50 protein-coding genes and 1 riboswitch (1 of these 51 running past the window's edge) are annotated in these 54585 nt (G+C 62.9%); of the genes, 7 read left to right on the plus strand and 43 right to left on the minus strand.

Annotated elements, in window-relative coordinates; translation table 11 throughout:
• The 19 genes from HDE78_RS05515 to HDE78_RS05605 all read right to left on the minus strand — a co-directional run.
• Positions 1-607 carry the 5' portion of an FtsX-like permease family protein gene (locus HDE78_RS05515; protein WP_179477499.1) on the minus strand. 605 nt of this gene lie to the left of the window's left edge, so 607 of the gene's 1212 nt are visible here — the first part of the coding sequence; it begins with the start codon at positions 605-607; its stop codon lies off the left edge, out of view.
• An 11-nt stretch (positions 608-618) separates the two neighbouring features.
• On the minus strand, positions 619-1911 hold the full coding sequence (locus HDE78_RS05520; protein WP_179477500.1) for an ABC transporter permease: 1293 nt from the start codon (positions 1909-1911) through the stop codon (positions 619-621).
• Between the two features lie 133 nt (positions 1912-2044).
• The gene (locus HDE78_RS05525) at positions 2045-3277 is read right to left on the minus strand and encodes an FtsX-like permease family protein (protein ID WP_179477501.1); all 1233 of its coding nucleotides are present in this window, start codon (positions 3275-3277) and stop codon (positions 2045-2047) included.
• A gap of 1 nt (position 3278) precedes the next feature.
• Positions 3279-4577 (minus strand): ABC transporter permease, encoded by a 1299-nt coding sequence (locus HDE78_RS05530; protein WP_179477502.1) that lies wholly within the window; start codon positions 4575-4577, stop codon positions 3279-3281.
• A gap of 152 nt (positions 4578-4729) precedes the next feature.
• Positions 4730-5986, minus strand: a complete 1257-nt coding sequence (locus HDE78_RS05535; protein WP_179477503.1) for an ABC transporter permease — start codon at positions 5984-5986, stop codon at positions 4730-4732.
• A gap of 10 nt (positions 5987-5996) precedes the next feature.
• Entirely contained in the window at positions 5997-7313 is a 1317-nt protein-coding gene (locus tag HDE78_RS05540; protein ID WP_179477504.1) for an ABC transporter permease, read from the minus strand.
• 154 nt (positions 7314-7467) lie between these two features.
• A complete protein-coding gene (locus tag HDE78_RS05545) occupies positions 7468-8712 on the minus strand; it encodes an ABC transporter permease (protein ID WP_179477505.1) in 1245 nt (414 codons plus the stop codon).
• A 12-nt stretch (positions 8713-8724) separates the two neighbouring features.
• Positions 8725-10041, minus strand: coding sequence for an ABC transporter permease (locus tag HDE78_RS05550; protein ID WP_179477506.1), 1317 nt, complete (start codon positions 10039-10041; stop codon positions 8725-8727).
• 63 nt (positions 10042-10104) lie between these two features.
• Entirely contained in the window at positions 10105-11337 is a 1233-nt protein-coding gene (locus HDE78_RS05555; RefSeq protein ID WP_179477507.1) for an FtsX-like permease family protein, read from the minus strand.
• Between the two features lie 12 nt (positions 11338-11349).
• Positions 11350-12660, minus strand: a complete 1311-nt coding sequence (locus HDE78_RS05560) for an ABC transporter permease (RefSeq protein ID WP_179477508.1) — start codon at positions 12658-12660, stop codon at positions 11350-11352.
• A gap of 14 nt (positions 12661-12674) precedes the next feature.
• Positions 12675-13925 (minus strand): FtsX-like permease family protein, encoded by a 1251-nt coding sequence (locus HDE78_RS05565; protein ID WP_179477589.1) that lies wholly within the window; start codon positions 13923-13925, stop codon positions 12675-12677.
• Positions 13926-13929: 4 nt separating this feature from the next.
• Positions 13930-15240, minus strand: coding sequence for an ABC transporter permease (locus HDE78_RS05570; protein WP_179477509.1), 1311 nt, complete (start codon positions 15238-15240; stop codon positions 13930-13932).
• Positions 15241-15303: 63 nt separating this feature from the next.
• The gene (locus HDE78_RS05575; RefSeq protein WP_179477510.1) at positions 15304-16653 is read right to left on the minus strand and encodes a TolC family outer membrane protein; all 1350 of its coding nucleotides are present in this window, start codon (positions 16651-16653) and stop codon (positions 15304-15306) included.
• 54 nt (positions 16654-16707) lie between these two features.
• Complete coding sequence (locus HDE78_RS05580) at positions 16708-17433, minus strand: ABC transporter ATP-binding protein (RefSeq protein WP_179477511.1); 726 nt, start codon at positions 17431-17433, stop codon at positions 16708-16710.
• A 193-nt stretch (positions 17434-17626) separates the two neighbouring features.
• The gene (locus HDE78_RS05585; protein WP_179477512.1) at positions 17627-18898 is read right to left on the minus strand and encodes an efflux RND transporter periplasmic adaptor subunit; all 1272 of its coding nucleotides are present in this window, start codon (positions 18896-18898) and stop codon (positions 17627-17629) included.
• 289 nt (positions 18899-19187) lie between these two features.
• The gene (locus tag HDE78_RS05590) at positions 19188-19763 is read right to left on the minus strand and encodes a hypothetical protein (protein ID WP_179477513.1); all 576 of its coding nucleotides are present in this window, start codon (positions 19761-19763) and stop codon (positions 19188-19190) included.
• A 137-nt stretch (positions 19764-19900) separates the two neighbouring features.
• Positions 19901-20131 (minus strand): hemin uptake protein HemP, encoded by a 231-nt coding sequence (locus HDE78_RS05595; RefSeq protein WP_179477514.1) that lies wholly within the window; start codon positions 20129-20131, stop codon positions 19901-19903.
• Between the two features lie 105 nt (positions 20132-20236).
• Positions 20237-21205 carry an aldo/keto reductase gene (locus HDE78_RS05600; RefSeq protein WP_179477515.1) on the minus strand — a complete coding sequence of 323 codons (969 nt, stop codon included), beginning with the start codon at positions 21203-21205 and terminating at the stop codon, positions 20237-20239.
• Between the two features lie 93 nt (positions 21206-21298).
• Positions 21299-22195, minus strand: coding sequence for a LysR family transcriptional regulator (locus HDE78_RS05605; RefSeq protein WP_179477516.1), 897 nt, complete (start codon positions 22193-22195; stop codon positions 21299-21301).
• A 90-nt stretch (positions 22196-22285) separates the two neighbouring features.
• Between HDE78_RS05605 and HDE78_RS05610 the strand changes: the two genes are divergently transcribed.
• On the plus strand, positions 22286-23233 hold the full coding sequence (locus HDE78_RS05610; protein WP_179477517.1) for an NAD-dependent epimerase/dehydratase family protein: 948 nt from the start codon (positions 22286-22288) through the stop codon (positions 23231-23233).
• A gap of 14 nt (positions 23234-23247) precedes the next feature.
• Here the strand turns inward: HDE78_RS05610 and HDE78_RS05615 are convergent, their stop codons facing one another.
• The 10 genes from HDE78_RS05615 to HDE78_RS05660 form a co-directional block, all read right to left on the minus strand.
• The gene (locus tag HDE78_RS05615) at positions 23248-24117 is read right to left on the minus strand and encodes an alpha/beta hydrolase (RefSeq protein WP_179477518.1); all 870 of its coding nucleotides are present in this window, start codon (positions 24115-24117) and stop codon (positions 23248-23250) included.
• Between the two features lie 57 nt (positions 24118-24174).
• Entirely contained in the window at positions 24175-24699 is a 525-nt protein-coding gene (locus HDE78_RS05620; RefSeq protein WP_179477519.1) for a phosphatidylglycerophosphatase A, read from the minus strand.
• The gene (thiL, locus tag HDE78_RS05625) at positions 24696-25664 is read right to left on the minus strand and encodes a thiamine-phosphate kinase (protein ID WP_179477520.1); all 969 of its coding nucleotides are present in this window, start codon (positions 25662-25664) and stop codon (positions 24696-24698) included. Before thiL ends, HDE78_RS05620 begins: the two co-directional genes overlap by 4 nt.
• Positions 25665-25689: 25 nt before the next feature.
• Positions 25690-26238, minus strand: coding sequence for a GNAT family N-acetyltransferase (locus HDE78_RS05630; RefSeq protein ID WP_179477521.1), 549 nt, complete (start codon positions 26236-26238; stop codon positions 25690-25692).
• A complete protein-coding gene (gene nusB, locus HDE78_RS05635; RefSeq protein ID WP_179477522.1) occupies positions 26238-26684 on the minus strand; it encodes a transcription antitermination factor NusB in 447 nt (148 codons plus the stop codon). The genes HDE78_RS05630 and nusB overlap by 1 nt, the downstream gene beginning before the upstream one ends.
• Positions 26684-27145: a 6,7-dimethyl-8-ribityllumazine synthase gene (gene ribE / locus HDE78_RS05640; protein WP_179477523.1), complete on the minus strand. Its 462-nt coding sequence runs from the start codon at positions 27143-27145 to the stop codon at positions 26684-26686. Before ribE ends, nusB begins: the two co-directional genes overlap by 1 nt.
• 99 nt (positions 27146-27244) lie before the next feature.
• Positions 27245-28168 carry a muramoyltetrapeptide carboxypeptidase gene (gene ldcA, locus HDE78_RS05645; RefSeq protein WP_179477524.1) on the minus strand — a complete coding sequence of 308 codons (924 nt, stop codon included), beginning with the start codon at positions 28166-28168 and terminating at the stop codon, positions 27245-27247.
• Positions 28169-28268: 100 nt separating this feature from the next.
• Positions 28269-29360 carry a bifunctional 3,4-dihydroxy-2-butanone-4-phosphate synthase/GTP cyclohydrolase II gene (gene ribBA / locus HDE78_RS05650; protein ID WP_179477525.1) on the minus strand — a complete coding sequence of 364 codons (1092 nt, stop codon included), beginning with the start codon at positions 29358-29360 and terminating at the stop codon, positions 28269-28271.
• 93 nt (positions 29361-29453) lie between these two features.
• Positions 29454-30095, minus strand: a complete 642-nt coding sequence (locus HDE78_RS05655; RefSeq protein WP_179477526.1) for a riboflavin synthase — start codon at positions 30093-30095, stop codon at positions 29454-29456.
• Between the two features lie 148 nt (positions 30096-30243).
• Positions 30244-30449: riboswitch (FMN riboswitch) on the minus strand.
• Between the two features lie 101 nt (positions 30450-30550).
• Positions 30551-31465, minus strand: a complete 915-nt coding sequence (locus HDE78_RS05660) for a LysR family transcriptional regulator (protein ID WP_179477527.1) — start codon at positions 31463-31465, stop codon at positions 30551-30553.
• A 92-nt stretch (positions 31466-31557) separates the two neighbouring features.
• Between HDE78_RS05660 and HDE78_RS05665 the strand changes: the two genes are divergently transcribed.
• Positions 31558-32568: an NAD(P)-dependent alcohol dehydrogenase gene (locus HDE78_RS05665; RefSeq protein WP_179477528.1), complete on the plus strand. Its 1011-nt coding sequence runs from the start codon at positions 31558-31560 to the stop codon at positions 32566-32568.
• A 177-nt stretch (positions 32569-32745) separates the two neighbouring features.
• Here the strand turns inward: HDE78_RS05665 and ribD are convergent, their stop codons facing one another.
• From ribD to glyA, 4 genes are read right to left on the minus strand one after another with little or no spacing between them, the layout of a single operon-like run.
• Entirely contained in the window at positions 32746-33828 is a 1083-nt protein-coding gene (gene ribD / locus HDE78_RS05670; RefSeq protein ID WP_179477590.1) for a bifunctional diaminohydroxyphosphoribosylaminopyrimidine deaminase/5-amino-6-(5-phosphoribosylamino)uracil reductase RibD, read from the minus strand.
• Positions 33829-33857: 29 nt separating this feature from the next.
• Complete coding sequence (locus HDE78_RS05675; protein ID WP_179477529.1) at positions 33858-34184, minus strand: antibiotic biosynthesis monooxygenase; 327 nt, start codon at positions 34182-34184, stop codon at positions 33858-33860.
• Between the two features lie 29 nt (positions 34185-34213).
• Entirely contained in the window at positions 34214-34735 is a 522-nt protein-coding gene (nrdR, locus tag HDE78_RS05680) for a transcriptional regulator NrdR (RefSeq protein ID WP_179477530.1), read from the minus strand.
• Between the two features lie 15 nt (positions 34736-34750).
• Entirely contained in the window at positions 34751-36004 is a 1254-nt protein-coding gene (glyA, locus tag HDE78_RS05685) for a serine hydroxymethyltransferase (RefSeq protein ID WP_179477531.1), read from the minus strand.
• Between the two features lie 355 nt (positions 36005-36359).
• On the opposite strand from glyA, the gene ettA reads away from it, so the two are divergent.
• Positions 36360-38021, plus strand: coding sequence for an energy-dependent translational throttle protein EttA (gene ettA, locus HDE78_RS05690; protein WP_179477532.1), 1662 nt, complete (start codon positions 36360-36362; stop codon positions 38019-38021).
• 183 nt (positions 38022-38204) lie between these two features.
• Positions 38205-39038, plus strand: a complete 834-nt coding sequence (pyrF, locus tag HDE78_RS05695; protein WP_179477533.1) for an orotidine-5'-phosphate decarboxylase — start codon at positions 38205-38207, stop codon at positions 39036-39038.
• On the opposite strand, the gene HDE78_RS05700 is transcribed toward pyrF, so the two are convergent.
• From HDE78_RS05700 to def, 4 genes are all read right to left on the minus strand, one after another.
• Positions 39016-40230, minus strand: coding sequence for an acyltransferase (locus tag HDE78_RS05700; RefSeq protein WP_179477534.1), 1215 nt, complete (start codon positions 40228-40230; stop codon positions 39016-39018). The two genes, pyrF and HDE78_RS05700, sit on opposite strands and share 23 nt — an antisense overlap.
• The gene (locus HDE78_RS05705; protein ID WP_179477535.1) at positions 40223-40972 is read right to left on the minus strand and encodes a queuosine precursor transporter; all 750 of its coding nucleotides are present in this window, start codon (positions 40970-40972) and stop codon (positions 40223-40225) included. Before HDE78_RS05705 ends, HDE78_RS05700 begins: the two co-directional genes overlap by 8 nt.
• Before the next feature lie 83 nt (positions 40973-41055).
• On the minus strand, positions 41056-41340 hold the full coding sequence (locus tag HDE78_RS05710) for a DUF427 domain-containing protein (RefSeq protein WP_179477536.1): 285 nt from the start codon (positions 41338-41340) through the stop codon (positions 41056-41058).
• Positions 41333-41869: a peptide deformylase gene (gene def / locus HDE78_RS05715; RefSeq protein ID WP_179477537.1), complete on the minus strand. Its 537-nt coding sequence runs from the start codon at positions 41867-41869 to the stop codon at positions 41333-41335. Before def ends, HDE78_RS05710 begins: the two co-directional genes overlap by 8 nt.
• Before the next feature lie 324 nt (positions 41870-42193).
• Between def and HDE78_RS05720 the strand changes: the two genes are divergently transcribed.
• Positions 42194-44296 carry a carbon starvation CstA family protein gene (locus HDE78_RS05720; RefSeq protein WP_179477538.1) on the plus strand — a complete coding sequence of 701 codons (2103 nt, stop codon included), beginning with the start codon at positions 42194-42196 and terminating at the stop codon, positions 44294-44296.
• A gap of 10 nt (positions 44297-44306) precedes the next feature.
• Complete coding sequence (locus HDE78_RS05725; protein ID WP_255457644.1) at positions 44307-44516, plus strand: YbdD/YjiX family protein; 210 nt, start codon at positions 44307-44309, stop codon at positions 44514-44516.
• Positions 44517-44580: 64 nt separating this feature from the next.
• On the opposite strand, the gene HDE78_RS05730 is transcribed toward HDE78_RS05725, so the two are convergent.
• The 6 genes from HDE78_RS05730 to iadA form a co-directional block, all read right to left on the minus strand.
• Positions 44581-45753 carry a VWA domain-containing protein gene (locus HDE78_RS05730; RefSeq protein ID WP_179477540.1) on the minus strand — a complete coding sequence of 391 codons (1173 nt, stop codon included), beginning with the start codon at positions 45751-45753 and terminating at the stop codon, positions 44581-44583.
• Between the two features lie 12 nt (positions 45754-45765).
• Positions 45766-46611, minus strand: a complete 846-nt coding sequence (locus tag HDE78_RS05735) for a MoxR family ATPase (protein ID WP_179477541.1) — start codon at positions 46609-46611, stop codon at positions 45766-45768.
• 225 nt (positions 46612-46836) lie between these two features.
• Positions 46837-48666 carry a Mur ligase family protein gene (locus tag HDE78_RS05740; protein WP_179477542.1) on the minus strand — a complete coding sequence of 610 codons (1830 nt, stop codon included), beginning with the start codon at positions 48664-48666 and terminating at the stop codon, positions 46837-46839.
• Positions 48667-48669: 3 nt separating this feature from the next.
• Positions 48670-51465: a cyanophycin synthetase gene (gene cphA / locus HDE78_RS05745; protein ID WP_179477543.1), complete on the minus strand. Its 2796-nt coding sequence runs from the start codon at positions 51463-51465 to the stop codon at positions 48670-48672.
• 55 nt (positions 51466-51520) lie between these two features.
• Positions 51521-52369 carry a cyanophycinase gene (locus tag HDE78_RS05750; RefSeq protein WP_179477544.1) on the minus strand — a complete coding sequence of 283 codons (849 nt, stop codon included), beginning with the start codon at positions 52367-52369 and terminating at the stop codon, positions 51521-51523.
• A gap of 140 nt (positions 52370-52509) precedes the next feature.
• On the minus strand, positions 52510-53676 hold the full coding sequence (iadA, locus tag HDE78_RS05755) for a beta-aspartyl-peptidase (RefSeq protein ID WP_218862046.1): 1167 nt from the start codon (positions 53674-53676) through the stop codon (positions 52510-52512).
• Positions 53677-53849: 173 nt separating this feature from the next.
• On the opposite strand from iadA, the gene HDE78_RS05760 reads away from it, so the two are divergent.
• Positions 53850-54392 carry a DUF2127 domain-containing protein gene (locus HDE78_RS05760; protein ID WP_179477546.1) on the plus strand — a complete coding sequence of 181 codons (543 nt, stop codon included), beginning with the start codon at positions 53850-53852 and terminating at the stop codon, positions 54390-54392.
• Positions 54393-54585 lie beyond the last annotated feature (193 nt).

A 54585-nucleotide genomic window follows, 5' to 3' on the forward strand; every position in this document is an offset into this window, starting at 1 on the left:
CGCCGCCGCCGGGTCGCGCCAGATGCGCCACCACACCTGTTACGCGGTAGTGATATTTGTCCATCCAGAATTCCTTGCCGAGCGGATCCACGCCAGACCACAGGTGCTCGGCTAGCGCATGGGTCACCCAGACAGACGCATCGGCCGGCAGGAAAGTATCCACCGGGCCATAGTCCTGCTTCGTGGGCAATGCGCCGGCAGCAAGTTTCAGACCCATCGCCTCGAAGCTGCCCGGCCCTGCAACATAGAAATCCACGACGCCGCCGGAATGCCGACCTGCCACATCCAGCGTAATGCCGCTCGTACCGGCGTGGTCACCGAACGGCACGGCATTGATCACGCTGACCGACTGCACGCCGGGTAGCTTGCCTATACCGGACAGCACGCGCGCGTTGAGGTCGTTCGCATTGCAGTCATCGCAATCGAGTTTGATCTGCGCGAGCGCGCTTTCGTCCACGCCGCTGTGGATGGCCATCGCACTGACGCGCGTGGCGATCAGGAAAAAGGCATTGCACAGCACCGCACAGGCAAGCGCGATTTCCAACGCGATCAGCAGGGTGGCGAGACGATGGCGACGCAATGCGGAAAGTACCGGGCGTATCTGCATGACGGAATTCCTCAAAGGACCTTCAGCTGCAATGCGGGCACCACGCGACTGGCACGTGCAGCCGGCAGCAGGCCGGCCAGCAGGCTGGTGGCGATCGCCAACGCAAAGGTAGTCAGGAACATCGGCAGATCGAGATGGATGAGCTCGGCGTAGTCGGTGGGCTGCCGGCGCACAAGCCACAAGCCGACGAGCGTCAGCAGCCAGCCGCCCACACCACCCAGCAAACCGACCAGCCCCGCCTCCACCAGGCACTGCGCAAACAAATCGCCGCGCGTGGCACCCAGTGCGCGGCGCATGCCGAGCTCGCCACCTCGGCGCAGGAATTTTGCCAGCAGCAGACCAATGGTGTTGAACAGGCAAATGGCGAGAAAGGCAAAAGCCAGCCAAGCCTGCAGACGCACGTCGTCCGGAACCACGCCGATATAGTCCAGCCACTGCATAAGGCTGCGCACGCGCGTGACGGTGCTGGCGAAACGACCGATGTTTTTTTGCTGCGCCGCGTAGTCGGCGATGAACTGCCGATACGCATCCACCTTCGCCGCGTCGTCCAGTTGCACCCACAAGGTGACCCAGTTGCAGGGCGCGTTTTGCAAATGCCCCGGCGTGTCCGGGAGGTGCCAGCAGTTGAACTGCTGGAAGTGACCGTCGTTGATGTCCAAGCCGGCCAGGAACGGCGTCATCACGTCCTGCGGCTTGGTGTAGGAGGAGTTCCAGGCTTCGTAGAACAACGGCACCGGCCGCCACGGACGCAGCACGCCGACGATGCGTACATCGCTGCCGCCAAGCCGCAACGTGCGACCCACGCTGTCGACACCACCGAACAACTTGCTGTTGAGGTCATCGGAAATCACGGCCACGCGCGAGCGCATGGCATCGTCGGCCACACTCCAGCCGTTGCCGTAGCGAAACGGCACATTGAACATCGGGAAGAAATCCGCGGTGGTCGAGAGCATGTCCAGCCGCAATGCGGGTATCGCAGCATCCGGCGCGGTCACCCTGATCATGCTGTCCACGATCAACGCCTGCCGATCGGCGCGATGTGCGCTCCACAGATCCATGGCCGAGTGATAGTCCATCGCCAGCGATGGCTCGAGATTGTGCGGTCGTCCGGGATCAGGGCTGAGCTGTGGGAAAAAAATCTGCCCACTGCGCCCAGGCAGCGGATCGCCCGATAGCACATACATCACCGTCAACGTCGTCATACTCGCGCCAATGCCGACGGCAATCGCCAGCACCATCAGTGTGGTGAGCACCTTGTTGCGTCGAAGGCTGCGTACCGCTAGATCGAGGTAGTAGGCAAACATCATCGGACTCCCATGAATAGTGAGCTGCGAGGTGCCAGTGGCGAGAGTGCGATGCCGCGAGATAACCGCACGTCGGGTAGCGGATTGTCACCATCGCGCCCTGTCTCGACGCGTCCCTCGCAACCGCCCTTCATCACACGCTCCTCGTAGCCACAACCGGTGGCACGGCGGCCGCACGCAGCGCCGGGCCGAGAACCGCCAACTGGCCTATTGCCCACAGCGCAACCGCACCCACCGGAAAATAGGCGGCCGGCAGTCGCGGCAATTCGTAGTGCTTCATCAAAAACAGATTGATACCGAAGGCGAGCACCATGCCGATCGCGATGCCGATCGTCGCCAGCAGAAAATTCTCGGTCTGGAAGTAATGCAGAATGTCGGCGCGGGTGGCACCAAGTGCGCGGCGCACACCGATCTGTCGACGACGCTGCGCGACCCAGAAACTGGCCAGACCCACGATACCGAGCGCCGTGACGACAAGCAGCGCGATACAGACCGCAACCAGGAGGCCGGCCATCGCGTGGTCGTTCTGGAAATAGCTTTCGCGTATTTCATCCCATGTGCGCTTCTGCAGCACGACGCGTTTTGGATCGAGCTTTTTCAGTGCGGCAAGTGCAGCCTTCAGCACGCGCTGCCGCTCTGATGGCGCGGTACGGATCACATAGCTCGAATTACCCTCGCCGGTGAGCCGAACTGGCAGCGCCATGCTGTATTCCGAACCGAGCGAAAAATTATTCGGCCTGACCAGATGTGCCACAACCCCGACTACCGTTATCGGCACCGGCCCGAGATAAATCTGCTTTCCGAGTGCACTTTGGCCGGGCCATAAGCGATCGGCCATGGTTTGCGTCAAAACAACGACCTTGGGCATGCGTGCATCGTTCGGGTCACCGTCAGCGGCGGCTTTCATCACAGAGTCAAAGTCGCGATAGTCGCCGTCGCCGAGATTGCGCCCTGCCACAAGCTGGGTGCCCAGCGCTTGCAGCAGGCTCTGACCCTGATACATGGTGGCATTGATGGTCGCCATCTTCTGCTTCGGGTCCAGCATGATGCCGTTATTGGACGAGCTGTTGCCCAGAGGCAGCTGGCTGGCCACACCCACCTGCGTCACTCCGGCGATACGTCGAAGCGCGGCGAGGTCCGCCTCGACACGTGCCTTGGCATCCGGATGAAGGCCTACATCGGCGACCTTTATTTCCACCAGCTCATGCTCGACAACGCCACTGACGATGTTCATGCGATCCAATCGCTGACTGATCAAAAACACGGCGTTGCAGACAATCGCGCAGGTCAGCGCCATTTCGATGATCAGCAGCCATGCGGTGATCTTGTGCCGACGCAATGATGAGACAATCGGACGAATTTCCATGTCAGTTGCTCTTCAATTGCAACGCGGGAGTGATCTGGCAGGCGCGCCAGGCTGGTAAAAGCCCAGCGACGATACTCGCGCCAAGAGCGAGCAAAAATGTGGTGAGCAGCATCGACATATCCAGATGCGCCAAAGTGGCATAGCTGGATGGCCGCTGCCGCACCTCCCAAAGGCCGAAAAAAGCCAGCACTAAACCACCGATGCCACCACTGAGGCCGATTACCGCGGACTCCACCAACAGCTGCGCGAACAGCGAGCGCTTCGATGCACCCAGCGCACGGCGCACACCAAGCTCGCCGGCGCGGCGCATGAACTTGGCAAGCATCAAGCCCACCGTATTGACCAGACATACCAGCAAAAAGCCAAACGCTAGCCAGGTCTGCAGCTGCACGTCACTTGGCACTACGCTCTGATAGTCCAGCCAGCCCATCAGATCGCGCAAACGCACGTTCGACGGCCGCACGAAGCGGCCCAGGGTCATTTGTTCCTGCGAGTAATGCTTGAGGTACTGCTTGTACGTTGCCGCTTTGTCGGAGGAGTCCAACTGCACCCACAGTTGCAGCCAGGTGCAGGGTGCCGTTTCCAGATGATCCTCGGTATGGCCGCCCCAGCAATCCATGCTGCCGTTCCGGCCTAACTTCAGATCGCGGGCGGTTGTCAGCGGAACGAACACGTCTTCCGACTCGGCATAGCTACCGGTGGCCAGATCGTAGAAATGCGGATTGGGCCGCCAGCGATCGAGCACCCCAACAATCCTCAAGCCGCTGTCGCCCAACTGCAGCATCTGGCCGGTGCTGTCCTTGCCACCAAACAGCTTGTCGTTGAGGCTACGCGTGATCACAGCCACGCGCGCCTTGTTGTCGTCATCGATAGCCGACCAGCCGTGGCCGAACAAAAGCGGCACGTCGAACATCCCGAAAAAATCGGCTGTCGTATATCGCGCATCCAGGTAAAAGGGGTCGAGATTCGACTGACTAGGCTGCACGGCGACAGTGCCTGCCGTCATCAGCACCTGATGATCTGCACGCTTTGATCGCAGCAGATTCATGCCGTCGATCCAAGTCACCTGATCCGGCGGCTCGCCCTCAGCGCGATAGTTCTCCATGTTCTGCGGATCGAGCTGCGGCACGAATAGCGTCTGGCTCTTGCCCGGCAGCGGATCGCCCGATAACACATGCAACACCGTCAGCGTCGTCATGCTCGCGCCGATGCCCAAAGCAATCGCCAGCACCATCAGCGCCGTGAGGGCCTTGTTGCGTTTGAAGCTGCGCAATGCAAGCTCGAGGTGATAGGTGAACATGATCAGGGACCGGCTGTTAGTGAGACGCGACGGAAAAAAGCAAGGGGCGGGGACGAATAACTGGAACAATTGAGGGACGAGGGATGAATAGCGAAAGTGCCAGTCCGCGACATAACCTCCAACCTACGCGCCACCCCCGCCCCTGCTCTTCATTACACCGCCCGCGTCGCTTCGATCGGCGACACGTTGGACGCGCGTCGTGCCGGCACAAACACCGCGGCTTGCCCGAGCGCGACCAATGCGACCAGACCCACCAGCACGTACGCCACGGGAATGCGATCCATCTCGAAGTGCTTCATCAGCCAGACGTTGAGCCCGACCGCGAGCGCCACGCCGATCAACGCACCGGCGCCGGCAATCATCAGATTTTCGATCTGGAAGTAATGCAGGATGTCGATCTTGCGTGCGCCCAGCGCGCGGCGCACGCCGATCTGTCGATGCCGCTGACCGACCCAGAAACTGGTCAGACCGACAATGCCGGCAGCGGTGACGCCGAGCAGCACCAGACAGACCACGCCCATCAGAATCGCCATGCCGACGTCGGCACGATAGGCGTCGGCGCGAATGTCGGCGAACGACTTGACGCTGTCGTCGTCGAGCACGCGCATTGGATTGATCTTGTAAAGCAGCGAAGGCATTGCCTTCATGGCGGCTTCCATCCTCCCCGGTTTGGCGCGCACCACGTATCGCGAATAGTTGGCGTCGATGCGGAGTGGCTCCAGCGTGGCGTTATAGGCAAACGTGTTGGTCCAGCTACCGGTGCCAGGCACTTGCAGGCGCTCGATCACGCCGATGATGGTGGTCGGCATTGTGCTGCCATCGAGATACATGGCCTTACCCACCGCGCTGCCGCCCGGAAACAGCTTGTCTGCGATGGGCTTGGTCACAATCACCACGGTGGGCTCGGTTTGATCGTGCATGCTGCGGTGCTGCACGTCGGCCGCGGTGAAAGCGCGGCCCGCCACCAACCGAACGCCGAGCGTGGAAAGCATCTGCTCATCGCCGAAGTAGAACGTGGTGCGGGTATTGCCCCCCTTGCGCATCTCGCTGCCCGGCTTGAGCGAGATCGCGCCGTTCCATGAGGAGTTGAGCAGCGGCAGCGAATTGATCGGCGCCACCGAGGCCACGTCGGAGAGATTGCGAAGCGCTGCCAGATCCTCCCGCTGCATGTTGTCCAGCTTGGCGATGCCGGCCGCATCGTCCCCGTCCGGTGCACCGACCCACTGCTGGGTGACGAGAAACAAATTGCTTTCATCAATGCCGGTAACGCGGTGCACGCGCTCGATACGTTGGCCGATGATGAAGATGGCATTGCAGACGATGGCCAGGGTCAGCGCGATCTGCAGTGCGATCAGCACCACGCCGGCCTTGTGTTTGCGCAATGCGGCGAGGATGGGATGCGTGGTCATGATGTTGTCCTCAGTTCGATTTCAGCTGCCAGGCGGGCTGCACACGCGAGGCACGGAAAGTGGGATAAAGCCCCGCGAGCAGAGTCGCCAGAATCGCAATCACCAACGTGAGCGCCAGCAACACAAAGTCGACCCGCGCGAGCGTGGCGATCTCCTTTGGCAGTACCCAGCCCACGCTCAGCACACCCAGGCCCGTCAGCAGCAAACCGAGCACGCCGCCGGCCATGCCGACCATGCCCGCTTCGGTGAGAAACTGTGCGTAAATCGAGTTGCGCTGCGCACCCAAGGCTCGACGCACGCCGATCTCGCTGCTGCGCCTGAGGAACTTCGCCAGCAGCAGGCCCGCCGTATTGACCAGACAAACAACCAGCAGCCCTAGAGCGACCAGCAGGGATACCTTAGTATCGCTCGGCACCACGTGCTCGGCGTCGAGCCAGTCCGGCAGGTCACGCAACCGGTTGTTGGGGGCCCAGGCAAAGCGTCCGCTTTGCTGCTGCTGATGCGCATAGCCGTCCAGGTACTGACGATAAGCCGCGGCAGACGCGGCATCGTCCAGTTCCGCCATAAAGGCAATCCAGACGCAGCTGGAACGCTGCAACCCGACGAAGCCGGACTCCTTCGGAATCTCGTTGCAGTTGGTATTGCCGTCATTGGCCATGCCCAACGAGATGGCCCGATCGAACGGCAGGAACACATCGTCCAGCCCGGTGGAGAACCCTCCGCTGTTAACCACGTCGTAGAAACGCGGCTGCGGATTCCAGTCGTTCAGCACGCCGACAACACGATAGTCCTTGCCCTCGATGTCGATTGTTTTTCCTACGCTGTTGGCACCCCTAAATAGCTTCTGATTGAGCTTGCTGCTGATAACCACTACCGCAGCGCGCTGGGCATCATCGTCGGCCGACCAGCCATTGCCGTAGAGAAAGGGCACATCCAGCATCGGGAAAAACTCGCTGGATACTGCGTGGCCACTGGTGTTAACCGGATGCTTGCCCGCGTCGGCAGGCACGATCGACGGCGATATCTGATACATCGCCGACTGCAGCTTGGCGCGATGATCGCGCATCAGTTTCATGGCGTCGGTGTAGTCCATCGCATCGGGTGGTTCACCGTCGGCCCCGCGCCCGGTCGGCCCCCACATATCGATCTGCGGCACGAACAGCTGCGACGATTTCCACGGAATCGGATCGCCCGACACCGCGCGGAACACGGAATACGTCGTCATCGACGCTGCCACGCCAAAGCCGATGGTCAGCACCATCAGAAGCGTAAGCCCCGGGCTGCGCTTCAGGTTGCGCACCGCCAATTCAATGTAGTAGGTAAGCATGGTCAGGTTCCGGTGGGGTGCGAGTACGGGCGCGAACAGAGCGAGGGACGAGAAACGAGTAGCGAGGGTGCAGGTTCGGGAGATAGCCGCGGGTCGCGCGACGTGGCGTAGCCACCGTCGCCTTTCATGGCTCGCCCCTCATCCCCGCTCTTCATCATGCCGCCCTCGTCGCTTCGATCGGCGACACGCGCGAGGCACGACGTGCGGGTACGAACACCGCGGCCTGGCCGAGTGCCAGCAGCGCAACCATGCCGATCAATACATACATCACCGGCATTCGCGGCATTTCGTACTGGCTCATCAGCCAGAGGTTGAGCCCGACGGCCAACACCACGCCGACGACCACGCCGCCGCCGGCGATCATCAGGTTCTCGATCTGAAAGTAGTGCAGTATGTCGCTCTTGCGTGCACCGAGCGCGCGACGCACGCCGATCTGACGATGCCGCTGGCCGACCCAGAAACTGGTCAGGCCAACAATGCCTGCGGCCGTCACGCAGAGCATGATCAGGCAGACCACGGCCATCAGGATCGCCATGCCGCGGTCGGCGCGATAGGCGGCGTAACGTATCTGCGCAAAGCTGAGGATGCCCCGCTCCGAGTCGATCACCCGCTGCGGGTTGGCAGCAAAAAGCGCATCGCGCGTCGCCGCCATCGCGGCTGCCTGCTGGCCCGGCCGGGTCTTCACCACGTACCGCGAGTTGTCGCCCACCTGACGAACGGGCTCGATGATCGTGTAGTAGTCCGAGTCCTTGGCGAAGCTTTCCGCCATGGATGACTCCAGCAGCTTGACCACACCGACGATCGTGGTGGGCTTGCTGTCGCTGTAGATCGTCTTGCCGACGGCGCTCTGGTTCGGAAAGAGTTTTTCGGCCGTGGCCTGGCTCACGATCACCGATGGCGGCAACGTGTCGTCGTGGAAGTCCATGCGAAGCACATCTGCCGCAGTGAACGCTCGCCCGGCGATGAGCTGCACGCCGAGCGTGCTCATCAGCTTGTCGTCACCCTCGTAAATCGTTGCCGAAAGCGTCGAGTTTTTCTGGTCGGGCGTCAGCGTGATGCCATTGACATGCGAACTGCCGAACAGCGGTACCGAATTGACCGGCGCTACAGACTCCACACCCGGCAAGCGGCGCAAGGTATCGAGGTCGGCGCGCACCAGTGAATCGATGGTGTCGACCGCACCCGGCGCGCCGCTCTCGGGCGTACCGACCCACTGCTGGGAGACGACAAACAGATTTGCCTCGTCGATGCCGGTGGGGCGATTCACCCGATCGATGCGTTGGCCGATGATGAAGATCGCATTGCAAACAATCGCCAGGGTCAGCGCAATCTGCAGGGCGATAAGAATGACGCCAGCCTTGTGGCGGCGGAGTGCGGCGAGGATCGGATGCGTGCTCATATATCGTATTCCTCAATTGCTTTTCAGCTGCCAAGCAGGCTGCACGCGCGATGCACGGAAAGTTGGGTACAGGCCGGCGAGTACCGCCGAAACCACCGCAATGACCAGGGTCAGCAGCAGTAGAGAAAAGTTGACGTGGGCCAGCGCAGCGATGTCCTTGGGCAGCACCAGGCCGACGCTAAATACGCCCACCCCGGTGAATACCAAACCCACGACGCCGCCGGCCAGGCCGACGATGCCGGCCTCGGTAAGAAACTGCGCGTAGATTGCCGCCTGCGGCGCACCCAGCGCGCGGCGCACGCCGATCTCGCTGCTGCGGCGAAGAAACTTGGCCAGCAACAAACCCACGGTATTGACCAGGCAGACGATCAGCAGGCCTAGCGCCACCATCAGCGACACCTTGGTATCGCTAGGCACCACGTGCTGGCTGTCGAGGAAAGCCGGCACGTCACGCAGCCGATTGTTCGGCGACCAGTTGAAGCGACCGGCGTTTTTCTGCGCCAGCGCATAGCCATTCAAGTAATCGCGGTACTTCTGTACGGCAGCCGCGCTATCCAGCTCGGCCATGTACTCGATCCATGTGCAGGTCGACCGCTGCATGCCGACGAAACCCGGCTCGGCCGGATTGCTGTTGCACGAGGTATTGCCCGCGTTGCTTAGATTCACGGCAATCGCACGGGTAAAGGGGATGAACACGTCGTCCGAATTGGTATCGAACCCCCCGGTATCCACTACATCGTAGAAACGCGGCTGCGGATCCCACTTGGCCAGCACGCCGACAACCTGATAATCCTTGCCGTGGATATCCAATGTCTTGCCCACGCTGTTCTTGCCGTCGAACATTTCCTGGTTGAGTTTGCCGCTAATCACCACGACGGCCGCCTGATTCGTGTCGGCGTCCACCGCCCAGCCGCTGCCGTACTGAAAGGGCACATCCAGCATCGGGAAAAACTCGCTGTACACCGCGTGCCCGGAAACGCTGATCGGGTGGCGACGCGAACCGGGCACCTGCACCGGCGGCGCGATGCGATAGCTGGCGGACTGCAGATTGGCCCGGTGATCGCGCATCAGCGCCACCGCATCGACATAGTCCAACGCGTTCGGCGGTTCGCCGTCCGCACTACGGCCATCGGGACCCCACATATCGATCTGGGGCACAAACAACTGCGACGACTTCCAAGGAATGGGGTCACCCGATACCGCCCGAAACACCGAATACGTCGTCATCGACGCCGACACGCCAAAGCCGATCGCCAGCACCATCAACAAAGTGAGCCCGGGGCTGCGCTTCAGACTGCGCAGCGCCAGCTCGAGGTAATAACTAAACATGGGTAACTCCAGAATGCGATGCCTTCAGACCTGCAAGGTCGATAGTGCGAAATGCGGAAATGTTCATACCGAACGGGTTGCCTCCACTGGAGACACGCGAGAGGCGCGAAGCGCCGGCGCCAGCGTGGCGAACTGCCCGAGCAGAAGGAGCACGACCACACCGATCAGCACATAGCTCAGCGACAGACGCGCCATTTCAAACCGGGCGATCATCCAGAAATTGATGCCGAAGGCGATTACTAGGCCGACGGCCAACCCGCCGACACTGATCAGAAAATTTTCAGTGAGGAAATAGTCGAGGATGTCTCGACGCGTGGCGCCAAGCGCACGCCGCACGCCGATCTGTCGGCGACGTTGGCCGACCCAGAAGCTGGTCAGTCCCACGATGCCTGCGGCGGTGATGGCCAGCAAGACCACGCAGATGATGCCCATCAGTACCGCCATGCCGCGGTCAGTATCGTAGGCACGTTTACGCACCTCTGCAAAGCTCAGTTCGCCATCCTTAGGATCGAGGATGCGCATCCGATTCTGCGCATACAGCGCCTTGGGCACTTCGCGCATAGCGTCGGCCAGCTGGCCGGGCTTAGCGCGCACGATGTAGTACAAGCCATCGGCGTTATCCTGCCGCAGCGGTCGCAAAACCGACTGGTAGGCGTATGCCGTCTTCCACGTATCAACACTCTGGTTTTGCAGGCGATCGACAATGCCAATGATGGTGCTTGGCGTCTTACTCATCTCGTAGAACGACTTGCCCAATGCCGAGCCATCCGGATACAGCCGGTCAGCCAGCGCCTTGGTGACGATGACAACCGGAGAAGCCATGTTTTGACGTGAGCCGATTCGGCCTACTTCGTCGACGCGGAAATTTCGCCCCGCGATCAGTTTTATGCCCAGCGCATCGAGCAGATGTTCGTCACCCAGATAGACATCCGCATCGGTAGTTTTTTCAGTCTGCTCGGGCGTCAACATGATGTAGTCGTCCCAGCCACTGCCACGCAACGGATACGAGTCGCTCGGTGACGCGTCACGCACGCTCGGCAACCGTCGTAATGCCGCCATGTCGGCCTGTATCTTTGCGTCTGTCTCCTGATCGGTCGACTGGCTCGCCCACTGATTGGAGATCACGAACACATTGGCTTCATCGATGCCGGAAGGCTCGGAAAGGTGTTCCAGTCGCTGCTGGATGATGAACAGCGCATTGCAGACGATCGCCAGAGTCAGCGCGATCTGCAAGGCGATCAAGATGACACCAGCCTTGTGCTGGCGCATGGCGGAGAGGATGGGTTTGATCTGCATATGGGCGGCCACTCAGTTCGATTTCAGCTGCCAGGCCGGCTGCACGTGAGCCGCGCGCCAGATCGGATAAAGCGCCGCCAACACCGTAGCGACTATCGCCGTGAGCAATGTCATCGCCATGAGAGAAACATCGAGATGCGCCAGTCGCGCGATCTGCGGCTGGAACAAGTGTCCGATGCCGAGCATTCCCAAAGCAGTCAGCGCCAACCCCAACACTCCGCCGGCCAGTCCCACGGTTCCCGCTTCGATCAAAAATTGTTTGTACATTTCGCTGCGCGCCGCGCCAAGCGCGCGACGCACGCCAATTTCCCCGGCGCGACGCATGAACTTGGCCAGCAGCAAGCCGATGGTGTTGACCATGCAGATGACAAAGAATCCGAGTGCGACCAACAGTGATATGCGCGTTTCAGGCGGCACCACTTTCCGGTACGCGAGCCACTGAACCACGTCGCGCAGGCGCACATTAGGTGCCCAACCGAAGCGTCCGGCACGTTGCTGGTCGGCGGCATACCGTTCGAGAAATTGCTTGTAGCGCGACGCATCCGCGGCGCTGTCCAGTTCCACCCAGGGCATTACCCAGACGCAGCTACTACGCAGCCACGCGTCCCGCGTCTTAAAATCGACATTTCCCCGGCAGCTGTTTCTGCCGTAGGTATCGATCTGCATGTCCAGCGCACGGGTAAACGGCACATAGAAATCCGAAGGCTCGTCGAAATTGTCGTTATCGAAAGCCGCAAAGAAGCGCGGCTGCGGATTCCAGTGCCTTGCCACACCAACAATCCGGTAATCGTGTCCGTTCAACGTGATCTCGCGGCCGACGCTGTCCGTGTCGCCAAACATTTTCTGGTTGAACGCCTCGCTGAGCACGACAACCGCGGCGCGTCCGTCGTCATCGGCCGCACTCCAGCCACTGCCGTAGCGAAACGGCACTTCGAACATCGGAAAAAAGTCGCCATACACGGCGTAACCGTTCGCGCCGACAGGCAAGCTGCGGCTACCGCCTGGCATGACCGACACATGCACCGCATACAACAGGGTCTGCCGGCTTGCCTCGTGCGCGCGCATCAGCGCTATGGCATCGGTATAGCTCAGCGCGTCGGGCGGCTCGCCCTTCAGATTCTGCTGTGGCCCCCAGCCGTCTAACTGCGGCGTGAACAACTGCGCGGACTTTTGCGGAATGGGATTGCCGGACACGGCGCGAAATACCGAGAAAGTAATCATTGACGCCGCGACGCCGAAACCGATCGCCATCACCATCAGCGCGGTGAGCGCCGGATTGCGCCGCAGGCTGCGCAGGCCGAGTTCAAAGTAATAGGCGAACATTTAGCAGGCCTCCGTCATGCCGCACGCGTCGCTTCGACGGGGGACACGCGCGACGCGCGCAGTGCGGGTGCGAGCGTCGCGGCCTGACCAAGAAGCAGCAGCAGTGCGACGCCAATCAGTAGGAACGGCAGGGGGAGACGCCGCGTTTCGAAATGCGCGACCAGCCACAGGCTCAGGCCCAGCGCAAGCACGATGCCCGTCAGCACGCCAGCGAGACTGATCAAAAAGTTTTCCGTCAGGAAATAGCCGAGGATGTCGTGGCGCGTAGCGCCCAGCGCACGGCGTACGCCGATCTGCCTGCGCCGTTGGCTGACCCAGAAGCTGGTGAGTCCCACGATTCCTGCGGCCGTGATGATCAACAGCACGGCACAGATCGCACTCATGATGATCGCCATGCCACGGTCGTTTTTGTAAGCCTGCTCGCGCACCTGGGCGAAGCTGCGCACGCCACCGCCCTCACCTTCCCCGTTGGGGATGATGCGCAGACGATTGGCCTTGAAGAGTGTGTCTCGCGCGACGTTGGCTACGGCGCCCAGCTGGCCTGGCCGGGTGCGAATCAGGTAGGCATTCGATTTATCGGTGAGCAGTTTGGGCTCGAGCACGACATAGTCTGAAATGGCATCGGACCAGCTGCTCGCCGAGCCCCCTTGGAGATGATCCATGATGCCGATAATCGTGCTGGGCGCTGTGGCGCCGCCGATGTAGAGCGGCTTGCCCAGGGCCGACTGATTCGGATAAACCTTCTCGGCGAGCGCCTTGGTGATGATCAGCTGCGCCGGTGCCGCCAGGTTGTGCGAGTCCATCGCGCGAATTTCATCCGCCCGAAAATTGCGTCCGGCAATCAGTTTTGCGCCCAATACCGTCAGCACGTGGTCGTCGGCAAAGAATCGCCAAGTCACGGCGACGGGCTGCTTGGCGTCGGGCTTGATCGTTACGCCGGAGTTCCAGCCGCCGCCGCGCAGGGGATAGCCATAGCTCACCCCGACGTCCTGTACACCGGGCAGCTCGCGCAACGTCTGCAGATCCGCATGAACGAGCGGCTCTACCGCTGCTCCGCTGGCGCTGGTCCATTCGCTGCCGACGGTCAGCAAATCGCTTTCGACGATCCCCGTGGTTCGCGAGAGATGCGTCAGTCGCTGCTGGATAATGAAGAGCGCGTTGCAGACAATCGCCAGCGTCAGAGCGATCTGCAAACCGATCAGCAAGGTACCGGCCTTGTGTCGTTTGAGTGCAGCGAGAACTGGCTTGATCTGCAGCACGAGCATCACCTCAGTTGGACTTCAGCTGCCAGGCGGGAGCGACCTGCGCGGCCCGCCAAGTGGGATAGAACGCCGCCAGCAGCGCCGCCAGCACGGCGACTAGCAAGGTCAACGCCACCAGCGAAACGTCGAGCGTGGCCAGACGCGCAATTTGCGCATCGAAGATCAGACCGACGCTCCATACCCCGACTCCCGTGAGCAGCAAGCCCAGCACGCCGCCGGCCAGACCAATCGTCGCCCCCTCCATCAGAAACTGCGCGTACACCGTTCGACGCGACGCGCCCAGCGCTCGGCGCACGCCGATTTCCGCGGCGCGGCGCATGAATTTGGCCAGCAACAGCCCAACCGTGTTGACCAGGCAAATGGCCAGAAAGCCGAGCGACAGATAGAACGAGAGCTTGCTTTCCGGCGGTACGACGTGCTCGTAGTCCAGCCATTGCGCCACATCGCGCAGACGTACGTTGGGAGCCCAGGCATACCGACCTACGCGCTGCTGTTCGGCGGCATAATCATGCAAATACTGGCGGTAGGCATCGGCATCCGCCTTGTTCGGCAGTTCGGCCCAGTAAACGACCCAGCTGCAGCCGGAGCGCAGAAACGCATCCCAGCCGGTACCGTAATTCTCATCGACGCAGTCTGTGCTGCCCGTGGTAATGAGCTGCAAATCGACGGCGCGGCTCATGGGAATAAACAGCTCGATCGCATCGGCAAAGCCGCCGTTGCTGGCCAGATCGAAGAACAGCGGTTTTGGATCCCAGCTGTCCATGACGCCAACGATGCGGTAGTTGTGCCCGCTCAAATTGATCTCACGACCGACGCTGTTCGCGCCGTGGAACAGCCGATCGTTGAGCGCCCGACCGATGACCACCACCGATGCCCGATTGTCGTCCTCCGCCGCGCCCCAGCCGCCGCCATACAAAAACGGAATATCGAACATCGCAAAAGCGTTGTTGGAGACCGCATAGGTCGCCGGCCTGATCGGCAACTGGCTTGCATCGTCCGATATCACCGAAAGTTTTACCGGGTACAGCGCCGCCTGCCGCAATGCCTTGTGCGCCTTCAACAGCGCCATCGCGTCGATATAGTCCAGCTCGTCCGGCGGCTCGCCGTGTTGATTGTTCTGAGGTCCGAAATTGTCGATCTGCACCGCGTACAGCCGCGACGATTTCTGCGGGATCGGATTGTTCGAAACCGCGCGAAATACCGAATACATGGTCATCGACGCCGCTACGCCGAAAGCGATCGTGATGATCATCAAACCCGTGAGCACCGGATTACGTCGAAGGCTGCGCAGGCCGAGTTCAAAGTAGTACGCGAACATCGCGCTGCCCTCCGATCGCTTGAGCGGACGCTCTTGGCTTTATGGGCTGGTATCGCGCGACATTCACTGCAGCAGCCGGTTGATGTCTTCGAGATCGTGCATGTCGATGGTGCCGGCAGCCTGCTTCAACGACAGCTTGTTGAGGATGAACTGGTGACGTTCGACGGTGTATTGGCCCTGCGCCTGCGCCAGAATCTGAATCGCATTGACCACGTTGGGCAGACTCATGGTGCCGATCGAATAGCCGGCGCGCATGGACCCCAGCGACTTTTCCGCCACCTGCACGGCGGTGCGGGTGGTTTCGACCTGATCGATGCCGTCTACCACGAGGTTGAAATAGTTGTTGGCATCGCGCGCGGCCTGTCGGCGCTGAGTCTCCAGATTGCCCTCGTCCGCATCGCGCTGGTGGATCGCCTGACGCACCTGTGACTGCGTGAGTCCGCCACTGAATATCGGTACGGTGAGCGTGAGCCCGACCGTCGTGGTGGCTGGCCCGTATCGGGAGTCGCCAGCCATGGGCGTGGCGCTGGCCCAGCTGCCGAATTTGTCGCGGTAGACGTTGGCACTCAACGTCGGCAGGTGCCCGGCGCGTGCCGCCGAAATCTTGTGTTCGTCGGCACTGACCGTATAGCGCGCGGAAAGAATGGCCGGATTGGTTTGCATGGCGGCATCGACCCAGGCCTTGGCGTCGTTGGGCGTGGGTGCCTGCAGGGGAATATCCTCGCGCAGCTTTTTCAGTGTCCCGGTTGGCTGGCCGGTAATCTGCTCGAGCCCATGCAATGCGTCCTTCAAGGTATCCTGCGCGGCGATCCGTTCCGACTTGATGGAAAGGTAAAAGGCTTGCGCCTGGGTCGAGTTCGCCGAATTTTCCAGGCCCACCTTCAGGCGTTCATTGGCCTGATCGAACTCTTGTTTGAAACCGTCCTCGTAGGCTTTGTAGACGTCCACCTGGTCCTGCGCGATCAGCACGTTGAAGTAGGCGCTGGCAACACGCACATAAAGGTCCTGCAGCGCGGCGCGATAGACCTCTTCCTGCGCGTCGCTGGTGGAATGGGCCGCGCGCAGCGTGGCGATATCCGGCAGATTGATGATGGCCTGGCTGAGCGAGCCATTGAGATCGCGATAACGACTATGACCGACCGCACTGGTGGGTAACGAGACACCGTTGACGATGTTGGATCCTCCGGTGCCGCCATGACTTTGATCGAAACTCAGCCCCGCGGACAGCTGTGGCAGCAGCGCCGAGCGCGCCTGCGGCACGCCCTCGGCCACGACCAGGCGCGTGGCGTCGGCCGTGCTGAGTACCGGATCGTTGGCGATGGCCTGCCGATAGGCATCCATCAGATCCTCGCCGTGGCCGGACAAGGGCGCGATGGTCAGCAAGAGCAGCACGGGCAACAACTTCAGACGCATGGATGACTCTCTCGAAAGATGGACGGATGGACGGCTGGAACCGAACCGGCAGAATCAGTCCGAACGTGCGCCGCCTTGTGCTGCGGTCACGGCATTGTGGAAACGCGGGTCTTCCGACAGATCCACCACCTGGCCGTCGATGACATGCACGTTGCGCTGGGCGCGAGCGGCAAGCTCGGGGTCGTGGGTGACCATGACGATGGTGGCACCGCCGCGGTGGATGTCCTCGAGCAGTTCGAGCACGCTGCGGGCCATCTGTGTATCGAGGTTGCCGGTCGGTTCATCGGCGAGCAGCAGGCGTGGTGAGCCGGCCAATGCGCGAGCGATCGCCACACGCTGCTGCTGACCGCCGGAGAGTTCGGCCGGATAGTGCTTGGCGCGCGAGGCAAGACCGACGCGCTCGAGCGATTCCATGATGCGCTGCTTGCGTTCGGCAGCCTTCATGCCGCGATAGCGCAGCGGCACTTCGATGTTGTCGAACACGTTGAGATCGGGAATCAAGTTGAACGCCTGAAAAATGAAGCCGATCTTCTCGTTGCGGATCTTCGAGCGGGCGTTGTCGTTGAGATTGCTCACCTCGATGCCGTCGAGGTGATACTCGCCACCGGTAAAGGTTTCCAGCAGGCCGGCGATGGTCAGAAACGTGGTTTTGCCCGAGCCGGACGGACCGGTAACGGCGACGAACTCGCCCTCTTTCACGTCGATATTGAAATCGCGCAGCGCGTAGGTCTCGACCACTTCGGTGCGGTAGACCTTGGACAGGTGGCTCATCTTCAGCATGGTTTTGCGTCCTTATGGTGGTGTTCGGTTTTTTGGTGCAACGGGAACGGGGATCAGGGAATGTGGAACATGCGAGGTGCAGTTACTTTTGCTTCTGACGTTGCTTGAAATAAAAGCCAGCTAAGGCGATTGGATCGGGACTTCTCTTGAACGGCATGTTCCCCATTTCCCAGTCACCGTTCCCCGCTCTTCATCAGCTACTGATCGCAACCTTCGCCGCGTTCTTGAAGTTGTCGGTGCCCGAGATCACGATGCGGTCGCCCTCTTTCAGGCCGCCCAGAATCTCGACCTTGTCGATGCTGCTGGTGCCGACGCGGATCGGGGTTTTGGTGGCGATGCCGTCGCGTACGACATAGGCGTAGCTGCCGCCGGATTCGTCGACGAACGAGCCGCGCTGCACGGTCAGCACGTTGTCGCGCTTGTCGAGCAGCACGCGCACCGAGAGGCGCTGGTTCTGGCGCAGCTGCTTGGGTGTAGGACCATCGAAGCGCAGGCGCGCGGCGACTTCGCCATTCACCACTTCCGGCGAAATGGCGCTGACCAAACCCTTCCAGACGTTGCCGTTGCCGCTGATCTCGCCGCCCATGCCGATGCCCAGGTCGCGTGCGAAGCTTTCCGGCACCTGCATCTCCACCTGCAAGGCGGAGAGATCGATCACGCTGAGCAATTGCGCGTCCTTCGCCACGGTGGCGCGCTCGGCGATAAACAGCTGGCCGACCTGACCATCTACCGGCGACTTGACGTTGAGGTTGTCGACCTGGCGCTGCAGGTCCTGCACCACCAACATCTGGTTATCGTGGGTGAGCTTCTTCGATTCGATGTTGAACTTCAGACTGTCGTTGTTCATGCCCAGATCGGACTTGGCATGCGCCAGCACGATGCGCGCTTTTTCCAGTGCGTCCTTGGACTGATCGACCTCGACGCCGGTGGCCGCACCGGCAGCGAACGCTTTCTGCTCGCGCGCCAGATTGGTTTCGGCGCTCTTTTCGTCGATCTGGGCGTTGTCGAACGCCTTCTGCAGATCGCTGCGCTTGGTGCGTGCGTCCACCTGCGACTGCAGGTAATCGACCTGCATGGCATCGGCCTTGGACTGCTCCTGCGCCAGCTTGTTGCGCAGCTCGGGGCTGTCGATGGTGGCCAGCACCTGGTCTTTCTTCACCGTGTCGCCGGCGTGCACCTGCAGAGTGACGGCGCCGCCGTAGGTGGCGTACAGCGTGGGACTGACCGCCGCGACGACCTTGCCTTCGGCAGCGATGTCGTTGACGAACGGGCCGCGCTCGACCGTCGCGAAAGACAACCGCGACGCGCTGACCGATGACGACGCGGAAAACAGGCGGCCAATGCCGGGCACCAGCCATACCAGCAGGCCCAGCACGACCACACCGCCACCGATCAGCATCAGCCGACGCTTGCGGTTGGGTTTGACCTCGACGATACGATCTTGCGCGGAAGTGTCGCGAATCATGTGATGCATCCCTGACCGCGCACCGGGCGGTCCCACGCAGGGTTTTGCAATCCACATGCCAAAAGGCAAAGTGAGGCCAGACAAGGATTCGCGGCCGTTTCAGTCGATACAAACAGTGTCCGCGGACACTGGCCACGCCGCGCCGGACACTTATGCTGAGCAGGAAACGGGGAACATCAAGTGTCAGGCAAGCCGGCTTTACTCGCGCGACCCAGCTTTCACCCTGGGTATCACGGGGGAGTGCACGCGACACGCAACCCTCGTGTTCCCCGTTCCCGCTCTTACCTCACTACAAAACCGGCAAGCCCTGCACCAACAGCGGCTGCGAGCCGGCAATGGCCTGTGCCACCACGCGACCCAGGGGCGAAATGCGCGGCGGCGAGGCTTCGCCAAGGCAAAGCATGTTGGCAAGCGGCTGGCAGCGAAAGCGCATGAGATGCGCAGCGGCGCCGCGGAACATACGCGACCTGCCAAGTTCGGGCCGGCTTGCGATCATCTGGCTTTCGTCCGGCAGATTGTCCCAGGCCAGATAGTCGGTATCGGGCAGTAAATGCAGCTGGGCCAGAATCTCGCCGCACGCGTCGAGACATTCGATCCACTCGCGTGGGCCGTCGGCGCTGACGATGCCCAGCACGCGCAGATAGTGCGTGCGCAGCAGCGGCGTCAGCAGCGGACTTTCGCTGAGCAGGCCGTCAGGCCATCGCGCCGACGCATCGACCTCGGCGCGCGACGGCACGTAGACCACGCTGCCAAGCAGCGGCAGCCACCGCGCGAGCGCCGACGCGGTGACGTGCAACGACCGCTCGCCAGGTTCGACAAACCACGCGCGCGGGCTGCAAAAGAAGGTATCGAGCCAGCCGTACATATCACCTCCAGCGGTGATGGCATACCGTGACAGGCATGCGCTGATGGCCGGCTGGAGTCCGCGGGCGGCGGGCGATCTGGCAAGGGCCTTGGGATGCTGAGGCGTGCGGCGACGCCGCTCGCGACAGTCGAAGCGAATTACTTGGTGAGGATCAGTTTGTCGTTGCGCGTCAGACGCAGGTGATATTCCCCGCCCTGATGCTGGATCACCAGCTCGCGACCGCCGTCCAGCAGCATCTGGCTGGAGATGCGGGGAATCGCCGCGTTATCCGCCACGGCTGGCCGGGTGTTCACCAGCTGCAGCGATCGCGGGCTGGCCGTAACGACGTGGGCGACGGGATGAGACTGGGACAGGGTGGAAATCGACATGGCACGCTCCGCAGAAGGTCAGTGACGACTTTGATGATAATGATTCTCATTTGAGTGTCAACTGCCGTCTATCGATGCGATTCACCCCGGCTATCGCACGCTGATTCAGGCGACTGCCGTTTCTATTCGCTCCCGTATCGCCTTGTCGATCTTCGGCAGCACATCGAGCGCGCCGAGATTCTGCTCCAGCTGTTCGGTCTTGCTGGCCCCCAGCATCACCGTGGAGACACGCGGGTTGAGCAGGCACCAAGCGATCGCCAGCGGCGCCAGACCTACGCCGAGCTCATCGGCGATCGGCTTCAACGCACGCACCTTGTCAACGCGCTCGCCGCCCTTGCCCAGTACGCTATGGCGCAGCCACTCGTAGCCCGGTTGATTGATGCGCGAATCGGCCGGCACGCCGTCGTTGTACTTGCCCGACAGCAGGCCGGACGACAGCGGCGACCAAATCGTGGTGCCCATGCCGTAAGCCTCGTACAGCGGCGCGTACTCCGTTTCGACGCGTTCGCGATGCAGCAAGTTGTACTCGGGCTGCTCGACCACCGGGGCATAGAAATGATGGTCACGGGCCACGCGATGCGCCTCGTGAATCGCGTCGGCCGGCCACTCGCTGGTGCCCCAGTAAAGCACCTTGCCCTGGCGAATCAGCGTATCCATCGCCGCCACGGTTTCTGCGATCGGCGTATCCGGATCGGGGCGATGACAAAAATACAGATCCAGATAATCCACGCGCAGCCGCTGCAGCGCCTGATGACAGGCGTCCATCACATGCTTGCGCGAAAGTCCGCGCTGGGTTGGCAGCGGATCGGCCACTGCGCCGAAAAAAACCTTGCTCGACACGCAGTAGCTGTCGCGCGCAAAGCGCAGATCGGCCAGCACGTCGCCCATCAACGCTTCGGCGACGCCGTTGTTGTACGTCTCTGCATTGTCGAAAAAATTGACGCCGCGATCGTGCGCCAGCGCCAGCAGTTCGCGCGCCTGCGACCGCCCGACCTGCTTACCGAACGTGACCCATGCGCCGAATGACAGCGCGGAAAGTTGCAGGCCGGTGAAACCGAGGCGGCGGTATTGCATGGAGTAGTCCAGTTCGGATGGCAAAGACGACGAGCATGACAACAATGCCATTGCCATGTCTAACCCATGCGGCGGTTTACCGCTGCCTTTGCGCTACGCCGCGCCATCGATATAGCCCACCAGCGCCGCCGCGAGATGGTCGAACACGACACGCGTACGGCGGCTGGCCTTCAGATCTTCGTGCATCACCAGCCAGGTATCCAGGCTGGGCGCGAACGCCTGCGGCAGCACGCGCACCAGGTTCTTGTCGCGTTCGGCCAGCGCACACTGGCAGCCGCCGATGCCGTATCCGGCGCGAATCGCGGCCAGCTGGGCCAGATCGCTATCGGTGCGCAACGAAAAATCCTCGCGACCCAACGGCAGCTTGTCGCGAACGGCGCGCAGCGCCGGCGTTTCGTGGTCATAGCCGATCATCGCGTGTCGATGTAAATCGGCCCAGATCAACGGCTTGCCGTTGGCTTTCAAATAGCGGCGATGCGCGTAGAGCCCCAGCGGAATCGCACCGACGTGACGCGCCACCAGCGCTCTCTGCACCGGACGGACCATGCGCACCGCGATATCCGCATCCTTGCGCAGCAGATCCTCGCTGCGGTTGGACAGCGACAGCTCGATCACAATGCCCGGATGCCGTTGCCGCAAGTCGGTCAGTATCGGCGGCAACACCTCGGCGCCGATCACTTCACTGCAGGTCACGCGCACCACGCCGCGCACTTCGCTATTGCTGCCGGAGGCGGCCCGACGCAAAGCCGCCGACGTCGCGTACATCGCCTGCGCATGTGTCGCCAGCTCATCGCCGAGGTCGGTAGGGACAAGGCCTTGCGGCGAACGCGTAAACAACACGACATCCAGATCGGACTCCAGCTGCCGGATGTGTCGCCCCAGGCTCGGCTGGGTCATGCCCAGGCTGCGCGCCGCCGCCGACAGGCTGCCTTCGCGGATCACCGCGAGAAACGAACGATACAGCTCCCAACTCGGTTCTTTTGCAGCCATGCATTTATGTATAGCAGATGTTCGCTTTTAGGCAATTTTCATTTAGACCCACAGCGCTCATTCTGATCCCACATTCCACGGGAGACGATCATGAAAGCAGAACGCATCGCTTTGGTACTGGGCGCTACCGGTGGCTCCGGCAGCGAAATCGCCAATGCACTTTTGCAGCGAGGATGGACGGTTCGTGGACTGGTTCGCGATGCCACGCGAAGCCATCTCGCGGCCGGCATCGAATGGCATGAGGGCGATGCCATGAACGCCCCTGATGTGGCGCAAGCCGCGCGCGGCACTGGCGTGATCGTGCATGCCGTCAACCCGCCCGGCTACCGACAATGGGACACGCTGGTGCTGCCGATGCTCGACAACGCCATCGTCGCCGCCAAGGAAAACAACGCGCGTATCGTGCTGCCGGGTACGGTCTACAACTTCGGACCGGATGCGCTGCCGCTATTGCGCGAAAGCTCGCCGCAACAGCCGCTCACGCGCAAAGGCGCGATCCGCGTACAGATGGAAAAGCGCCTCGAAGCGGCGGTAACCAGCGGTGTGCGCGTGCTGATACTTCGCTGCGGCGATTTCTTCGGTCCGCGCGCCGGCAACAACTGGTTTAGCGCGATTCTGAAACCGGGTAAAAAGCTGCGCTCGGTTAACTACCCCGGACCGCGCGACTTGCCGCATGCCTGGGCTTACCTGCCGGACGTCGGCAAGACCGTCGCCTTGCTGCTTGAGCGCGAGAGCGAATTGGCCGCCTTCGAGCGATTTCATTTCGGCGGCCACTGGGTCGATGGCCATGCCTTGATGTCCGCGATCCGAAAGGCGGCAGCCGATCCAAGGCTACCTCTGCGATCCTTCCCGTGGTGGCTCGTCACGCTGGCATCGCCCTTCGTCACGATGTTTCGCGAAGTGCGCGAAATGCGTTATCTATGGCGTCAGCCGCTGCAACTCGACAATCGCAAGTTGATCGCGTTTCTCGGTGCAGAACCGCATACCGATCTTGATCGCGCTGTTAGCGACACCTTGCAAGGCATGGGCTGCCTTTGAGTCGATAAATCAATTCAGTGCAAAGAAGATCCGCGCAACCATTTATCGAAGAAACCCAGAACTCGGATTTGATAGGTGTTTCCGCTGTAGCGGTAAAAGTCGACATGTCTTGCGCCATGAACGATCCAGAGCTCCTTCGGTGCAGAGGCTGCATCAAACATGGCCAGCGACTCGCCAATTTTCGTGTCTCGATCGGCATCTCCGACAATCAATAGTTTGGGCGCATGGATTTTCCCTATCTTGTCGATAGGCCTCATTTCATCGAGTGAAAAACCAAGGTGGGGCTTGACCGTACTCATCAATAGCGGACCGAACCACGACCCAAAAATACCCATATGGATTTGCAGTCGATCTTCGATGGCTTGAGAAAGAGTTGGATAGACCTGCTCCAAAATGATCGCATCGACTTTCAGAGGCGGATCGGCAAGCAGAGTTGCCGCACCTTCCATCGAGGTTCCGAGCACTCCAATCTTCTCGCCCGGCGCCAGCTTTTTAAGCTGATCCACCGCGGCCGCCGCGTCTCTGGATTCAAGATGGCCAAAAGTGATGGCATCTCCGGTGCTCTCGCCCGAGGCTTGAAAGTCGATCAACAGCACCGAGTACCCGGACGCATGTAGGAACCTAGCACGGTTCAGCATCGCAAGACGATTGGCTCGCACCCCATGCAGCAAAAGTATCGCACCCCTGCCGTTCCCACGAAGAAACCAGCCGTGAATCAGCGCATCGGACGAACTTTTGAAAACGACCGTGCTCGCCGGAAACTCTGATGGCGGCGCGCCAACGATTTCGCGCGCCGGATGAATCAGTACGCTTCCTGCGACCCAGAGACCCGCGAATGCCAAGCACGCAAGCAGGAAAAGTCCGAGCGCCAATTTCCTGAACATTCGACGCCTTGCCATTACCGACCCCAATAAGTTGGGCGTTGAACGAGATCTAGCCGACTACCGAAGAATAAGTAGCCCCGCGGCCAAAATTATCGCCGCGAAAATCCCCGCCACCACATCGTCCACCATCACACCCATGCCGCCCTTGAGGTGACGATCCAGCCAGCGGATCGGCCAGGGTTTCCACACGTCGAACAGGCGAAACAGCACGAAGCCGGCGAGCAGCCACCACCACGTCGAGAAACGCGTCGGCAGCAACTCCGGCAGCAGCAGCGGGATCAGCGCGATCCACTGGCCGATGAATTCGTCCCAGACCAGGCTGCGGTGATCGTCCACGCCGAGGGCGCGACCGGCGATACCGCAAGCCCAGACGCCGATGGCAAAACCGACCAGCAAAATCAGGACATAAAGCGGTAGCGACAGCTGGCGCAGCAGCAGCCACGGCAGCAGCGCGGCGAGTGAGCCGAAGGTGCCCTGCGCCACCGGCGTAAGCCCCGAACCGAAGCCGCAGGCCAGCCAGCCTGCGGGCGTGACAAGCAGTGCGCGGCGCTGTTCGGCGCTGAGAGTTCTCTTGGCGCTCATGCGAAATGATCCCAGCCGGCCTGCCCTGTTTCCAGCCAATGGCCGTCGACGCCACGCACGTTGACGCCTTGGCCTTCGACGATGCGGCCGATGCGCGTGACGCCGCAGCCTAGCCGGGAAAGGTCTGACTGCACATCGGCGAGTCGATTCATCGGCACGGTAAAGCACAGCTCGTAGTCGTCACCGCCAGTGAGCGCGAACTGCTGCGCGCTGGCGTCGTCGTAAATCGCCATCAGCGACGGCGAGAGCGGCAGCAGCGACGCATCGATTTCCGCACCGACACCACTGGCTGTGCAGATATGCCCGAGGTCGGCGATCAGGCCATCGGAAATATCGATACACGCGTGCGCCAGATCGCGCAGCGCCGAGCCGGCCGCCAGCTGTGGCGTCGGTCGATTGAGTCGGGCGACAAGCAGATCGCGCGCGTCGCTGCGCTGCTCCTCAACCGCAAAAGGATGAGCCAGCGCATGCAGGCCCGCCGCCGCATCGCCCAACGTGCCGGTCACCAGCACCGCGTCACCCACCTTGGCGCAGGAACGCATCAGCGCTTTTCCCGGCGCAACAAAACCGTGTACCGCGACGCTGATACTCAGCGGACCGCGCGTGGTGTCGCCGCCGACCAGCGCCAGCCGGTGCGGCTTGGCCAGCTGCGCAAAGCCTTCGGCAAGCCCTTTGACGAAGGCTTGATCCGGCTCGGGCAGCGTCAGCGCCAGAAGAGCCCACGCCGGCGTGGCGCCCATGGCCGCGAGATCGGAGAGGTTGACCGCCAGCGCCTTCCAGCCGATGTCGACCGCCGATGTGCCGCGGGGAAAATGCACGCCTTCCACCAGCGTGTCGATCGCCACGGCCAGCTCCTGCCCGGCCGGCACGGCGAGCACGGCAGCGTCGTCGCCGATGCCTAACCTGACGTCGTCGCGCGACTGTTCGGTAAGCGAGCGGATGCGTTCGATCAGGCTGAATTCCATATCCTCGATCCCGGCTGGCGCGCGTTTACACGTCGCGCGTAAAGACGTGCACGGTAGAGCCGTGAACCTGACCTTCCATCCAGAAGCGGAAACCGGCTTTGCCGGCCAGCCGGGTCGATGCGACGTTGTCCGGATCGATGATGCAGCACGAGCGGTGCGTGCCGAAATGGCTGTCGCCCCAGGCCTGCACGGCGGCAAGCGCCTCGCTGGCGTAGCCTTTACCATGCGCGTGCGACGCCAGTACCCAGCCGAGCTCGGGCATACCGTCGAGCGAAGGCGTCATGCCGCGCCGAAAGTCGGCGTAGCCGATGTCGCCGATCAGCCGGCCGCTCGCCTTTTCTTCGACGGCCCAATAGCCGTAACCGAGCATCGACCAGAGCCCGCCGTAGCGCAACAAGCGCATCCAGGCATCCGGCGGCGATGTCGGCTGGCCGCTGAGAAAACGATAGACCAGCGGATCGGCCCAGGTGGCGGACAACGCGGCGTGATCGTCGGCGCGATGCGCACGCAAGCGCAGGCGCTCGGTTTCCAGCACGGGCACAGCCACGGCGAGGTCGCTGGCCGCGCCCGACATCAGCCGCGTTTCTCGACCGCGCGTAGCTCGGCGGCCAGCTTGTCGAGTACGCCGTTGACGTAGCTGTGGCCGTGATCGGCGCCGAAACGCTTGGTCACTTCGATCGCCTCGTTGATCACCACGCGATACGGCACGTCGGGGCGAAATTTCAGTTCGTAGGTAGCCAGGCGCAGCGCGGCGCGTTCGATCGGGTCGATCTGCGCGACCTCGCGGTCGATATGCGGGCGGAGCGCTTCATCAAGCGCATCGACGTTTTTTTCGACGCCGTGCAGCAGATCCTCGAAGTATTCGAGGTCGGCGATTTCCATGTCTTGCTCGTGGCGGAACTGGTCGATCACTGCATTCATGTGGCTGCCGCTGAGCTGCCACGCGTACAGCGCCTGCAGCGCACGGCGGCGGGCGCGCGAGCGCGCGGCCATGTCCAGACCCTGCGGCCCCTGCGCCATCACAGCTTGCCGTACAGGTTGACCATCTCGAGCGCCGCCATGGCCGCGTCGACACCCTTGTTGCCGGCCTTGGTGCCGGAACGCTCGATCGCCTGTTCGATGCTGTCGGTAGTCAGCACGCCGAAGGCTACCGGCACGCCGGAGCTGTACGCGGACTGGGCCAGACCTTTGGCGCACTCGCCGGCGACATAGTCGAAATGCGGCGTGCTGCCGCGAATCACCGCACCCAGTGCGATCACCGCGGCGTACTTGCCGGAGTTGGCCAGCTTGTGTGCGGCCAGCGCGATTTCCCAGGCGCCCGGCACGCGAATTAGCTCGATCGCGTCGTCCTTCACGCCGTGGCGCACCAGCGCGTCGCGCGCGCCGGCCACCAGGGGTTCCACGACAAAGCCGTTGAAACGGCCGGCGACAATGGCGAACTTGCCCTTCGGGGTGGCGAAATCGCCTTCGATGATCTTCATTGCTAATTCCTCTGTGGACCGCAGCCCAGGCTGACCGCGCATTTTACGGGTTTGCCGGCACTCCTGCTTGATCGCCGGTGCCGGACTGGTATTGGGGCTCTAGCGCGCCAGATGCGGATAGCCGCTGAAATCCAGCTGCGCCCGGCCGCCAGCCGTCCGCAGCCGGGCCGGCGCGCCGAACGGCAGGGTGAATTTCTTCGGCTCATGGCCGAACGGCAGCCCGTCGATCACCGGAATATCGACCACGCCGCGCAGCTGCGCGAAGCCCTGGTCGAGGTTGTACCCGTTGTCGTAACCACTGGGCTTGCACTGAGTAAAGTCACCCAGCAATAGCGCGCGCTGGCGACCGAGCACGCCGGAAAGGTGCAGCTGATACAGCAGCCGCTCGATCCGGAACGGCGGCTCGGTGACGTCCTCCACAAAGAGAATCCCGCCGTCGATCTCCGGAAAATACGGCGTGCCGATCAGGCTGCACAGCATGGCCAGGTTGCCGCCCCAGAGCGGGCCCTCCACGTCGAGTTCGACGGAATCGTTCGTGCTCCATGTCGCGGTGGATTGCGGGGCGCGCACGGTGTTCCAGAAATGCTCAAGAGTGAAGTCGCTGGCGACCTCGGCGCCGAAATCCGGCCCGAGCATGGGACCGCCGAACGTCGTCAGTCCGCACTGTGCATGCAGCGCCATCTGGATCGCGGTGAAGTCGCTATGGCCGATCAGCACGGTGCTAGTGCCGGCGAGCCGCTCTCGCAGGGCGCCGTAGTCCAGATGCGGCAGCAGGCGCGTGGCGCCGTAGCCACCCCGCACGGCCAGCGCGATATCCGGCAGCGACTCCATCGTGGCGAGCGCGTTGATATCGGCTGCGCGCTGTGCGTCAGTGCCGGCATAGCGAAGCTCGACGCGATCGAGCACATCCAGCCCGCTCACCGCGCAACCCGCTTCACGCAGGCGCTCCACGCCGCGCGCCATGGCCGCGCGGTCGTGCGGATAACCGGAGGGTGCGATCAGGCGGACAGAAGTTTCAGTCATGGTCGCGATCAGTTGTGAGAAAGGCGAAATTGTGCGGTCTGGCAAGCCGCGAAGCGTGTTGAAAACGTGGCGGCAGCGGGCGCCGGCCATGACAAGGCGCCTAGACGTACTCCGCCACCTCCAGCCCGAAGCCTGCCAGACCCACCAGCTTACGCGGCGTGCCGAGCACGCGCAGGCGATGCACGCCAAGATCGACCAGCATCTGTGCGCCCAGGCCGTGCTGGCGCCACTCCTGCTGCTGCGCTTCGTCCGGCGCCTGCGCCGCCGGCTGACGATTGAGGCGGGCCAGCAGGGCTTCGGGGGTATCTTCGCCGGACAGCACCAGCAGTACGCCGCGATCTTCATCGGCGATGCGGCGCAGGGCCGATGTCACGGTGAGCCCCAGGTCGTCGCGCTGCAGATGCAGCACGTCGGACAAGGTATTACGCACGTGCACGCGCGACAGCACCGGCGTGCCGTCATCCACCGTGCCGCGCACCAGCGCATAGTGCAGGCCCTTGCGAATGGCATCGCGATAGGCGATCAGCCGGAACGGGCCGAATTCGGTCTGCACGTCTTCTTCGTAGACGCGCTCAATGGTCTTTTCGGTTTCCATGCGATAGCGAATCAGGTCGGCGATCGAGCCGATCTTCAAGCCGTGTTTGGCGGCAAAGACTTCCAGCTCGGGGCGACGCGCCATCGAGCCGTCCTCGTGCAATACCTCGATCAGCACCGCCGACGGCTCCAGCCCGGCGAGGCCGGCCAGGTCGCAGCCAGCCTCGGTATGGCCGGCGCGGGTCAGCACGCCGCCGGGCTGTGCGGTCAGCGGAAAAATATGACCGGGCTGATGGATGTCCTGCGGTTTCGCATCCGGCTTCACCGCGACCTGGATGGTGCGCGCGCGATCGTGCGCGGAAATGCCGGTGGTCACGCCTTCGGCCGCCTCGATCGAGACGGTGAAGTTGGTGTGGTATTGCGACGTGTTGTCGCTGACCATCGGCCTGAGGCCGAGCTGGCGCGTGCGCTGCTCGGTCAGCGTGAGGCAAACCAGACCGCGCGCCTCGCGCACCATGAAGTTGATGTCCTCGGCGCGAACTTTTTCGGCGGCCATGATCAGATCGCCCTCGTTCTCGCGATCCTCGTCGTCGAGGATCACCACCATGCGGCCGGCGCGGATGTCGTCGAGAATTTCAGGAATGGTGTTGAAGCTCATGGGTTGATTTCCGGGGAACGGGGAACGGGGAACGGGGAAGCATCCTTGCTTCGTCATTCCAGCCGAAGCCGGAATGACGGCAAGAAAGCCAAATCAGGCGAAGCCATGCTGCTTCAGAAACGCTTCATCGAGCGTCGGCGCCGAGCCGCTGGCGAGCAGCCGCTCGACGTAGCGCGCGATCACGTCCACCTCGATATTCACCGCGTCGCCGGGTCGGCGCGCGTGGAAGGCGGTGTTCTCTACCGTATGCGGAATCAGGTTGACGCCGAAGCGCTGCCCCGCCACTTCGTTGACGGTCAGACTGGTGCCATCGATGCAGACTGAGCCCTTGGCCGCGATATAGCGAGACAGGGTTGTCGGCACCTCGAAAACCCAGCGCTGCGAACGGCCGTCCGGCGTGACCGACACGACCTTGCCCAGGCCGTCGACATGCCCGGACACCAGATGACCGCCGAGACGATCGGCCAGGCGCAAGGCCTTTTCCAGATTCACCGGGTCACCCGCTTTGAGCTTGCCCAGCGTGGTGAGGGACAGCGTCTCGTTGGACACGTCGGCGCTGAAGCCGTGCGCCTCCAGCGTTACCGCCGTAAGGCACACGCCGGAGACGGCGATCGAATCGCCCAGCTGCACGTCGGTGAGATCGAGGCCGGCCGTATCGATGGCTAAACGCACGTCGCCGCCGCGCGGCTCGAGTCGTGCGATGCGGCCTACGGTTTGAATGATGCCGGTAAACATCAGCACACCTCCCGCAGGAGGCTGACGCTGGGATCAACGACAGATCGAAATGATGCAATCAGTTTCATGAAACGTTTCCCGCGTTGAACGCATGCGAAGAAACGCCCCAAGGCACGAGGTCGGCGCGCAGCCGCGAGGCTGCACTTTCGACCGTCTTCTTTTATCCGGACTCTCTGGAAACTGTCGCCAGTTTCCAACCGTCGGCTCCGGAGTCTGACCGGATCTGCTGACCCTCGATGTCGCTCCTCGCGGAGCTGGTCGAGGCGCTCGCGGGCTTGCTGTCGGAGTGCCTTCGTAAAGACCACCCTTCAACCTACCGCCGGTGGGGAATTTCACCCCGCCCTGAAGACGCTATGGTGTTTGCCGGCAAGCCGGCTCGAAAAGTTTAACACCATCTCTGGATTCGCCCGCGGCCGTCAGCGTGCACGGCGCAGGACTCTGTGTCTCGAACGATCTTAATCAACCGGTCGCAACGTCTCCACCAGATAATCGATCAGCCGCCGCAAGGCGGGCGCACTATCAGCGCCTGGAAGCCACAACAATTGGATCGGCGAGCTTGCGAGCTGCCACTGCGGCAGCACTTCGACTAGCCGGCCGCTCGCCACCAGAGGGTCGCCCATGTAGTCGCCTAGTATCCCGATTCCGACACCTGCCACTATCGCATCGCGTGTGGCCTGGGCGTCGTTGCAGGTCAGTACTGGATCGATACGTACCGAACTGCGTCTGCGCTGCTGACTGAATTGCCACAATGTGCCGGTACGCAAGCCGCTGAAGGCGATACAGCGATGTGTCTTTAAGCCAGCAGGATCGGTAAGCGACGGAGCCGTCCCCATGTACGCTGGCGAGGCGCACAGATAGCGGCGCATCGTGCCTAGCCGGCGCGCCACCAGCTGCGTATCCGCCAACCGGCCAACACGCACGGCAAGGTCGATTTTCGCTGCGACCAGATCAATATAGACATCGTCATAAACCGCCTCCACACGAATTTGCGGGTGCCTTTTCATGAAGGTTGCCAGTAAAGGCGCTATGCAATGACGTCCGAAAGCGCTCGGCAGATGCAGGCAAAGTCGTCCGGAAGGCTCACCGCCACGTGGACGAAGGTCTGCGGCCAGTTCTGTCATCACCACTTCCAGCCGCTCGCAATGTGCCAGCAACTGCGCGCCTCGCGGGGTCAGCGTCATGCGCCGCGTCGTACGGAGGAACAGCTTGCCACCCACACCCTGTTCCAGCGACGCGATGCGCCGGCTCAGCACGGAGGGCGTGCAGGCGACCTCGCGCGCCGCCTGCGAAAAATTGAGTCGCCTTGCCGCGATGGCAAAGCTACGCAGCTCGCGCAACCTGGTTGGCGTCAGCTCGAACGATTTATTCATACAGTGAACTAAAGATGTGTTGTTTCGATGGATTATCACCTGGTAACACTGGGCCCACCATGCCTCCATTCCCCATGTCACGGAGCATCAGCATGCGCGTCCAACAACTCACCGCTTTCGGCTTGGACCATCTGCAGCTCATCGACCTACCTGCCCCGCGTCCTGGCCCGGGGGAAGTGTTGGTGAAGATGGAGGCCGCCTCGCTCAATTATCGCGATCACTTGCTAGTCAATGGCCAGCTCTACCGCGGCGTGCATCTGCCGATCGTGCCGGTTTCCGACGGCGCCGGTACGGTGCTTGACGTCGGTACCGGCGTTACGCGCTTCAAACCGGGCGATCGCGTTACTACTTTCTACAAGTCGCGCTGGATCGCTGGCGCGATGCGACCGGAGTGGGAAGGTGCCGACATCGGCGGCCCTCAGGAGGGGGTGATGCGCGAGCTGACCTGCTACGACGCCTACTCGCTGGCACGCGCACCCTCGAATCTATCCAGCCTGCAGGCAGCGACACTGCCTATCGCCGCGCTTACCGCCTGGACGGCGTTGGAACAGGCACGCGTTACTACGGGTCAGACGGTGTTGTTGCTCGGCACCGGCGGCGTCTCGCTGTTCGCCCTGCAGTTTGCCAAGTTGCGCGGGGCACGCGCGATCTTGCTTTCATCGAGCGACGCCAAACTGGCTCGCGCGAAGACGCTCGGTGCCGATGTCGTCGTCAACTACGCGGAACATCCCGAATGGGGCTCGATAGTGCGCGAAGCCACCGGCGGTATCGGCGTAGATGCCGTGATCGAAACGGTGGGCGCCTCCACCTTTGCGCAATCGTTGGAAGCGGTCGGCATGCATGGTTTCATCGGTGTGGTGGGCTTCATGGGCGGCATCGAGGCCACACTATCCCTGACCAAGATCATCCTGAAACGTGTAAAGGTTCAGGGAATCTCGGTGGCGTCACTGGAAGAACACGAACGCATGGTGTCAGCCATTGAGTCGACCCATTTGGCACCGGTACTGGATCACGTGTTCGGCTTCGAACAGCTGGCCGAAGCGTTCGCATATCTCGTGCAGGGCAAGCACTTCGGCAAGATCGGCATCGATTTTTCACGCTGACGGACCAGGCGCTGCACCCATTGACGTAAAGCAGTGGATAGGGCCAGATTCGCCATATTCAGGGGTTTTGCATAGCTTTTAAGTACCGACTCAGGCGTGCCTATCCCTAGGCGTAAAACCTCGATCATGTGCCCTACCCATCATCGTCGGCCTGGTTGGCAACGATGCCACGTTGAATCAAGCAGCTTTTAGCGGACGCAGGCGCAAACGCCAGTCGTTGCCCAGCTGACGCTGCTCGATCATTCGCAGCTTCCAGCGCTGGGCCATATCGTCCAGCGAGGGCAAATGCAGCAGTGGGCGGGCGCTGTCGCCCAGCAACAGCGGCGCGATATAGAGCAGCAGCTCGTCGACCAGGCCTGCGGCGAACAGTGCACCGCAAAGCACCGGGCCGGCTTCGACCTGCACCTCGTTGCAGCCGCGCTCGGCGAGCAATGCCAGCACAGCGTTCAGATCGAGCGCGTCGCCCCGCTGCGGTACGAACAGACATTCGAACGGGCCCACGGACTCACCGCTTTCGGCCGCCGTTTCATCGATCGTCGCCGCATGAAGCATCAGCGTCGGCACGCTGCCGTCGAGCACATGGCTGCCGGCCGGCGTGCGCCGCTGCCGATCCAGCACCACGCGCAGCGGCGGCGTAAACGCCTGCTCATCGGAAAGCCGCACGGTGAGACGCGGATTGTCGGCCAGCACGGTGCCGCTGCCGGTGAGAATGGCCGAGCTGCGCGCGCGCCAGCGCTGCACGTCGGCGCGCGCGGCTTCGCTGGTGATCCACTTCGACTCGCCGTTGGCCAGCGCCGTTCGGCCATCCAGACTCATCGCCAGCTTGACCCGCAGCCACGGCCGGCCGCGTTCGATGCGGCTGAAAAATCCGATATTGAGTTCGCGGGCGGCGTCGCACATCAGCCCGGTGTCGACGGCGATACCGGCCGCGCGCAGCATGGCGATACCGCGACCGGCTACCTGCGGAAACGGATCTTCCGCGGCGATCACTACGCGCGCCACGCCAGCGGCGATCAGCGCTTCGGCGCAGGGCGGGGTTCTACCGTGATGCGCGCAAGGTTCCAGCGTGACGTAAGCCGTCGCACCCTGCGCGCGCTCACCGGCTTCGCGCAAGGCGAACACTTCGGCGTGCGGTTGGCCCGCGCGCTCATGCCAGCCTTCGCCAACGACTTGGTCTGCATGAGCAATGACGCAGCCGACGCGTGGATTGGGCTGCGTCGTATAAAGCCCTCGCTCGGCCAGCCGCAGCGCGTGCGCCATATGGCCATGATCGACGGCGCTGAAGGTCGTCACGCCTTGGGGGCCTGAGGGAATGGCGACCAGCAGTCCAGCACGCTTTCCAGCTCTATCGGCGGCAGGCGTTCGATGATGGCTTGGGCAGCGCGCTCGCGCATGCCCGGCTCGGCGTCGTCGTCTTCCATCGACTGGAAAAAATGTTCGCGTGCCTCGCGCGAGATCCAGCGTGCGATGGCGACCCAGCAGCCTTCCGTATCCTTGAACAGGCTCGATCCGCCCGACCCTGCAGCCAGTCCCAGCAAGGTGATGCGTTCCCAGTTGGCGATGAAATCCCGCTCCCGGTCGGGATGCAGACGCCAGCGGTAGATGGCCACGAACATGCTCGCTCCTTGCCGGTACGCGACGCGGATCAGACTTTCTTGCTGCGCTTGGCGACGGTTTCGCCGAGCAGTTGCAGCTGCAGCGTTTCCAGCCCGGGCAGGTCGCGCTCGAGCTTTTCGATTTCTTCGCGAAACGCGTGCACATCCTCGAAACTGCGATAGACCGAGGCGAAGCGCACGTAGGCAACCTGATCGAGATTCTTCAGCTCGCGCATCACCAGCTCGCCCACTTCACGCGACGGCACTTCGCGGTCGCCGCTGCGGCGCAGGTCGTTGACGATGGCGCGCACCGCCGCGTCCACCGCATCGCTGGTCACCGGACGCTTCTGCAGCGCGCGCTCGAAACTCACCCGCAGCTTGCGCTCGTCGAAGGTCTCGCGCCGCTCGCCGCTTTTCACGATCGTCGGTAGCTTGAGATCCGCGGTTTCGAAAGTGTTGAAACGCTCGCCACACTGCGGACACTCACGCCTACGCCGCACCGTACCGCCGTCCTCGGCGAGGCGCGAATCGATCACGCGGGTATCTTCGTGCTGGCAGAAGGGGCAATGCATGGTCGGCTAATACGATCAGCCGTAGACCGGAAACTTCTTGCACTGAACCGTCACCGCTTCGCGCACCCTGACGATCACGGCGTCGTCCGACGGCTTGTCCAGCACGTCGCAGATCCAGTTGGTCAGTTCGATCGTGTCCGCTTCCAGGTAACCGCGCGTGGTGATCGCTGGTGTGCCCACACGCAGGCCAGAGGTGACGAAGGGCTTGCGCGGGTCGTTCGGTACGGCGTTCTTGTTGACGGTGATGTGCGCCTTGCCCAGCGCCTCTTCCGCGTCCTTGCCGGTAACGTCGCGGCCGATCATGTCGACCAGCATCAGGTGGTTTTCGGTGCCGCCGGAGACGATCTTGTAGCCGCGCTCGATAAAGGTCTTGGCCATCGCCTTGGCGTTCTTGATCACCTGCGCCTGGTAGGTCTTGAACCCCGGCTCCAGCGCTTCCTTGAAGGCCACGGCCTTGGCCGCGATCACGTGCATCAGCGGGCCGCCCTGGATGCCGGGGAACACGATCGACTGCAGCTTCTTTTCGATCTCTTCGCCCGCGTCCTTGGCGACGATGATGCCGCCGCGCGGGCCGCGCAGGGTTTTGTGCGTGGTCGAGGTGACCACGTGCGCGTGCGGCAGCGGGCTCGGATACACGCCAGCGGCGACAAGGCCGGCAATATGCGCCATGTCGACGAACAGGTAGGCGCCGACCTTGTCGGCGATGGCGCGAAAGCGCGCCCAGTCCATCAACTGCGAGTAAGCGCTGTAGCCGGCGACGACCATCTTCGGCTTGTTCTCGACCGCGAGACGCTCGACTTCGTCGTAATCGATCAGGCCGTTCTCGTTCACGCCGTACTGCACCGCGTTGAAGATTTTGCCGGAAAAGTTGACCTTGGCGCCGTGGGTGAGATGGCCGCCATGGGCCAACGACATGCCCAGAATCGTGTCGCCCGGCTGCAGCAGCGCAAAGTACACGGCCTGATTGGCCTGCGAGCCCGAATGCGGCTGCACGTTGGCGTAATTGGCGCCGAACAGTTCCTTCAAGCGCTCGATCGCCAGCTTCTCGGCAATATCCACGTACTCGCAGCCGCCGTAGTAGCGCTTGCCCGGATAGCCCTCGGCATACTTGTTGGTCAGTTTCGAGCCCTGGGCTTCCATCACGCGCGGGCTGGCGTAATTCTCCGAGGCGATCAGCTCGACGTGATCTTCCTGGCGCTGGCCTTCGTCGGCCATAGCCTTGGCCAGTTCGTCGTCATAACCGGCAATCGTGCAGTCCTTCGGGAACATTCTTCGCCTCGGCAAGTGGGGAGCGGGATGGAGAGCGCGGGGCTATACCCGCTTAACCAGCCTGAAAGTGTAGCGCTGCCGGGGGTTTGCGGCCACTGCCGTGAGGCAAGAGAGGGGCTGCCAAGCGCGCTCTGACGTCCCGGCGTCGCCAATGCCACAGCCCAGGGCGAGCACGCCGCAAACCCGCTTGCCCGAACTGCCATCGCGGTTTGCGGCTTGCGCAGGCAAAACGCACCGTCGCGGGGCGCCAACCGTCAACGTCCGCTCATCACAAGCCGGTATAATAGGCGGCTAGACAAATTTCTCTTTGACGCGTGGCCCGCTCAGGGCCGCGCGGTAAGCCTACGGAGGCTGCATGCAGTACATCTACACCATGAACGGGGTGAGCAAGATCGTTCCCCCGAAGCGCCAGATCATCAAGGACATCTCGCTGTCCTTCTTCCCTGGCGCCAAGATCGGTCTGCTCGGCGTCAACGGCGCAGGCAAGTCCACCGTGCTGAAGATCATGGCCGGCGTGGATACCGACTTCCAGGGTGAGGCGCGCGCCAACCCCGGCACCAAGATCGGTTACCTCGCGCAGGAGCCGCAGCTCGACCCGGAAAAAACCGTGCGCGAGGCGGTCGAGGAAGGCGTCTCCGAAATTCTGGATGCACAGAAGCGGCTGGAAGAGGTCTACGCCGAATATGCCGAGGAAGGCGCCGATTTCGACAAGCTGGCCAAGGAGCAGCAGGAGCTGGAAAACCTGCTGGCCGCCAACGACGCGCATGCGCTCGAGCGCCAGCTGGAAGTCGCCGCCGACGCACTGCGCCTGCCGCCGTGGGACGCCAAGATCGGGCCGCTGTCCGGCGGCGAGAAGCGCCGTGTGGCGCTGTGCCGACTGCTGCTGTCCAAGCCGGACATGCTGCTGCTCGACGAGCCGACCAACCATCTGGACGCCGAGTCGGTCGACTGGCTGGAAAAATTCCTGCACGACTACACCGGCACCGTGGTCGCGGTGACGCATGACCGCTACTTCCTCGACAACGCGGCGGAGTGGATTCTCGAGCTCGATCGCGGCCGCGGTATTCCGTGGAAGGGCAACTACACCGAGTGGCTGGAGCAGAAGGGCGAGCGTCTGGCCCGCGAGGAAGCCGCCGAAAAGGGCCGTCAGAAAGCGCTGGCGCGCGAGCTGGAGTGGGTACGCTCGGCGGCCAAGGGCCGTCAGTCCAAGGGCAAGGCGCGTATCAACCGCTTCGAAGAGCTGAACTCGGTCGAGTACCAGAAGCGCAACGAAACCAACGAACTGTACATTCCGCCGGGCGAACGCCTGGGTCAGGAAGTAATCGAGTTCAAGAACGTCAGCAAGTCGTTCGGCGACAAGCTGCTGATCGACGATGTGTCGTTCAAGGTGCCACCGGGCGCCATCGTCGGCGTGATCGGCCCCAACGGCGCCGGCAAGTCGACCCTGTTCAAGCTGATCATCGGCCAGGAAACACCGGACAAGGGCGAAGTGAAGCTCGGCCACACCGTCCAGTTGGCCTACGTCGACCAGTCGCGCGACAACCTTGATGCGAAAAAGAACGTGTGGCAGGAAGTCTCCGGCGGCGCCGACATCATCACCATCGGCAAGTACGAGCTGCAGTCGCGTGCATACATCGGCCGCTTCAACTTCAAGGGCACCGATCAGCAGAAGCTAGTGGGCTCGCTGTCCGGCGGTGAGCGCGGTCGTCTGCACCTGGCCAAGACCCTGATGCAGGGCGGCAACGTGCTGCTGCTCGACGAGCCGTCCAACGATCTGGACGTCGAGACGCTGCGCGCGCTGGAAGACGCCATGCTCGAGTTCCCCGGCTGCGCCATGGTGATCTCGCATGATCGCTGGTTTCTCGACCGCATCGCTACGCACATCATCGCGTTCGAAGGCGACTCGCACGTCGAGTTCTTTCCCGGCAACTACAACGAATACGAAGCGGACAAGAAGCGTCGCCTTGGCGAAGAAGGCGCAAGGCCGCATCGGGTGAAGTATAAGAAGCTGGCTTGACCTGGGAGGGGCGAGAGGCGAGTAGCGAGGGCGCAAGCTCCAGATTAGAGGCGAACTGAAAACTTGCGCTCACAGGCGTGAAGGTCTGAATCGAGCTCAAGAGTATCGGCCACTCGCCCTCGCCTCTTATCCCTTGCTTTTGAACTCGCCCCTCGTCACTCGCCCGTGCGCAAAGGAACCCGAATGAACTTCATGCAGTCACTCCAGCTGGCCTGGGTACGCAACGACTCGCTGGTCTGCGTGGGCCTCGATCCGGAGCCGACGAAATTCCCCACGGCGTTCCGCGGCAAACCCGATGCGATCTTCGATTTCTGCCGCGCCATCGTCGACGCTACCGCCGATCTCGCGTGCGCCTTCAAGCCGCAGATCGCGCACTTCGCCGCGCTGCGTGCCGAGGATGCGCTGGAGCGGCTGATCGCGCATATTCATGCGCGGCACCCTGGCGTGCCGGTGATCCTCGACGCCAAGCGCGGCGACATCGGTTCCACCGCACAGCACTACGCGACCGAAGCGTTCGACCGTTACGGCGCCGACGCCGTGACGCTCAACCCCTATCTCGGCCGCGACTCGGCCCAGCCGTTTCTCGATCGCGCCGACAAGGGCGTGATCCTGCTCTGCCACACCTCTAACCCGGGCGCCGCCGACCTGCAGGATCTCAGCGTTCTCGACGCCGACGGCATCGCCAAGCCGCTCTATCAGCACGTGGCGCAAATCATCGCCCGCGACTGGAACACCAACGGCAACTGCGCCCTGGTCACCGGCGCCACCTGGCCCAAACAGCTGGCCGAAGTGCGCGCGCTCATCGGTGACATGCCCCTGCTGGTCCCGGGCATCGGCGCGCAGGGCGGCGACGTGGAAGCCGTCGTGCGCTACGGCCAGACGGCCGATCACACCGGCCTGATGATCAACTCCTCCCGCGCGATTCTCTATGCCAGCAGCGGCGAAGATTTCGCCGAGGCAGCGCGTGCAGCGACGCAGGAATTGCGCGAGAGCATCAACCGCTATCGGAAGGATTAATCTCACTTCGTATTATCGAAGCGAACTTTCGCATTCGCGGTTTGATTGATGTCAGCATCCGCGCACGCAACGCCCGCTCGCACGGCATCGAAACAAACTTCGCCACGGCCTTTCCAAGCAGCCAGCAGAGCGGCAGCGCGAGGAGATACCAGAGGAATCCCCAGCGTATGTCGCTGCCGGTGGCGCGATAAACGCGCACCACGGCATACACGACGAACATGTGGCTGAGGTAGATCTCGTAGCTGAGCCTGCCCCACGATGCCAGCCAGCCGAATCCGCGGAGCGTCGAAACCGGCCGCGCCTGCAGGGCAATCAGCACCAGCATCGCCGAGACCGTCAGCTGCAAGAGAATGCTGTCGCCCATCAGCGGCCAGAGAAGACGGCCGCCAAACATTTCCGCCAGCATGCCGAGTGAGCCCACGATGATCAGGCTGCGCGTCAGCGCGGTCGGCAGCACCGGCCAGCGCTTCGCCAGCAAGGCGCCGATAATGCCGATCGCGATGGCCGACATGCCGGGCAGGTAGGCTTTTTCCTGCCAGATTTCATTGCCCGTAAGCGCGCCATGCGTCCACGGCATCGACACGGCCAGCAGTACCAGCAGCGGCGCCAGTATCCAGACGCGTCGCGTCAGCAGGCAGACGATCGGAAAGCCGATATAGAACGCCTCCTCGATCGACAGCGACCACAGCACGTCCCAGTTGCCCGGCAGGTAACCGGTCATGCCCTCGTACCAGTTAAGGTGCAGGCCGAGCGCGGCGAGGATCGCACGCGGCAGCGACTGGCCCGGTCGATCAATGACATAGTCCTGCACGCCCAGAGCGTGCAGCACGCTGAGCACGACCACCAGCAACAGCAGGCACGGCACGATGCGCGAGAAGCGCAGCGCGTAGAAGGTCTTGATGTCGATGCGCGCAAGATCACCCCAGCGCCGCAGCGCGTTGCCGGCGATAAGAAAGCCTGAGATCACGAAGAACACGAACACCGCTTCGTAACCGTTGTAGTTGAGGTTGGATAAAAAACTGCGCGGCAGAACATCGGCCAGCAGCATCTTCTTCAGCGGAATGCGAATGCCGATATGGTTGAGGATAACCAGCACAATGGCCAGGCCACGCAGCAGATCGATGCCGGTATTCCGCGCGATGCCGGCCGAAGGAATCACCGCATTCCCACTCACTCCATTGGCCTCACGCATGCGGCGCTTGCCCGCCTTCGTCGCGCAGACTGAAGGGATTGAAGCGCGTGCCGTAGTCGAAGGTATCGACGTTTTCAGCGCGCTTGAGCCAGCCCACCACCGCGTAGGTGACTGGCGTCAGCACCACTTCGACCAGCACCTTCATCACCCAGTTGAACACGATCACCTTGACCAGAGTCGTGCTTTCCCAGATGCCGTAGAAGGCGATCGGGTAGAAGGTCACGCTGTCGAACGCCTGGCCGAACACGGTGGAACCGATGGTGCGCGTCCACAGGTGTTTGCCCTTGGTCAGCAGCTTCAGACGGGCCATCACGAAGGCGTTGACGAAGTCGCCAACCCAGTAGCCGATCATCGAGGCCACGGCGATACGCGCGGTGCCGCCGAAGACGGTTTCCAAGGCAGGCTGCAGGGTCTTGTTGAACGGCTCGGCGCCGCTGGGCGGCATGTGGATCACCACGTACGACATCACCGTGGCGAAGATCATCGCGCCGAAGCCGGCCCAGATCGCGCGCCGCGCCCGCGCGTAGCCGTACACCTCGGTCAGCACGTCGCCGAAGATATAGCCGATCGGAAAAAACAGGTTGCCGGTACCAAAACTGAGTGCGCCAATCCACGGCAGGTCGATCACGCTAACCTTGGCCGGTCCAATCAGGTTGGAACACAACAGCACCGCGACCATGCCAGCGACCAGCATGTCGTAATAGCGAAAACCACGAGCCGGCGCAGCGTCGGAGACAGTCATCGAGTCGCCCCTAGGTAGTGATGCCTAAAGCATAACCCGGGGCGGCACGAGGACTACCGCGTCAACTTAGACAAAGACCAAGGTCAGACCACCTCGACGCCGCGCCAGAACGCCACGTGATCCTTGATCTCCTTGGCGGCGTCTTTCGGCTCCGGGTAATACCAGGCCGCGTTGGCATTGACCTCGTCGCCGACCAGCACGTCGTAATAGCTCGCCGTGCCTTTCCAGCCGCAGACCGTGTGGTGATCGCTGCCGCGAAAGTTTTCCTTGTGCAGCGATTCGGCCGGGAAGTAGTGGTTGTTTTCCACCACCACGGTCTTGTCGCTTTCGGCCAGCACCACGCCTTTCCACAATGCACGCTTAGTCATCGCTCAACTCCTGTCCAGGAAACAGCACGTCGGTATAGCCGAACTTGCTGAAATCAGTAATGCGCGAGGGGTACAGACGACCGATGAGATGGTCGCATTCGTGCTGCACGACACGCGCGTGAAAACCTTCGGCGGTACGCTCGATGCGCTCACCCTTGGGGTCGATGCCTTCGTAACGAATCAGGCTGTAGCGGCTGACCGCCCCGCGCAAACCGGGCACGGACAGGCAGCCTTCCCAGCCCTCTTCCATATCCTGCGACAGCGGCGTGATCACGGGATTGAGCAGGATCGTTTGCGGCACGGCCGGCGCATCGGGATAGCGCTCGCTGCTGTCGAAGCCGAAAATCACCAGCTGCATATCGACGCCGATCTGCGGCGCCGCCAGCCCCACGCCGCCGACCGAGTGCATGGTCTCGAACATGTCGGCGATCAGCGTGTCCAGCTCGGCGCTGCCGATCAGCTCTTCCGGCACCAGCGGCGCAATGCGCAGCAGGCGCTCGTCGCCCATCCTCAGAATCTCGTGAATCATTGCCGCCTCATCGTCTGGAACATTCTTATGAATGGATAGGGCCGGATCGCGCAAATGCAAGCTGGATCGCCTGCTTTTCAGTAGCCACTCAAGCAGCATCACCGTTCAAAAAACGTTGTGATCGCCACGCCGTCCGCAGCTTTTTGCCAACCGGTATGGCGAGCCGACCCGCCACCCAAGCCAGCGCACCTATGGCGGACGCGATCCAGCGCGATACGCGTCGTTTGCCGGTCAGATCTCGGAGGCATCGAGGGAAGCCGAGGATTGACCGCTGCGTCGTGCAAGGCGACTCTTGCAGTTCTTGTTGCCTGAGATTTGCCTGCTATGCGCGACCCCATCCCCCAGGGCATCACCCCCACGCCCGCGAGCGCGCCGTCGTCGGCGAGCAGCCGCCTGCTGTGGGCGCTGGTCGCCATCGTCGGCGCAGCCTGTCTTGGCGTCGTCGCGCTGCGGCGTGGCGAGCCGGTGAATGCGATCTGGCTGGTGGCGGCGTCGCTGGCGGTGTTCGCCATCGCCTACCGTTTCTACAGCCGCTTTATCGCCGGCTTCGTACTGAGACTGGACGCGACACGGGCCACGCCGGCTGTGCTGCGCAACGACGGCCTGGACTATGTGCCGACAAACCGGTGGGTGGTGTTCGGTCACCACTTCGCCGCCATCGCGGGCGCGGGGCCGCTGGTCGGGCCGGTGCTGGCGGCGCAGATGGGTTACCTGCCCGGCACGCTGTGGATTCTGTTCGGCGTGGTATTCGCCGGCGCGGTGCAGGATTTCATGATCCTCGCGCTGTCGCTGCGTCGCGACGGGCGCTCGCTTGGCCACATGCTGCGCGAGGAGCTTGGCCCGGCACCCGGCGTAGTGGCGATGTTCGGCGTGCTGGTGCTGATGATGATCGTGCTGGCCGTACTGGCGCTGGTGGTGGTGAAGGCGCTGACGCACAGCCCTTGGGGCACGTTTACAGTCGCCGCCACCATTCCCATCGCGCTGCTGATGGGCACGTATCTGCGTTGGATTCGGCCGGGGCGAATTCTCGAGGGGTCGCTGATCGGACTGGCACTGCTGCTGGCGTCGATCGGCTACGGCGCGCACGTGGCCGCGTCGCCGACGCTGGCGCCGCTGTTCGACTTCGATGCCAGGGCGCTGGCGTGGTGGCTGATCGGCTATGGCTTCTGCGCGTCGGTATTGCCGGTATGGCTGCTGCTGGCGCCGCGCGATTACCTCAGCACGTTCCTGAAGATCGGCACCATCGGCCTGCTCGCGCTGGCGATCTTCATCGCCGCACCGACGCTGCAGATGCCGGCGGTGACGAAGTTCATCGACGGCAGCGGGCCGGTGTTTCAGGGCGGCCTGTTCCCCTTCCTGTTCATCACCATCGCCTGCGGCGCGGTGTCGGGCTGGCACGCGATCATCGCCTCGGGCACCACGCCCAAACTGATCGGCAACGAGGGCGAAGCGCGCCTGATCGGCTACGGCGGCATGCTGATGGAGGCATTTGTGGCGATCATGGCGCTGATTGCTGCAGCGTCGCTGCATCCTGGCGTGTATTTCGCGATGAACGCGCCGGGCGCGCTGATTGGAAACACCGTGCAGAGCGCGGCCACGGCGATCAGCCAGATGGGTTTCGTCATCACGCCGGACGAGCTGCTGCAGACCGCGAAAAACATCGGCGAAACCAGCATCCTCAGCCGGGCCGGCGGCGCACCGACGCTGGCTGTCGGCATGGCGCAGCTGCTGCACAACATCCTTCCCGGCGGCGGCATGATGGCGTTCTGGTACCACTACGCGATCCTTTTCGAAGCGCTGTTCATCCTCACCACCGTCGACGCGGGCACGCGCGTGGGCCGCTTCATGATCCAGGAGATCGCCGGGCTGATTCACAAGCCGCTGCAGGCAACCGAATCGTGGACGGGCAACCTGCTGGCCACCGCGATCTGCGTGTCGCTATGGGGCTATTTTCTGTATCAGGGTGCGGTCGATCCGCTGGGCGGCATCAACACGCTGTGGCCGCTGTTCGGCATCGCCAATCAGATGCTGGCGGCCATTGCGCTGATGCTGGCGACGGTCGTGGTGGTGAAACTCAAGCGCCAGCGCTATGTGTGGGTGCCGGGCATACCTGCCGTATGGCTCATTCTCTGCACGCTGACCGCCGGCTGGCAGAAGCTCGTCGGGCCGATCAGCTTCACGGCGGCGGCCAGCAAGTACGCACTAGCCGCGCAGCAAGCTCATCTGCTGGCGCCGGCCAAGACCGCCGCCGAGATGCAGCGCATCGTCAGCAACAATCAGGTCGACGCCGCGCTCACCGGCTTGTTCATGCTGCTGATCGTCAGCATGCTCGGCTTCTCGCTACGCGCGCTGGTGAGGGCGTGGAACACGCCGACGCCGACCGCGCACGAAGAACCCTATGTCGCGCTCGCCAGCGTGACGCATTGAGGATATGTCGATGACTCGATCAGCGATCACCCACATCGTGCGGCAAGGCTGGCAGCGCCTCACGCAAACCGCCCGCCTGTGCTGCGGCATACCCGATTACGAGGCTTACGTGCAGCACCTGCGCCAGCACCATCCCAAGCGCGGCGTGCCAAGTTATGAAGCGTTCTTTCGGGAGCGGCAGGTCGCGCGATACAAAGGGGCGAGCGGCAGGTGTTGTTGATTCGTAGGTTGGGATTCGCTCACGCTCATCCCAACCTACCAAAGCTTTGCGATCGCCAGACCTTTTAACGCACCAATTCCCGCATCGCCAGCTCGATGCCTTTCGGCGTCAGCTCGAACATGCGCGGGCCGAGAATCTCGGTGATCAGGCGATTGGAGACGGTGTAGTTCCAGCTGTCCTGCGACATCGGGTTGAGCCACGCCAGGCGCGGAAATTTGGCGGCCAGCCGCTGTAGCCAGACGCCGCCGGGTTCGGGGTTGTTGTGCTCGACGCTGCCGCCGGCATGGGTAATTTCATAAGGTGCCATGGCGGCGTCGCCGACGAAGATCAGTCGTGTATCCGGCGGATGCGTGCGCAGCACCTCCATCGTGCTGATGCTGTTGCTGTAGGTGCCCCCGTCGCCCCGCCACAGGCGCTCGTAGACGCAGTTGTGGAAGTAGTAATGCGTGAGCCGCTTGAACTCGCCGCGGGCCGCGGTGAACAGCTGCTCGCAGGCATTGACGTGGTCGTCCATCGAGCCGCCGATATCGAGCAGCAGCAATACCTTGATCGCGTTGCGGCGCTCGGGCCGCATCTTGACGTTGAGCAAACCGGCATCACGCGCGGTGGCGTCGATGGTGCCACCGAGGTCGAACTCCTCCTGCGCGCCGTGCCGCGCAAAGCGGCGCAGCCGGCGCAAGGCCATCTGCAGATTGCGCACGCCGAGTTCGGCATCGTCGGCAAGGCCGCGGAACTGGCGCTTGTCCCAGACCTTGACCGCGCTGCGGTTGCCGCCCTGCCCCACGCGAATGCCTTCCGGATGAAAGCCGCCCGAGCCGAACGGGCTGCTGCCGCCGGTGCCGATCCACTTGTTGCCGCCGGCATGGCGCTCTTTCTGCTCGGCCAGACGCTGGCGAAAGGCTTCCATCAATGCATCGAGGCCGCCGAGCTTTTCGATCGCGGCTTTTTCCTCGTCGCTGAGCTGGCGCATGAAGTCACGCCGCAGCCAGTCTTCCGGGATCACGGCGTCAGGCATCAGCGGCTGGCTTGCCACGCCCTGCCACCATGCGCCGAAGGCCTGATCGAAACGATCGTAGTGGCGCTCGTCCTTGACCCAGATCAGGCGGGTGAGTTCGTAGAAATCCTCCTGATCGGCGAAGGCGACGTGCGCCTTCAGCGCGCCGTGCAGATCTAGCAGCTCACGCAGGCTCACCGGCACACCGGCGGCGCGTACGGCATTGAACAAGCCGATCAACATGCGCCATCAACCTCAGCGCGACTGGCGGCGATGCATAAAGGCGAGCCGCTCCAATAGCTGCACGTCCTGCTCGTTCTTGATGAGCGCGCCGTACAGCGGCGGAATCGCCTTGCCTGGATCGCGCTCGCGCAATGCCGATGCGGGGATACGATCGGCCAGCAGCAGCTTGAGCCAGTCGATCAGCTCCGAGGTCGACGGCTTCTTCTTGATGTTGGGCACGTCGCGCAGCTGGAAGAACATCGCCAGCGCTTCGTCGACCAACGCCTTGTCGATATCGGGGTAATGCAGGGCGATGATTTTTTCCAGCGTCGCCGCATCGGGAAACACGATGTAATGAAAAAAGCAGCGGCGCAAAAACGCGTCCGGCAGTTCTTTCTCGTTGTTGGAGGTGATGACTATGATCGGGCGATGGCGGGCGCGGATGGTTTCGTCGGTCTCGTAGACGTAGAACTCCATGCGGTCGAGTTCCTGCAGCAGGTCGTTCGGGAACTCGATATCGGCCTTGTCGATCTCGTCGATCAGTAGCACCACGCGCTCATCCGACTCGAACGCTTCCCACAGCTTGCCCTTGCGCAGGTAGTTGCGCACGTCGTTGACGCCTTCCACGCCGAGCTGGGAATCGCGCAGGCGGCTCACCGCGTCGTATTCGTACAGACCCTGCTGCGCCTTGGTGGTGGACTTGATGTGCCAGGTGATCAGCCGCGTCTGCAGCGAGCGCGCCAGCTCCTCGGCCAGCAGGGTCTTGCCCGTGCCCGGCTCGCCCTTGATCAGCAGCGGCCGCTGCAGCGTGATGGCCGCATTGACCGCGAGGCTGAGGTCAGAGGTGGCGACGTAGGTGTCGGTGCTTTGGAAAGTCATGGGATGGATATCGATGGAGATGATGACAAGGGTAGCTCAGGCGTGCGGGCGTCATGTCGTAGGTTGGGATGAGCAACGCAAATCCCAACGCGGCGGTGGGAAAATTGGGATTTAAGAGCCGCTCCTGCGGCTCGCCCTGCGGGCCATTCGCTTCGCGAATGTTCGTTCCGGCACCCTGCCGCCACAGTCGCTTCGCTCATCACCAACCTACAAAAGCCGGGGCGATCAATATTGAGGAAGCGTCGAACCGGCAATCCAATGGGTTGCCTGAAGCTGATCCAGCAGCGTCACCACGGCCTGTCGGGCCTGGGTGCCGTGGGTCGGCAAGACCAGCATGTCGCCGTCCTGCGCCCAGGCGAGCAGGCCGCGGACGGCGTCGATTTCGTCGAGGCACTCGACCACGGCGTCGGCAGGTACGCCGCGAACGGCCAGCTCGTTACGCAGGATATCGGCAACCTCACCGGCGACGCGGCCGCGCATGAAACCGTCGATATCTTTCAGCACCACACGCTGCGGGTGGAAGCTGGCGGCGACCGCCGCCAGTTCGCGGATGTCGGCATCTTCGCGATTGCCGGCCTGGCCGAGCACGAGTCCGAGACGACCATTCTCGTTCGCGCTCCTCGCCACGCCCAGCAGACCACGCAGTCCTTCGGGATTGTGCGCATAATCGACGAAGACCTTCAGACGACCGAGCTGCCAGTGCTGCAGTCGACCGGGGTTGTCGGCATGCGCGCGGCCGAAGCTGGCCAGCACCGTGACCATCGTTTCGGCGGAGATGCCGAGCGCCATCGCGGCGAGAACGGCAGCGGATATATTGGCTACGTTATAGGCGGCGCTGCCGGCAAAACTCAGCGGCATCTCGGCCACGCTGCCCAGGTCGTGATCGACGCCAAGATAGTGCAAGTACAGACGACCCTCGCGCACGCCGCAGGTGCTGCCGCCGCGCGCGCGATGCGCCTGCAGTATCGGGTGCGCCTCATCCAACGCGAACCAGGCCAGCGGTACGCCGATCGTCGCGGCGTGCTTCACCAGCATCGCATCGTCGGCGTTGAGGACCAGCAGCCCAGTCGTGCCCAACGCACGGGCCACGGTGAGTTTCACCTGGGCCAGGTCGTCGAGAGTGTGGATGCCGTATTCGCCGAAGTGATCGTCGCTGACGTTGGTGACCACCGCGACATTAGCGTGCCGCACGGCGAGCCCGCGGCGCAGAATGCCGCCGCGCGCGGTTTCCAGAATCGCCGCATCGACGGTCGGCTGGCGCAGCACTTCGCGCGCGCCGGCGGGGCCGGAGAAATCGCCGGAGTCGATCGCTTCGCCATCGATAAATACGCCGTCGGTACAGCTGTGCCCGGAGTGCCAGCCGTGCGCGCGAACCATCGCGGCCAGCAGGCGCACCGTGGTGGTCTTGCCGTTGGAACCGGTGACCACCGCGACGGGAATATCGTGCAGCGACGGCCAGTCCACGTCGCCCACGGCAGGCAGTTGACCGATCGGCCAGACGCGCGAGCCGCGGCCTTCGCCGATCGATACCGCATCGTCGTCCGCCAGCGCCGCGAGGCCTTTCGCCTCAGCCGCCTGCATCAGAGCGATGAGACCGGGCCGGCGCTCCGCCGCCGCTAGCGCACGCAGCGTATGGAAGGCCGAATCCCGATCCCACGTGGCCGGATGGCCGGGCGCGTGCAGGCCGACGTTCATCGCCAGCGCATCGGCCAGCGTAGCCAGCCACGCCCACTCGTTGACCTCGGTGGCGCTGTAGAGCTGATCGATCGGCGCCTCGAAGGCCAGCGCGGCGCCGCCCACGTGCTGCCGCTCGAACAGCGGCGCGTGCGGCCAGCCCAGCGCATCGCGGGCCAGCGACACGTTCACGCGCCAGGCGTGCCGCAGCGTTTCGTCCGGCAGCACGCCCAGCGTTTCGAGCACGGCGCCGGTGCCGGCGAAATACAGATTGATGCCGGTGAGGCGGCGCGAGTCCTCGAACGGCAGCGGTTCGGACGACACCGGCGTGGATAGTTCAGCCGTAAAGACGGCCGGATCGTTGGGTTCAATCGCAGGCATTGATCAGTCGTCACTTTCGCGCGAGAAGCGCACGCCGCGCTCGTCGCGCACCACGTCGCCGAGATCGGCAAAGTTCGCTTCATCGAAGCCTGGATCGATCGCCGTTGGCGCGGGCGGGCTCACCGACGCGTCCACGCGAACCTCGGGCGCACCCTCGGGCCGAAACTTGACGATCTGCTTCCACGAGCGCACCAGCGCGTCGGCGAAGATCAGCAGCAGGTCGCCCGGGCGGCCCATGCGCAGCGCGGCTTCGGTGGCCTTTTGTTCATCGGGGATCACGGAAATATCGTTGGCCAGCACACCCGCCGCCTGCAGCGCGCTTGACAGTATCCGCGGCACCTCGTCGCCGTCGCGGCCGCGCAGCGAATCGTCGCGGCGGCAGATGTAGTGGTCGAAGCGGCCGGCCACGGCGTTGGCGATGGCGACCAGATCCTCGTCGCGCCGATCGCCCGGGCCGCAGATCACCACGATGCGCCGACCGCTCACGTCGAGCCGCTGCGCCAGATCCGCCATCACCGACACGGCGTGCGCGTTGTGGCCGTAGTCGAACAACACCTTGAACGGATGCTCGCTGTACACGTTCATGCGCCCAGGCGCCTGGAAGAACGTGGTGTCGAACGTGCGCAGGCCCTGGCGGATCGCATCGAGCTTGATGCCGAGCGAGAACGCCATCGACGCGGCGACCATCGCATTCTGCACGTTGTGCAGGGCGCGGCCTTCCATGGTCGCCGGAATCAGGTGCGTCCACAGCAGCGGAATATGGCTGCCCTTGTCGTACAGCGTGATCATCGCCCCGTTGACGCCCGCCTCCAGCGCGCACGCGCGTCCACCCGCGCGCACGTGCTCGCGCACCAGCGCGTGCGAGGGATTCATGGTGACGTAGCAGATCACCTTGGCGTCGGTGTAGCCGGACATCTTCAGCACGTTCGGATCGTCGGCGTTGAGCACGGCGCAATCGGTGGCCACTTCCACCACGATGCGCTTGACCTCGGCCAGTTGCTCCAGCGTGTCGATGCCTTTCAAACCCAGATGGTCGGACTGCACGTTGAGCACTGCGCCGACGTTGACCTTGGGTACGCCCATGCCGGCACGGATGAGGCCGCCGCGGGCGGTTTCCAGAATCGCGATATCGATCTGCGGATCGGACAGGACCATGCGTGCAGACACCGGGCCGGTCATGTCGCCCTCGACCGTGCGCTGGCCGTCGATATATACGCCGTCGGTGGTGGTGAGTCCGGGCGTATAGCCGGCCATCTTGGTGATGTGCGCCAGCATGCGCGCGGTGGTGGTCTTGCCGTTGGTGCCGGTCACGGCTGCGATCGGCACCCGCGACGGCGTGCCCTGCGGAAACAGCATGTCGATGACCGGCCCGGCCGCGTCCCGCGGCGTGCCCTCGCTGGGGCTCACATGCATGCGGAAACCCGGCGCCGCGTTCACTTCGCAGATGCCGCCGCCGATGGTCTTGTAGCTTTCGGTGATATCGGTGGTGAGAAAATCCACGCCACCCACATCGAGGCCGATCGCGCGGATCGCGCGCACCGCCATGTCGCGGTTATCGGGGTGGATCACGTCGGTGACGTCGGTCGCGGTGCCGCCGGTGGAGAGATTGGCGGTGGAGCGCAGGAACACGGTCTCGCCAGCCTTGGGCACCGACTCGGCGGTGTAACCCATGCGCTCCATCATCATTTCTGCCTGGGCGTCGAGCACGATGCGGGTCAGCACTTTTTCATGGCCGACGCCACGGCGCGGATCGGCATTCACCGCATCGACCAGCTGCGAGATGGTCTGCGCACCGTCGCCGATCACGTGGCCGGGCGTGCGGCGCGTGGCGGCCACCAGTTCGCCGTTGACCACGAGAAGGCGGTGATCGTCGCCGCTGAGAAAATTCTCCACGATCACCGAGCGCGAAATTTCGCGCGCCTCGTTGAAGCCGGCGATGATCTCCTCGTCTGTCATCAGATGAATCGAGATGCCGCGACCATGGTTGCCGTTGAACGGCTTGGTCACCACCGGCACGCCGAGCCGGCGCGCGGCGCGCAGCGCGCCCTCTTCCGTCGTGACCAGCTCCTGCTTCGGTACCGGCAGGCCGAGCGTGGCGAGAATCTTGTTGGTCTCTTCCTTGTCGCTGGCCAGCTCCACCGCGATATGCGGCGTGCGGCCGGTCACCGTGGCCTGGATACGCTGCTGGTATTTGCCGTGGCCGAGCTGCACCAGCGACTGCCCGTTCAAGCGCAGCCAGGGAATGTCGCGCTTCTCCGCCGCGTGCACCAGCGATGCGGTCGACGGGCCCAGCGCGCGACGCTGCGCGTAGCGAATGAATTCGTCGCGCGCGCTCGGCCATTCCCAGCCCTCGGGCACGCTGTTGCGCGTGCGAAGTTCTACCGGCAGCAATGAGGACAACAAGCGAAGCGCGAGTTCGCCGGCCGCAATGCCTTCCTCTTTCTGCGCGTACTCGTATACGACCGAATACACGCCCGGCTTGTCGACGCTGCGGGTCTTGCCGAAGGTGACGTCCTCACCGGCCACGTTCTGCAGCTCGATCGCCACGTGTTCGAGCACGTGACCGAGCCAGGTGCCGTCGCCCTCGCGCATGCGGCGGATAAAGCCCCCCGGCTCGCGAAACGAGCAGCCGTGTTCGGCCAGGCCGGGCAACGCGGCGATCAAGCCGTCGACAAAGTCCGCACCGAGGCGACCGGTCGGCCACTGCTCCAGCTCACCCAGATCCAGCGTCAGCCGGATCACCGGAAAATGCGCATACAGCGATGGACCGACAAACACAGAGCGTTCCAGAATGCGCATAGGTTTTCCTTTGAAGATTGAACGGGCGGCGGCGGTCTCGCTGGAGCGGTTTACTTCATTCGCTTTTTTTCGGTACGGCCAGCGTACCCGCCGAGGCGTGGCGCGTCTGCATATTGAAGGTGGCGCCTGCAATCAGCACGTGAATGGTCACGCCGAGCATGCACACCGGATCGTGTTCGCCCGCCTGCGCCATCGAGGAAAACTGCAGGTTGCCCGCGTCCAGCACGGTGACCGAGCCGCTGCCTTCGACTTCCACGGTATTGTCCGGGCGGATGAACGCCGCGGTGTCCTCGTCCAGGCCGATGCCGACCGCGTACGGGTTGTACGCCAGTGCGGCCATGAGGCGACCCAGGCGATCGCGCTGGCTGAAGTGCTGATCGATGATGAAGCGATTGGTCAGGCCCAGCCCTGGCGCCAGCCGCACGCTGCCGGCGGTGGGCGACAGGCCTTCCTTGCCGAACGCGATCATGTGTTCGCTGAGAATGCTGGCGCCCGCGCTGGTGCCGCCCACGTGTACGCCATGCGCGTTCAACGCACGAATGCGCTGCGCCACCGGCGTGCCGCCCAGCATAGTCGACAGACGCAGCTGGTTGCCGCCGGTAAAGAAGATGCCGGTCGCCCGATCGAGCCGCTGCAGCCGATTTTTTTCTTCGGTGTCGCGGCGCATGTCGAAGTCGAGCACGCCGACTTCACCCGCACCCAGGCCGGTGAACAGTTTTTGGTAGCGATCGCCCGTGTCGGCCAGCTGGCTGGCCGTGGGAATCACCACCAGGTTCGCGTCTTTACCGCCGCACAGCTCGACGAAGCGCTTGAGTATCCGCGGATCGTTTTCTTTTTCTTCCGCACCACCGATCGGCACGATCCAGCCCCGCGCTTCCCCTTCCACCACCCTGCTGGGACTCATTGCGCTCTCATCTTTATTCGAAGTCATGGGTTCTCTGAGTCTCGGGGATCAATGAAGTTGACCATCGATCGTGACGCATCGAACGTCTGTTATTTGTTCAAGGCGCCACCCTGCGCCCTGCCGAAACGAAGTCGCGCGGTCTATGTCGACGTATCCTCGAACATGCCGTGGCGCGTGATCCGGCCATCGCGCATGTGCACGACCCCGCGGGCGATGACATCGTGCGCCGCGCCGGCGCTGTCCAGCGCCACCAGATCCGCGTCCGCACCCACGCCGACGTAGCCCTTGGCGGCCAACCGCAGCAACCGCGCCGGGTTTTGCGTGAACACCGGCAGCGCGTGTTCCAGCGGCACGCCGCGGGCGACTACCTCGTTCAAGGTTTCCAGCAGCGCGCCGGATTCGCCCACGCCCATACTGCAGACGTGGCCGTCGGCATCGAAGGTCGGCAGGCAGCCGCCGGCGTCGGAACTCACCGTGATGCGTTCGGCGTGCGCGCCGCTGTCGAGATAGCGCAGCAGCGCATCGGCGGCGCTCCACGCGTCCTCGCCTTCTTCTACCGGAAACGCGGTGAGGTCGATCGTGCAGCCGCTGGTAGTGAGCGCAAGCGCCTCGTCGAACAAACCCTTGCGTCGGTTAACGTGTGTGGGGTGAAACACGCGCGGCGGCAGCTCGCTTTTTTCCAGCGCCTGGCGCACCAGATCAAGCCCGCGCAGGCCGTCGCCCAGATGCAGATGCAGCACGCCGGCCTTGCCCGTCATCAGCCCGGCCACGTGCGCGTCGGAAGCCAGCCGCATCAGTTCATCCAGCGTCGGCTGGCTGGAGCGGTGATCGCTGATGGCCAACTCGCCGATGCCGATAAGCGCCTCGATAAGCACCAGATCGCCGCGCACGCTGCCGGTCAGCGTCTGCGGCGGCACGTGGTAGCCGCCGGTAAACGCCAGCGCGCTCAGGCCTTCCTCGCGCAGAGCATAGACGGTGGCCAGCAGATCGCGCGGGCCGCGCGCCACGTCGTCGGTGCCGAGCAGGCCGACCACCGTGGTGATGCCGGCGCGAGTAAAGCGCGAAATGCCCTGCGGCGGCACGCGCGTGCGAAAGCCGGCCTCGCCGCCGCCGCCGGTCACGTGCACGTGCGAGTCGATCAAGCCCGGGATCAGCCGGCGGCCTTGCAGGTCGATCGTCTCCACCGACAGTGCGGCCGGCAAATCGGCGAGCTGGGCGCCCATCCACAGAATGCGTCCGCCGCCCAGCAGCAGATGCTGCAGGCCCAGCGGCTCGGGCGCATAAACCTGCGCGTTGCGGAGAAGCATGAGATTCATCCGCGCAGCGTGCCGACCGGTGAAGGTGGCGTCAAGCTGGATCAGGCATAGCAGCCCAATCCCAAGCCCAAAAAGCCGGCCAACAGGGCCGCGCGACAAAGTTCTGCATCGACCATTCACCGGATAACCAGCACAATCCTGCGTTGGTTCATTGATTTAACGCCATGTCCAACACCTCCAACACAAAAACTTCCCCTGATGCCAGCCATCGTGCGCCCGCCAAGCCGGCGCGGCGTGAGTCGCAGCACGGCGTGGGATTGCGCGTGATCGCGATCTACAAGGCGGTGAAGACGGTAGGCCTGATCCTGATCGCCATCGCCTCGTTCCATCTGTACAAGACCGAGAATTTCGATCATCTGGTGCACTGGATGGAGCACCTGTCGCTGACCGACAGCAACGGCCTGCGATGGAAACTGGTGCAGGTGCTGGAAGACATGGGGCCGAACAAATTCGTGGCCATTGGTATGGTGGCGCTGGCGTATGCGGCGATTTTTGCGACCGAAGGCATCGGCCTGTGGCTGCACAAATACTGGGCCGAGTGGTTCACCGTATTCGCCACCGGTTCGCTGATCCCGGTCGAGCTTTACGAGGCCATTCACCACTTCAGCTGGCTCAAGCTGGCGGCACTGATCGCCAATGTCCTGATCGTGATTTATCTGGTGCGCATTGCATTGCAGTCGCGCAAAGAGATGAAGAACGCTGCATGAGGGAAGGGCTTTGGCCGGGTGGCCCAAACAGGCTGATTGCTCGTTTAAAGAGAAAAGCCCCGGCATGCCGTAATGCTGTTCACTTAAGCGGAGCATCCTTTCGATTCACGGGGTAGCGAGTCTTGGATATTTTGACGGACCTCGGCCTGGAAGGCCGAGGTCGTCTATCCAGAAACAGGTTGCCGATTCCGGC

The sequence above is a fragment of the Rhodanobacter sp. K2T2 genome (assembly GCF_013408815.1).
GTDB lineage: Bacteria > Pseudomonadota > Gammaproteobacteria > Xanthomonadales > Rhodanobacteraceae > Rhodanobacter.

Excerpts from the sequence above, each read along its gene's own strand:
- HDE78_RS05630 (WP_179477521.1), bottom strand. The coding sequence starts at position 26,238 with ATGTCGGGCGCGGCCAGCGACCTCGCCGTGGCTGTGCCCGTGCTGGAA.
- HDE78_RS05605 (WP_179477516.1), bottom strand. The coding sequence starts at position 22,195 with ATGGCTGCAAAAGAACCGAGTTGGGAGCTGTATCGTTCGTTTCTCGCG.
- HDE78_RS05615 (WP_179477518.1), bottom strand. The coding sequence starts at position 24,117 with ATGTTCAGGAAATTGGCGCTCGGACTTTTCCTGCTTGCGTGCTTGGCA.
- iadA (WP_218862046.1), bottom strand. The coding sequence starts at position 53,676 with ATGCTTCTCCGCAACGCGCAGGTTTATGCGCCCGAGCCGCTGGGCCTG.
- HDE78_RS05520 (WP_179477500.1), bottom strand. The coding sequence starts at position 1,911 with ATGTTTGCCTACTACCTCGATCTAGCGGTACGCAGCCTTCGACGCAAC.
- ribE (WP_179477523.1), bottom strand. The coding sequence starts at position 27,145 with ATGAAGATCATCGAAGGCGATTTCGCCACCCCGAAGGGCAAGTTCGCC.
- HDE78_RS05725 (WP_255457644.1), top strand. The coding sequence starts at position 44,307 with ATGACTCGATCAGCGATCACCCACATCGTGCGGCAAGGCTGGCAGCGC.
- nusB (WP_179477522.1), bottom strand. The coding sequence starts at position 26,684 with ATGGCGCAGGGGCCGCAGGGTCTGGACATGGCCGCGCGCTCGCGCGCC.
- ribBA (WP_179477525.1), bottom strand. The coding sequence starts at position 29,360 with ATGAGCTTCAACACCATTCCTGAAATTCTCGACGACATCCGCGCCGGC.
- HDE78_RS05655 (WP_179477526.1), bottom strand. The coding sequence starts at position 30,095 with ATGTTTACCGGCATCATTCAAACCGTAGGCCGCATCGCACGACTCGAG.
- HDE78_RS05560 (WP_179477508.1), bottom strand. The coding sequence starts at position 12,660 with ATGTTCGCCTATTACTTTGAACTCGGCCTGCGCAGCCTGCGGCGCAAT.
- HDE78_RS05735 (WP_179477541.1), bottom strand. The coding sequence starts at position 46,611 with ATGACTTTCCAAAGCACCGACACCTACGTCGCCACCTCTGACCTCAGC.
- ldcA (WP_179477524.1), bottom strand. The coding sequence starts at position 28,168 with ATGACTGAAACTTCTGTCCGCCTGATCGCACCCTCCGGTTATCCGCAC.
- HDE78_RS05665 (WP_179477528.1), top strand. The coding sequence starts at position 31,558 with ATGCGCGTCCAACAACTCACCGCTTTCGGCTTGGACCATCTGCAGCTC.
- HDE78_RS05525 (WP_179477501.1), bottom strand. The coding sequence starts at position 3,277 with ATGGAAATTCGTCCGATTGTCTCATCATTGCGTCGGCACAAGATCACC.
- HDE78_RS05575 (WP_179477510.1), bottom strand. The coding sequence starts at position 16,653 with ATGCGTCTGAAGTTGTTGCCCGTGCTGCTCTTGCTGACCATCGCGCCC.
- HDE78_RS05595 (WP_179477514.1), bottom strand. The coding sequence starts at position 20,131 with ATGTCGATTTCCACCCTGTCCCAGTCTCATCCCGTCGCCCACGTCGTT.
- HDE78_RS05585 (WP_179477512.1), bottom strand. The coding sequence starts at position 18,898 with ATGATTCGCGACACTTCCGCGCAAGATCGTATCGTCGAGGTCAAACCC.
- HDE78_RS05730 (WP_179477540.1), bottom strand. The coding sequence starts at position 45,753 with ATGTTGATCGGCTTGTTCAATGCCGTACGCGCCGCCGGTGTGCCGGTG.
- thiL (WP_179477520.1), bottom strand. The coding sequence starts at position 25,664 with ATGGAATTCAGCCTGATCGAACGCATCCGCTCGCTTACCGAACAGTCG.
- cphA (WP_179477543.1), bottom strand. The coding sequence starts at position 51,465 with ATGCGCATTCTGGAACGCTCTGTGTTTGTCGGTCCATCGCTGTATGCG.
- HDE78_RS05540 (WP_179477504.1), bottom strand. The coding sequence starts at position 7,313 with ATGCTTACCTACTACATTGAATTGGCGGTGCGCAACCTGAAGCGCAGC.
- HDE78_RS05610 (WP_179477517.1), top strand. The coding sequence starts at position 22,286 with ATGAAAGCAGAACGCATCGCTTTGGTACTGGGCGCTACCGGTGGCTCC.
- ettA (WP_179477532.1), top strand. The coding sequence starts at position 36,360 with ATGCAGTACATCTACACCATGAACGGGGTGAGCAAGATCGTTCCCCCG.
- HDE78_RS05545 (WP_179477505.1), bottom strand. The coding sequence starts at position 8,712 with ATGAGCACGCATCCGATCCTCGCCGCACTCCGCCGCCACAAGGCTGGC.
- ribD (WP_179477590.1), bottom strand. The coding sequence starts at position 33,828 with ATGGCGCACGCGCTGCGGCTGGCCGAGCGAGGGCTTTATACGACGCAG.
- HDE78_RS05580 (WP_179477511.1), bottom strand. The coding sequence starts at position 17,433 with ATGCTGAAGATGAGCCACCTGTCCAAGGTCTACCGCACCGAAGTGGTC.
- HDE78_RS05590 (WP_179477513.1), bottom strand. The coding sequence starts at position 19,763 with ATGTACGGCTGGCTCGATACCTTCTTTTGCAGCCCGCGCGCGTGGTTT.
- HDE78_RS05705 (WP_179477535.1), bottom strand. The coding sequence starts at position 40,972 with ATGACTGTCTCCGACGCTGCGCCGGCTCGTGGTTTTCGCTATTACGAC.
- HDE78_RS05710 (WP_179477536.1), bottom strand. The coding sequence starts at position 41,340 with ATGACTAAGCGTGCATTGTGGAAAGGCGTGGTGCTGGCCGAAAGCGAC.
- HDE78_RS05740 (WP_179477542.1), bottom strand. The coding sequence starts at position 48,666 with ATGCCTGCGATTGAACCCAACGATCCGGCCGTCTTTACGGCTGAACTA.
- HDE78_RS05620 (WP_179477519.1), bottom strand. The coding sequence starts at position 24,699 with ATGAGCGCCAAGAGAACTCTCAGCGCCGAACAGCGCCGCGCACTGCTT.
- HDE78_RS05660 (WP_179477527.1), bottom strand. The coding sequence starts at position 31,465 with ATGAATAAATCGTTCGAGCTGACGCCAACCAGGTTGCGCGAGCTGCGT.
- HDE78_RS05750 (WP_179477544.1), bottom strand. The coding sequence starts at position 52,369 with ATGAGTCCCAGCAGGGTGGTGGAAGGGGAAGCGCGGGGCTGGATCGTG.
- HDE78_RS05570 (WP_179477509.1), bottom strand. The coding sequence starts at position 15,240 with ATGTTCGCGTACTACTTTGAACTCGGCCTGCGCAGCCTTCGACGTAAT.
- glyA (WP_179477531.1), bottom strand. The coding sequence starts at position 36,004 with ATGTTCCCGAAGGACTGCACGATTGCCGGTTATGACGACGAACTGGCC.
- HDE78_RS05700 (WP_179477534.1), bottom strand. The coding sequence starts at position 40,230 with ATGCGTGAGGCCAATGGAGTGAGTGGGAATGCGGTGATTCCTTCGGCC.
- nrdR (WP_179477530.1), bottom strand. The coding sequence starts at position 34,735 with ATGCATTGCCCCTTCTGCCAGCACGAAGATACCCGCGTGATCGATTCG.
- HDE78_RS05550 (WP_179477506.1), bottom strand. The coding sequence starts at position 10,041 with ATGTTTAGTTATTACCTCGAGCTGGCGCTGCGCAGTCTGAAGCGCAGC.
- def (WP_179477537.1), bottom strand. The coding sequence starts at position 41,869 with ATGATTCACGAGATTCTGAGGATGGGCGACGAGCGCCTGCTGCGCATT.
- HDE78_RS05535 (WP_179477503.1), bottom strand. The coding sequence starts at position 5,986 with ATGACCACGCATCCCATCCTCGCCGCATTGCGCAAACACAAGGCCGGC.
- pyrF (WP_179477533.1), top strand. The coding sequence starts at position 38,205 with ATGAACTTCATGCAGTCACTCCAGCTGGCCTGGGTACGCAACGACTCG.
- HDE78_RS05720 (WP_179477538.1), top strand. The coding sequence starts at position 42,194 with ATGCGCGACCCCATCCCCCAGGGCATCACCCCCACGCCCGCGAGCGCG.
- HDE78_RS05675 (WP_179477529.1), bottom strand. The coding sequence starts at position 34,184 with ATGTTCGTGGCCATCTACCGCTGGCGTCTGCATCCCGACCGGGAGCGG.
- HDE78_RS05600 (WP_179477515.1), bottom strand. The coding sequence starts at position 21,205 with ATGCAATACCGCCGCCTCGGTTTCACCGGCCTGCAACTTTCCGCGCTG.
- HDE78_RS05555 (WP_179477507.1), bottom strand. The coding sequence starts at position 11,337 with ATGCAGATCAAACCCATCCTCTCCGCCATGCGCCAGCACAAGGCTGGT.
- HDE78_RS05760 (WP_179477546.1), top strand. The coding sequence starts at position 53,850 with ATGTCCAACACCTCCAACACAAAAACTTCCCCTGATGCCAGCCATCGT.
- HDE78_RS05530 (WP_179477502.1), bottom strand. The coding sequence starts at position 4,577 with ATGTTCACCTATCACCTCGAGCTTGCATTGCGCAGCTTCAAACGCAAC.
- HDE78_RS05565 (WP_179477589.1), bottom strand. The coding sequence starts at position 13,925 with ATGCTCGTGCTGCAGATCAAGCCAGTTCTCGCTGCACTCAAACGACAC.